At 69.8% G+C, this 55046-nt stretch carries 57 protein-coding genes and 1 tRNA gene (1 of these 58 running past the window's edge); 38 read left to right on the top strand and 20 right to left on the bottom strand.

Going from position 1 to position 55046, the window contains the following annotated elements; genetic code table 11:
• Nucleotides 1-195: the 3' portion of a MerR family transcriptional regulator gene (locus AB0H88_RS33005; protein ID WP_357651642.1), read on the top strand. The gene continues 66 nt to the left of window position 1, outside the view; only the last 195 of its 261 coding nucleotides appear in the window; its start codon lies beyond the left edge, outside the window; it ends in the stop codon at nt 193-195.
• Between the two features lie 125 nt (nt 196-320).
• Here AB0H88_RS33005 and AB0H88_RS33000 read toward each other — a convergent pair whose 3' ends face one another.
• Nucleotides 321-1070, bottom strand: a complete 750-nt coding sequence (locus AB0H88_RS33000) for an SRPBCC domain-containing protein (protein WP_357651373.1) — start codon at nt 1068-1070, stop codon at nt 321-323.
• Nucleotides 1071-1285: 215 nt separating this feature from the next.
• Here AB0H88_RS33000 and AB0H88_RS32995 point away from each other — a divergent pair, with 215 nt between their 5' ends.
• From AB0H88_RS32995 to AB0H88_RS32980, 4 genes are all read left to right on the top strand, one after another.
• Nucleotides 1286-1870: a hypothetical protein gene (locus AB0H88_RS32995; RefSeq protein WP_357651371.1), complete on the top strand. Its 585-nt coding sequence runs from the start codon at nt 1286-1288 to the stop codon at nt 1868-1870.
• 55 nt (nt 1871-1925) lie between these two features.
• Nucleotides 1926-3083, top strand: coding sequence for a histidine kinase (locus AB0H88_RS32990; RefSeq protein ID WP_357651369.1), 1158 nt, complete (start codon nt 1926-1928; stop codon nt 3081-3083).
• Nucleotides 3080-3751, top strand: a complete 672-nt coding sequence (locus AB0H88_RS32985; RefSeq protein ID WP_357651368.1) for a response regulator transcription factor — start codon at nt 3080-3082, stop codon at nt 3749-3751. The genes AB0H88_RS32990 and AB0H88_RS32985 overlap by 4 nt, the downstream gene beginning before the upstream one ends.
• 137 nt (nt 3752-3888) lie before the next feature.
• The gene (locus AB0H88_RS32980; RefSeq protein ID WP_225300837.1) at nt 3889-4101 is read left to right on the top strand and encodes a hypothetical protein; all 213 of its coding nucleotides are present in this window, start codon (nt 3889-3891) and stop codon (nt 4099-4101) included.
• A 112-nt stretch (nt 4102-4213) separates the two neighbouring features.
• On the opposite strand, the gene AB0H88_RS32975 is transcribed toward AB0H88_RS32980, so the two are convergent.
• Nucleotides 4214-4816 carry a TetR/AcrR family transcriptional regulator gene (locus AB0H88_RS32975; protein WP_357651366.1) on the bottom strand — a complete coding sequence of 201 codons (603 nt, stop codon included), beginning with the start codon at nt 4814-4816 and terminating at the stop codon, nt 4214-4216.
• A gap of 62 nt (nt 4817-4878) precedes the next feature.
• Here AB0H88_RS32975 and AB0H88_RS32970 point away from each other — a divergent pair, with 62 nt between their 5' ends.
• On the top strand, nt 4879-5817 hold the full coding sequence (locus AB0H88_RS32970; protein ID WP_357651364.1) for a beta-ketoacyl-ACP synthase III: 939 nt from the start codon (nt 4879-4881) through the stop codon (nt 5815-5817).
• 15 nt (nt 5818-5832) lie between these two features.
• Here AB0H88_RS32970 and AB0H88_RS32965 read toward each other — a convergent pair whose 3' ends face one another.
• Entirely contained in the window at nt 5833-6423 is a 591-nt protein-coding gene (locus AB0H88_RS32965) for a TetR family transcriptional regulator (RefSeq protein WP_357651362.1), read from the bottom strand.
• Between the two features lie 65 nt (nt 6424-6488).
• Between AB0H88_RS32965 and AB0H88_RS32960 the strand changes: the two genes are divergently transcribed.
• The gene (locus tag AB0H88_RS32960; protein ID WP_357651360.1) at nt 6489-7739 is read left to right on the top strand and encodes an NAD(P)/FAD-dependent oxidoreductase; all 1251 of its coding nucleotides are present in this window, start codon (nt 6489-6491) and stop codon (nt 7737-7739) included.
• A 215-nt stretch (nt 7740-7954) separates the two neighbouring features.
• Here AB0H88_RS32960 and AB0H88_RS32955 read toward each other — a convergent pair whose 3' ends face one another.
• Both AB0H88_RS32955 and AB0H88_RS32950 read right to left on the bottom strand, forming a co-directional pair.
• A complete protein-coding gene (locus AB0H88_RS32955) occupies nt 7955-8431 on the bottom strand; it encodes a ketosteroid isomerase family protein (protein ID WP_357651358.1) in 477 nt (158 codons plus the stop codon).
• A gap of 271 nt (nt 8432-8702) precedes the next feature.
• Nucleotides 8703-8855 carry a hypothetical protein gene (locus AB0H88_RS32950; RefSeq protein ID WP_357651357.1) on the bottom strand — a complete coding sequence of 51 codons (153 nt, stop codon included), beginning with the start codon at nt 8853-8855 and terminating at the stop codon, nt 8703-8705.
• A 165-nt stretch (nt 8856-9020) separates the two neighbouring features.
• Here AB0H88_RS32950 and AB0H88_RS32945 point away from each other — a divergent pair, with 165 nt between their 5' ends.
• From AB0H88_RS32945 to AB0H88_RS32930, 4 genes are all read left to right on the top strand, one after another.
• Nucleotides 9021-9356 (top strand): antibiotic biosynthesis monooxygenase, encoded by a 336-nt coding sequence (locus AB0H88_RS32945; RefSeq protein ID WP_357651355.1) that lies wholly within the window; start codon nt 9021-9023, stop codon nt 9354-9356.
• A 130-nt stretch (nt 9357-9486) separates the two neighbouring features.
• On the top strand, nt 9487-10077 hold the full coding sequence (locus AB0H88_RS32940; protein ID WP_357651353.1) for a DinB family protein: 591 nt from the start codon (nt 9487-9489) through the stop codon (nt 10075-10077).
• Nucleotides 10078-10117: 40 nt separating this feature from the next.
• The gene (locus tag AB0H88_RS32935) at nt 10118-10747 is read left to right on the top strand and encodes a BTAD domain-containing putative transcriptional regulator (protein WP_357651351.1); all 630 of its coding nucleotides are present in this window, start codon (nt 10118-10120) and stop codon (nt 10745-10747) included.
• Nucleotides 10748-12176: 1429 nt separating this feature from the next.
• Complete coding sequence (locus tag AB0H88_RS32930) at nt 12177-13190, top strand: acyl-CoA desaturase (protein WP_357651349.1); 1014 nt, start codon at nt 12177-12179, stop codon at nt 13188-13190.
• Here AB0H88_RS32930 and AB0H88_RS32925 read toward each other — a convergent pair.
• Nucleotides 13187-13405: a hypothetical protein gene (locus AB0H88_RS32925; RefSeq protein WP_357651347.1), complete on the bottom strand. Its 219-nt coding sequence runs from the start codon at nt 13403-13405 to the stop codon at nt 13187-13189. The two genes, AB0H88_RS32930 and AB0H88_RS32925, sit on opposite strands and share 4 nt — an antisense overlap.
• Nucleotides 13406-13470: 65 nt before the next feature.
• On the opposite strand from AB0H88_RS32925, the gene AB0H88_RS32920 reads away from it, so the two are divergent.
• The 4 genes from AB0H88_RS32920 to AB0H88_RS32905 all read left to right on the top strand — a co-directional run bounded on the left by AB0H88_RS32920 (nt 13471) and on the right by AB0H88_RS32905 (nt 17409).
• Nucleotides 13471-14589: a sensor histidine kinase gene (locus AB0H88_RS32920; RefSeq protein WP_357651345.1), complete on the top strand. Its 1119-nt coding sequence runs from the start codon at nt 13471-13473 to the stop codon at nt 14587-14589.
• A 24-nt stretch (nt 14590-14613) separates the two neighbouring features.
• On the top strand, nt 14614-15282 hold the full coding sequence (locus AB0H88_RS32915) for a response regulator transcription factor (protein WP_357651343.1): 669 nt from the start codon (nt 14614-14616) through the stop codon (nt 15280-15282).
• A 123-nt stretch (nt 15283-15405) separates the two neighbouring features.
• Nucleotides 15406-16659 (top strand): cytochrome ubiquinol oxidase subunit I, encoded by a 1254-nt coding sequence (locus tag AB0H88_RS32910; RefSeq protein ID WP_357651341.1) that lies wholly within the window; start codon nt 15406-15408, stop codon nt 16657-16659.
• Between the two features lie 9 nt (nt 16660-16668).
• The gene (locus tag AB0H88_RS32905) at nt 16669-17409 is read left to right on the top strand and encodes a cytochrome d ubiquinol oxidase subunit II (protein ID WP_357651339.1); all 741 of its coding nucleotides are present in this window, start codon (nt 16669-16671) and stop codon (nt 17407-17409) included.
• Between the two features lie 38 nt (nt 17410-17447).
• Here AB0H88_RS32905 and AB0H88_RS32900 read toward each other — a convergent pair whose 3' ends face one another.
• Entirely contained in the window at nt 17448-17864 is a 417-nt protein-coding gene (locus AB0H88_RS32900) for a PIN domain nuclease (RefSeq protein WP_357651337.1), read from the bottom strand.
• Nucleotides 17861-18106, bottom strand: a complete 246-nt coding sequence (locus AB0H88_RS32895) for a type II toxin-antitoxin system VapB family antitoxin (RefSeq protein WP_357651335.1) — start codon at nt 18104-18106, stop codon at nt 17861-17863. The genes AB0H88_RS32900 and AB0H88_RS32895 overlap by 4 nt, the downstream gene beginning before the upstream one ends.
• A gap of 708 nt (nt 18107-18814) precedes the next feature.
• Between AB0H88_RS32895 and AB0H88_RS32890 the strand changes: the two genes are divergently transcribed.
• The gene (locus AB0H88_RS32890) at nt 18815-19546 is read left to right on the top strand and encodes a hypothetical protein (protein ID WP_357651333.1); all 732 of its coding nucleotides are present in this window, start codon (nt 18815-18817) and stop codon (nt 19544-19546) included.
• Nucleotides 19547-19755: 209 nt separating this feature from the next.
• Here AB0H88_RS32890 and AB0H88_RS32885 read toward each other — a convergent pair whose 3' ends face one another.
• The 4 genes from AB0H88_RS32885 to AB0H88_RS32870 form a co-directional block, all read right to left on the bottom strand.
• Nucleotides 19756-20235 (bottom strand): hypothetical protein, encoded by a 480-nt coding sequence (locus tag AB0H88_RS32885; RefSeq protein WP_357651331.1) that lies wholly within the window; start codon nt 20233-20235, stop codon nt 19756-19758.
• Entirely contained in the window at nt 20232-20357 is a 126-nt protein-coding gene (locus AB0H88_RS32880; protein ID WP_357651329.1) for a hypothetical protein, read from the bottom strand. Before AB0H88_RS32880 ends, AB0H88_RS32885 begins: the two co-directional genes overlap by 4 nt.
• Before the next feature lie 397 nt (nt 20358-20754).
• Nucleotides 20755-20973 (bottom strand): DUF397 domain-containing protein, encoded by a 219-nt coding sequence (locus AB0H88_RS32875; protein ID WP_357651327.1) that lies wholly within the window; start codon nt 20971-20973, stop codon nt 20755-20757.
• Complete coding sequence (locus AB0H88_RS32870; RefSeq protein WP_357651325.1) at nt 20966-21787, bottom strand: helix-turn-helix transcriptional regulator; 822 nt, start codon at nt 21785-21787, stop codon at nt 20966-20968. The genes AB0H88_RS32875 and AB0H88_RS32870 overlap by 8 nt, the downstream gene beginning before the upstream one ends.
• 180 nt (nt 21788-21967) lie before the next feature.
• Here AB0H88_RS32870 and AB0H88_RS32865 point away from each other — a divergent pair, with 180 nt between their 5' ends.
• Entirely contained in the window at nt 21968-22414 is a 447-nt protein-coding gene (locus AB0H88_RS32865; protein ID WP_357651323.1) for an ATP-binding protein, read from the top strand.
• A 21-nt stretch (nt 22415-22435) separates the two neighbouring features.
• The gene (locus AB0H88_RS32860; protein WP_357651321.1) at nt 22436-22702 is read left to right on the top strand and encodes a hypothetical protein; all 267 of its coding nucleotides are present in this window, start codon (nt 22436-22438) and stop codon (nt 22700-22702) included.
• Between the two features lie 67 nt (nt 22703-22769).
• Here AB0H88_RS32860 and AB0H88_RS32855 read toward each other — a convergent pair whose 3' ends face one another.
• On the bottom strand, nt 22770-23843 hold the full coding sequence (locus AB0H88_RS32855; protein WP_357651319.1) for an LUD domain-containing protein: 1074 nt from the start codon (nt 23841-23843) through the stop codon (nt 22770-22772).
• A gap of 176 nt (nt 23844-24019) precedes the next feature.
• Between AB0H88_RS32855 and sigJ the strand changes: the two genes are divergently transcribed.
• Nucleotides 24020-24937, top strand: a complete 918-nt coding sequence (sigJ, locus tag AB0H88_RS32850; protein ID WP_357651317.1) for an RNA polymerase sigma factor SigJ — start codon at nt 24020-24022, stop codon at nt 24935-24937.
• Between the two features lie 106 nt (nt 24938-25043).
• Here sigJ and AB0H88_RS32845 read toward each other — a convergent pair whose 3' ends face one another.
• Complete coding sequence (locus AB0H88_RS32845; protein ID WP_357651315.1) at nt 25044-26786, bottom strand: 5'-nucleotidase C-terminal domain-containing protein; 1743 nt, start codon at nt 26784-26786, stop codon at nt 25044-25046.
• A 53-nt stretch (nt 26787-26839) separates the two neighbouring features.
• Nucleotides 26840-28501, bottom strand: coding sequence for an alpha-amylase family protein (locus AB0H88_RS32840; RefSeq protein ID WP_357651313.1), 1662 nt, complete (start codon nt 28499-28501; stop codon nt 26840-26842).
• A 151-nt stretch (nt 28502-28652) separates the two neighbouring features.
• Between AB0H88_RS32840 and AB0H88_RS32835 the strand changes: the two genes are divergently transcribed.
• The 7 genes from AB0H88_RS32835 (at nt 28653) to AB0H88_RS32805 (ending at nt 37403) form a co-directional block, all read left to right on the top strand.
• A tRNA-OTHER gene (locus AB0H88_RS32835) sits at nt 28653-28724 on the top strand.
• A 55-nt stretch (nt 28725-28779) separates the two neighbouring features.
• Nucleotides 28780-30324: an SDR family NAD(P)-dependent oxidoreductase gene (locus AB0H88_RS32830; protein ID WP_357651311.1), complete on the top strand. Its 1545-nt coding sequence runs from the start codon at nt 28780-28782 to the stop codon at nt 30322-30324.
• Complete coding sequence (locus AB0H88_RS32825; RefSeq protein WP_357651309.1) at nt 30324-31457, top strand: gala protein; 1134 nt, start codon at nt 30324-30326, stop codon at nt 31455-31457. Before AB0H88_RS32830 ends, AB0H88_RS32825 begins: the two co-directional genes overlap by 1 nt.
• 110 nt (nt 31458-31567) lie before the next feature.
• Nucleotides 31568-33301, top strand: coding sequence for a hypothetical protein (locus AB0H88_RS32820; RefSeq protein ID WP_357651307.1), 1734 nt, complete (start codon nt 31568-31570; stop codon nt 33299-33301).
• Nucleotides 33298-35001, top strand: coding sequence for an ankyrin repeat domain-containing protein (locus tag AB0H88_RS32815; RefSeq protein WP_357651306.1), 1704 nt, complete (start codon nt 33298-33300; stop codon nt 34999-35001). The genes AB0H88_RS32820 and AB0H88_RS32815 overlap by 4 nt, the downstream gene beginning before the upstream one ends.
• A gap of 11 nt (nt 35002-35012) precedes the next feature.
• Nucleotides 35013-36215: an AAA family ATPase gene (locus tag AB0H88_RS32810; RefSeq protein WP_357651304.1), complete on the top strand. Its 1203-nt coding sequence runs from the start codon at nt 35013-35015 to the stop codon at nt 36213-36215.
• Nucleotides 36216-36218: 3 nt separating this feature from the next.
• Entirely contained in the window at nt 36219-37403 is a 1185-nt protein-coding gene (locus AB0H88_RS32805; protein ID WP_357651302.1) for a VWA-like domain-containing protein, read from the top strand.
• Between the two features lie 46 nt (nt 37404-37449).
• Here the strand turns inward: AB0H88_RS32805 and AB0H88_RS32800 are convergent, their stop codons facing one another.
• Complete coding sequence (locus AB0H88_RS32800) at nt 37450-38433, bottom strand: aldo/keto reductase (protein WP_357651300.1); 984 nt, start codon at nt 38431-38433, stop codon at nt 37450-37452.
• Nucleotides 38434-38489: 56 nt separating this feature from the next.
• On the opposite strand from AB0H88_RS32800, the gene AB0H88_RS32795 reads away from it, so the two are divergent.
• The 7 genes from AB0H88_RS32795 (at nt 38490) to AB0H88_RS32765 (ending at nt 43531) form a co-directional block, all read left to right on the top strand.
• Nucleotides 38490-39374, top strand: coding sequence for a LysR family transcriptional regulator (locus AB0H88_RS32795; RefSeq protein WP_357651298.1), 885 nt, complete (start codon nt 38490-38492; stop codon nt 39372-39374).
• A 29-nt stretch (nt 39375-39403) separates the two neighbouring features.
• Complete coding sequence (locus tag AB0H88_RS32790) at nt 39404-39607, top strand: EF-hand domain-containing protein (RefSeq protein ID WP_357651296.1); 204 nt, start codon at nt 39404-39406, stop codon at nt 39605-39607.
• A 61-nt stretch (nt 39608-39668) separates the two neighbouring features.
• Nucleotides 39669-40859 carry a helix-turn-helix domain-containing protein gene (locus tag AB0H88_RS32785; RefSeq protein WP_357651294.1) on the top strand — a complete coding sequence of 397 codons (1191 nt, stop codon included), beginning with the start codon at nt 39669-39671 and terminating at the stop codon, nt 40857-40859.
• A gap of 105 nt (nt 40860-40964) precedes the next feature.
• On the top strand, nt 40965-41318 hold the full coding sequence (locus AB0H88_RS32780; RefSeq protein WP_357651292.1) for a hypothetical protein: 354 nt from the start codon (nt 40965-40967) through the stop codon (nt 41316-41318).
• 155 nt (nt 41319-41473) lie between these two features.
• Entirely contained in the window at nt 41474-41698 is a 225-nt protein-coding gene (locus AB0H88_RS32775; protein ID WP_225300811.1) for a hypothetical protein, read from the top strand.
• A 370-nt stretch (nt 41699-42068) separates the two neighbouring features.
• Nucleotides 42069-43139 carry an NADP-dependent oxidoreductase gene (locus AB0H88_RS32770; RefSeq protein ID WP_357651290.1) on the top strand — a complete coding sequence of 357 codons (1071 nt, stop codon included), beginning with the start codon at nt 42069-42071 and terminating at the stop codon, nt 43137-43139.
• Between the two features lie 17 nt (nt 43140-43156).
• Complete coding sequence (locus AB0H88_RS32765) at nt 43157-43531, top strand: MerR family transcriptional regulator (protein ID WP_357651288.1); 375 nt, start codon at nt 43157-43159, stop codon at nt 43529-43531.
• A gap of 62 nt (nt 43532-43593) precedes the next feature.
• On the opposite strand, the gene AB0H88_RS32760 is transcribed toward AB0H88_RS32765, so the two are convergent.
• The 3 genes from AB0H88_RS32760 to AB0H88_RS32750 form a co-directional block, all read right to left on the bottom strand.
• Complete coding sequence (locus tag AB0H88_RS32760; protein WP_357651286.1) at nt 43594-44877, bottom strand: hypothetical protein; 1284 nt, start codon at nt 44875-44877, stop codon at nt 43594-43596.
• 62 nt (nt 44878-44939) lie between these two features.
• A complete protein-coding gene (locus AB0H88_RS32755) occupies nt 44940-45887 on the bottom strand; it encodes a glycosyltransferase (protein ID WP_357651284.1) in 948 nt (315 codons plus the stop codon).
• Between the two features lie 182 nt (nt 45888-46069).
• Nucleotides 46070-48970: an MMPL family transporter gene (locus tag AB0H88_RS32750; protein WP_357651282.1), complete on the bottom strand. Its 2901-nt coding sequence runs from the start codon at nt 48968-48970 to the stop codon at nt 46070-46072.
• Between the two features lie 222 nt (nt 48971-49192).
• Here AB0H88_RS32750 and AB0H88_RS32745 point away from each other — a divergent pair, with 222 nt between their 5' ends.
• On the top strand, nt 49193-50443 hold the full coding sequence (locus AB0H88_RS32745; RefSeq protein WP_357651280.1) for an MFS transporter: 1251 nt from the start codon (nt 49193-49195) through the stop codon (nt 50441-50443).
• Nucleotides 50444-50452: 9 nt separating this feature from the next.
• On the opposite strand, the gene AB0H88_RS32740 is transcribed toward AB0H88_RS32745, so the two are convergent.
• The gene (locus AB0H88_RS32740) at nt 50453-51040 is read right to left on the bottom strand and encodes a hypothetical protein (protein WP_357651278.1); all 588 of its coding nucleotides are present in this window, start codon (nt 51038-51040) and stop codon (nt 50453-50455) included.
• Between the two features lie 128 nt (nt 51041-51168).
• Here AB0H88_RS32740 and AB0H88_RS32735 point away from each other — a divergent pair, with 128 nt between their 5' ends.
• The 4 genes from AB0H88_RS32735 to fahA all read left to right on the top strand — a co-directional run bounded on the left by AB0H88_RS32735 (nt 51169) and on the right by fahA (nt 54979).
• Nucleotides 51169-51798 (top strand): helix-turn-helix domain-containing protein, encoded by a 630-nt coding sequence (locus AB0H88_RS32735; RefSeq protein WP_225300801.1) that lies wholly within the window; start codon nt 51169-51171, stop codon nt 51796-51798.
• Nucleotides 51799-51876: 78 nt separating this feature from the next.
• Nucleotides 51877-53046 (top strand): homogentisate 1,2-dioxygenase domain-containing protein, encoded by a 1170-nt coding sequence (locus AB0H88_RS32730; protein ID WP_357651640.1) that lies wholly within the window; start codon nt 51877-51879, stop codon nt 53044-53046.
• Nucleotides 53043-53798 carry a hypothetical protein gene (locus tag AB0H88_RS32725; RefSeq protein WP_357651276.1) on the top strand — a complete coding sequence of 252 codons (756 nt, stop codon included), beginning with the start codon at nt 53043-53045 and terminating at the stop codon, nt 53796-53798. Before AB0H88_RS32730 ends, AB0H88_RS32725 begins: the two co-directional genes overlap by 4 nt.
• Before the next feature lie 77 nt (nt 53799-53875).
• Nucleotides 53876-54979 (top strand): fumarylacetoacetase, encoded by a 1104-nt coding sequence (gene fahA, locus AB0H88_RS32720; protein WP_357651274.1) that lies wholly within the window; start codon nt 53876-53878, stop codon nt 54977-54979.
• The last annotated feature ends 67 nt before the right edge of the window (nt 54980-55046 follow it).

The raw sequence follows: 55046 nt of genomic DNA, 5'->3' as shown, positions 1-55046 counted from the left end.
CTGATCGAGCCGCAACGCTCCAACGGCGGCCACCGCCGCTACTCCCGCTACCAGCTGCGCTTGGCGGCCAGGGCCCGCGAGCTGGTCGACCAGGGCACCGCCCTGGAAGCCGCTTGCCGGATCATCATCTTGGAAGACCAGCTCGCCGAGGCGCTACGCATCAACAACTCCCGCGACCGCCCGGCCGACCGTTAGCGCCGGCGCCTCATCGACCCGGCGGCCTGGTCTCGCGAAGCGCCGGCCAGGCCCAACGATGCCCCGGACACTGATGTCGGCCTACCAGCCGCCGACATCGGTCACCACGCCTGAGCGGAGGCCTTCTATGCGAAGGCCTTCTCCAGCCAGCCCTGCCAGGACCGCTCCAGCGCCTGCCCGTCGATGTCGGCGTAGGCGTGGTGCTCGACCACGACCGTGCCCTGCCCGTGGATGAGCATGTAGAGCCCGTCGTCGGTACGTACGCCGACGAACGTGCCCGGATCCGTGACCCACTCCACGACACCCTCCTGCGGCGCGACCCCGTCGGGCGCGATCGTGACCCGGTCGCCCGCAGCGATGCCGCCGGTCAGGCCGAGCACGCTCTGGAAGGCGGCCCACGCCTGGTCGTGCGACGCCTGCGGGCCCCAGAGCATCAGGTTGTGCGTCGAGATCCGGCCGCGGAAGTGCTTGAGGTAGGCGGCCAGCTTGCGCAGGTATTGGAGGTCGCCGATCTTCAGCGCGTCGTACTCGGACTCCCAGTCGTCGCCGAGGAAGCCGTTGTGCACGAAGCGGAGCACGGTGCTGCCGCTCTCGCGGCCTTCGATGAGGTATTCGAACGCCATGAACGTGCCGTCTTCGGGGTTCTCGTCGCCGCGGTAGGCCAGCCGTTTGCCGGGCTCCCACGCGGTGACCGTCGAGCCCATGCTGAAGTCGCCGCCGAAGGTCTGCGTGCCCCTGCCGCCCTCGCGGGGCTCCAGCTCGGTGTGGCCCATGAACCAGGAGTCGATGCCCGGTCCTTCGGCGATCGCCTGCCAGACCTCCTCGGGTGAGGCTTCCAGCTCGATGTCGTGACGTACCTCGAACTCGTGCGGCATGACCGTCTCCTCGGTGGATGTCCCTTGCGGTGAGACCGACCCTTCCACCGACAATTAGAATTGTCAAGCACTCCGTGCTTGTCGGCTGATCGCCCTCGCGGGCGACCGGACTCGCTCTTGAGAGGGAGACCGAGGATCGCCCGTCGAGGCGATCCCTTTTGAGCGGCGAACTCCGAGGATGGGCTGCATATCCGCAGCTTGAAGGAGAACCAGTCGTGCAGAATCGCACCGCGCTCATCGCCGCTCCCTTGCTCGTCCTGACCTACGGTCTGCTCAGAATCGTCGACGGTCTCGACGGCGTCCGAGGCCCCGGCTTGGCCTGGACAGCCGGACACCTGGCCTTTCTCGGTGCTTTGACACTGTTTATCCCGATATTTTGGGAAATGAGGCGGATGCTGGGGCGGTCCGCCCTCGCCACCACGGCCCTGGTCGCGGGCGTCGTCGGGATCGGGTGCGCGGCGGCCCAGTTCGCGATCGACATCATCGTCGGCTTCCTGGCGGCCGACCATGACGCGATGGGCCCGATGTTCGAGCAGGTGAAGGCGGTGCCGGGCGTGTCCCTGGCCGTCTACGGCGCGGGCCCGATCCTGTTCTACGTGGCCCAGCTCGCCTTCGCCGCCCTGCTCGCCGGGAACCGGCTGGTCAAGGTCTGGGTGCCGGTCGCTGTGCTGGCCGAGATCGTGCTGTCGGCGGTCAACCTGGACCTCATCCCGGTGGGCGCGATCCTGCTGCTGGTCTCCTTCCTGCCCCTGATGGGCCGCCCCACGACGACGGCGAGGCACGCTCCCGTGCATGCGTGAGAGCCGGTATACGGAAAGATGAGGCGCTGTGTCCGACTTGTCGCTTATCGACATCGTGCGTCGAAGGATCGCGGCGCTCCCTCCCCTCTGGGTGGACGCCGCGCTCACCGCGGTGATCCTGATCGCCCAGCTCTGGCCCCTGCTATCCAGCAATGAGCGGACCGGCGAGCCCTGGGACTGGTGGGGGTACGTGGTGGTGGTCGTCGCATCGTTGCCCCTGGTCTGGCGGCGGCGGGCGCCGATCACCGTACTGATCGTCTGCCTGTTCACGGGTGCCCTCTACGACCTCGCCGACAACGTCGCGCGCCAGCCCATCTGGTACGGCGGGCTGGTCGCGCTCTACACGGTCGCCGCCTACTCCGGCACCTGGCAGCGGATCATCGTGTTCGCCATGACCCTCACCGGTGGCCTGCTCCTGGTCGGCTCGTCGGAGACAGCGCTGCGCGGGACGGTGCTGTTCGTCGCCGCGTACGCCATCGGCAGGGCCACCGCCACCGCCCGCGCCCACGCCGTCGCGCTGGAGGAACGGGCCGAACGGCTGGAAAGGGAGCGACAGGTGGAAGCGGAACGCGCGGCCGAGCACGAGCGCGCCAGGATCGCCCGCGACATGCACGACATCCTCGCCCACGCGGTCAGTCTCATGGTCGTCCAGGCCGAGGCGGGGCCCGTGGTGGTCAGGAGCGACCCGGCGCGGGCGGAGGCCGCCTTCGACGCGATCGCCGCGGCGGGACGGGACGCGATGATGCAGTTGCGCCGGATGCTGGGCGTGCTGAAGGACGAGGAGGCGCCGCGCGCGCCGCAGCCCACCATCGACGACCTGCCCGCCCTGGCGGACCAGGTCTGCCATACGGGGCTGCGGGTGGCGTTCGCCTCGACCGGTACGCCGCGGCCCGTCTCGCCCGACTGCGCCGTCGCCGCGTACCGGGTCACGCAGGAAGCACTCACCAACATCGTCAAGCACGCCGGCGCGAACCACGCGGACATCCGGCTCACCTGGGAGGACGACACCCTGATGCTCGACATCACCGACGACGGCCGGGGCCACGCGATCGACGGGCACTCTTCAGGCGGGCGTGGGCTGCCTTCGGGTGGGCACGGGCTGATCGGCATCCGCGAGCGCGCCGCCGCCTGCGGTGGCACCGCCGCGGCCCGTCCCCGCACCGACGGGCCGGGCTTCCATGTGTCGGTACGGCTCCCGCTGGCCCAGGCATGACCGGGCAGGACGCGGTCCCGAGCATCCGGGTCGTGGTCGCCGACGATCAGGAGCTGGTCCGCGGCGGGTTCGCGATGATCCTGGACGCGCAGCCGGACATCGACGTGGTGGCCGAGGCGGGCGACGGGCTCCAGGCCGTCGCCGCGGTCCGCGAACACGGCGCGGACGTGCTCCTGCTCGACATCCGCATGCCCAGGATGGACGGCATCGAGGCGGCCAAGATCGTGTGCGCGGAGACCGGCTGCCGGGTGCTCATGCTCACCACGTTCGACCACGACGACTATGTCTACGACGCGCTGCGGGCGGGTGCCAGCGGGTTCCTGCTGAAGGATGTGCGGCGGGACGACCTGGTCAACGCCGTACGGGTGGTCGCGGAGGGTGAGTCGCTGCTGGCGCCGACGGTGACCAGGAGGCTGATCTCCGAATTCACCTCCCGGCCGGCCGCCAGGCCCGGCGCCGCGCTGGCCGTACTGACCGCGAGAGAGCGCGAGACGCTGCAGCTCATCGCGCGCGGACTGTCGAACGCGGAGATCGCCCAGGCCATGGTGGTCAGCGAGCACACCGTGAAAACGCACGTCAGCAATCTGCTCGCCAAGCTCGGTTTGCGCGACAGGGTGCAGGCGGTGATCACCGCCTACGAATCGGGCCTGGCAGTACCGGGTGCGTAACGTGTGGTCAGACGGGGTAAGCGGGGACGTATGCACGACCTCTCGACCGACGAAACGGGAACGGCCCCAAGAAGAGTGGATGAATCACCCTGCCAAGTGATGCAATGGGCCAACCCGCAATCACCCGAGGAGGCCCGTTGAGAGACAACCTCGACCTTGCCGCGAGCGCCCAGCAGCTGGCCGACGCCGCGCCGGCGGGCTCGCTGGACCGCGCAGCGGCCGCGTCCGTGGCCATCACGCTGGCCACCACCCGCGACGTCGTCCAGGCCAGGGAGACGCTTGATGGCCTCGCACCGCAGGACGTACGCCAGGCGGCGCTGATGCTCTTCGAGGAGCTCTCCGCGAGCTGACCGGACGCCGACGCCGCCGTCAACGCCGACTTCGACGCGGCGTCCCAAGGCATGCCCTGACCCTGACGAGGACACGGCGTCCTAAGACGTGCCCTGACGAGGATGCGGCGTCCTAAGGGGTGCCCAGACGAGTCCGTACGGCCCGGCGCGCCCAGACGATGGCCTGCCGGTCGCCGTGCAGCTGCAACGTGTGGTTCAGCGACATGACCAGGCCGTGCAGCTCGAACACCAGCTGATCGGCCTCGGTGCCGCCCGGCAGGTCCCCGGCGGCCACGGCCCGCCGCGTCTCCTTGAGCAGCCGCGCCCGCCAGGCGTCGAACCGGGCCGCCACCGCGTCACGCACCGCCCCCACGCGCCCGTCGAACTCGTGGGCCGCGGCGACGAAGAAGCAGCCCCCGGGGAAGACGCCGCGCTCCAGGTAGGAGATCCACTCCTCGCAGAGTGCCCGCAGCCGGCGTAGTCCCGGCTCGATCCGGATGACCGGCTCCCAGACCTCGGCGCGGAAGACCTCGCCGGCCCGTTCCAGCACTGCCAGCTGCAGTGCCTCTTTCGAGCCGAAATGACCGAGCACGCCGGACTTGCTCATGCCGAGCTCGGTCGCGAGGCGGCCGATGGTCAGCCCTTCCAGCCCTTCGAGGGAGGCGATGGCGACCGAGCGGTCGAGGATGGCGGAGCGCGTGCCGAGGGCCTCCGCCACGGATCTCCGTGGACTCATCCAGGCAGTTTAGCGTCCGGAGCGGTTTAGCATCCGAACGGTCGGTTGCTATAGTCCCGCCCATGAATGGATCACGCCTCGTCGCCACCGGCCATTACCAGCCCGCCAAGGTACTGACCAACGACGACCTCGCCACCATGGTCGACACCTCCGACGAGTGGATCACCAAGCGGGTCGGGATCCGTACCAGGCACGTGGCCGGGGCGGAGGAGGGCGTGACGGAGCTGGCCGGGCACGCGGCGGCCAAGGCGCTGGCGGGCAGCGGGCTGGACGCCGCCGACATCGACCTGGTCCTCGTGGCCACCTGCACCCAGACCGAGCGGGCGCCGAACATCGCCTCCCGCGTCGCGGCCAAACTCGGCGTGCCGGACGCGGCCGTCATGGACCTGGGCGTCTCGTGCTCCGGCTTCACCCACGCGCTGGCCATGGCCGACCACACGATCAAGGCGGGGGCCGCCACGCACGCGCTGGTCGTGGGGGTGGACAAGATGACGGCCGTGACCGACTGGACCGACCGTACGACATGCGTGCTGACCGGCGACGGCGCGGGGGCGGCGGTGCTCAGCGCGGCGGCGGAGCCGGAGATCGGGCCCGTCGTCTGGGGCTCGGCCCCCGAGCTGGGCAGCGCGGTACGGATCGGCGGCACGCCCACCCGCTTCGCCCAGGACGGCCAGACCGTCTACCGCTGGGCCACCACGCGGCTGCCGGAGATCGCTCGGCGGGCGTGCGAGCGTGGCGGCGTCAAGCCGGAGGAGCTGGCGGCCGTGGTGCTGCACCAGGCGAACCTGCGGATCATCGAGCCGATCGCGCAGAAGCTCGGCGCGGTCAACGCGATCGTGGCCCGTGACGTGGTCGAATCGGGCAACACCTCGGCCGCGAGCGTCCCGCTGGCGCTGTCGAAGCTGCTGGAGCGGGGTGAGGTGCGGCAGGGGGCGCCGATGCTGCTGTTCGGGTTCGGCGGGAATCTCTCGTACGCGGGGATGATCGTCCGCTGCCCTTGACCTCGTAGTCGAGCTTTAGTCGCGCAGGTGGTCGGCGAGCCGCTCCAGCTGCTCGGCGTAGTAGTCGCCGAACGCGGGTGAGCCCGGGTCGAGCCCACAGGCGGCCCGGATGAGGTGCGGGAAGACGATGCCCGCCGCCGCCATCCCGAACAGCGCCACCAGCACCGCGGCCGGGTCCAGGTCTGCGGGGAACTCCCCCGCCTCCTGGCGGGCGCGCAGGTGCTCCAGGTCGCGGCGCACCTCGTCGGCGAAGGCGGGATCGGGCGGGGCGTCGTCGGTGAGCCCCTGCCAGACCATCAACTTGCCGAAGTCGCGGCGGCTGGAGTTGGCGCGCGCGTAGCCCGCGACGAGCCGGCCCAGCGACAACCCGCGATCGGCGAACACGCTCTCCTCGCTCTGCCAGCGGGTGTTCAGCGCGCGGAAGAGCCCCTCCTTGCCGCCGAAATAGTAAGAGATCAGCTGCTTGTTGACCCCGGCCCTGGCCGCGATCTCGCCGACCCGCGCTCCGGCGAACCCCTTGGCCGCGAACTCCTCCAGCGCCGCCTGCAGGATGCGGGCCTTGGTGCGCTCCGGGTCGCGCTGCTTCTCCTCCGGCGCTCGTCTCATGCCCGTAACACTATCATCCATCCGGATGGTTGACAGAATCATCCATACGGTTGATAGTCATGGACATGACAGAGCACATCGCGATCATCGGCGGCGGGGTCGGCGGCCTCTGCCTCGCCCAGGGACTCCGCAAGGCCGGCAAGCACGTCACCGTCTACGAGCGGGACCGCGCCCCGGCCGACCGGGTGCAGGGCTACCGGGTGCACATCGACCCCAACGGCGCCCGCGCCCTCCACGACTGCCTGCCGTCGCCGCTCTGGCAGGCGTTCCTCGCCACGACCGGGCAGGGCGGCCAGGACTTCGGCTTCCTCACCGAGCGGCTCAGTACGCTCGCGCTGATCGAGACCCCGCCCGCGGCCGACCCAGCCGACGACCACCACTCCGTGAGCCGCATCACGCTCAGGCAGGTGCTGCTGACCGGGCTGGAGGAGGTGGTGCGGTTCGGCAAGACGTACGAGCGCTACGAGCGGCTGCCCGACGGGCGGATCGAGCTGTTCTTCGCCGACGGCTCCAGCGACACGGCCGACGTCGTGGTCGCCGCCGACGGCGGGAACTCGCGGGTACGCAAGCAGTATCTGCCGCACGCCGAGCGCGTCGAGACCGGGATCACCACGGTGGCGGGCAAGTTCCCGCTCACCGGCGAGACCAGGGCGCTCATCTCGCGGCGGCTCGTCGAGGGCCCGAACACCATCGTTCCGCCCAAGGGCCTCGGCCTGTTCTGCGCCCCGCACGACCTGAGCGACACCGCGCCGGTCGGCGCCATCGGGGCGACCGAGCAGCAGGGGGCGCTGATGGACAACGCCGGCAGCTACATCCTCTGGGCCGTGGGCGCCACCAAGAACCGCTTCCCCACCGATGTCGCCGACATGACGGGCGCGCGGCTCAAGCAGACGGTGGCGGGGATGATCGAGTCCTGGCACCCCGATCTCCACAAGCTGATCGACCTGTCGGACCCCGACACGGTCTCGCTGCTGCCGATCCGTACCTCGATCCCGATCGAGCCGTGGCCGACCACCAACATCACGCTGCTCGGCGACGCCATCCACAGCATGACGCCGATGCGCGGCATCGGCGCCAACACCGCGCTGCGCGACGCCCGCCTGCTCTGCCTGGCGCTGACCGGCGGGCGCGACACGGTCGAGGCCATCGCGGACTACGAGGAGCGGATGCGCGAGTACGGCTTCGCGGCCGTGCGGGACTCGCTCCGCGCGGCCGAGCAGTTCATCGGCGAGAGCCGGGCCGCCAGGATGGGCTTCAAGACGTTCCTGCGTACGGTCCAGCGCTTCCCGTCGCTCAAGGCGAAGGTGTTCTCATAGTCCAACGCCGTACCTTGCCCATCCCGGTCGCCGCGTGGGCCTCCGGCCAAGGTCATCATGGGCGGCTCTAGTGAGCCTGAGCTGCTGCAGCGCGTGGCCGCGCTGTGCGGGAAGGTCTACGTGACCGTCCGCCAGCACCGCGAGCGCGACGGGACGAAGACGCCCATGCAGGACTGGGTAGACGTTCTCAGCCCGAACGACGAGCGGATCTGGCCTCAGCCCCTGTTTTTCCTTATAGCGTCGAACACAGACTCGTCGTAAGGAACGTCGCTGCAGACCTGATGGGCGATGTAGTAAGAGCCGCTATCCTGCTTGAGCACGAATAACTCAGCGAAGATGGCAGGGGCAATGAAAAGGTAGCACGTCGTTTGCCCGGTCACCATGACGATTATGGTGCCGTCTGCCTGGGGCACCGCATGGTTGACGCAGAGCTCCTGCTCCATCTCGTCGTACGGGTAAACGTTATCGCCCAGCATCTTTACGATGGCTGCCGGGCCTACTGCGGGGGGAATGCCATCGATCTCATCACCGCTATCGCCACGCAGCTTGACCAGAACCGAGTTCTCTCGGTACAGGGGCCCAACAATTGATGACGCCTGGGAGCGATCGCTTCTTGAGCAAAAGGCCGCTTTGGCCGCTGCGTGATAGGACTCGACGAACTGTTCGGCAACGGATGCATAGTCTTCGCCCACGGTCTTCCTTTCCATTACGTGCGAGTACGGATCCTCATGCTTTGAGGGCTGGAGAGTCTGACAGCACCGCCTCGGCTGGACGTTACTCTGCCCCTACCGATGGTAACGATCATCCTTCGACGCGCCACCCCCCTTTGCGACGGAACGGAAGGCGCTTCGGCAACGGGGGCGGGCGCAGCCAGCCACAGGTTGAGTGGCGGCTCGTTGCAGCTCTGGGAGTTTTGGCCGACCAGGGGACTGCCCCTTTCACCGGTACTTGGTCTGCACCCCACTACTTCAGGCGGTACAGCCTCCACTCGCCGTCGTCCGGCATGGCCTCGTCCACGCGCGACCCGATCACCATTTCGCGGATCTCCTCCTCGGTCGCGCCGCCGGTCCGCATCGCGTCGACCAGCTCGCCGTGTTCCCAGGTCCACTCGGTCACCCCACCGCCGCCCGGGTCGACCACCGAGGAGCTGGCGCTGTCGAAGCTGCTGAAGCGGGGTGAGGTGCGGCGCGCCCTCCGCGCGGTGCGCGACCAGCGTCGCGCACCCAGATCGCGAGGCGTGGCACGCTGACGCTAGCGTTGGTGGGGAGGAGAGGGGTTCCGTTGTCAGTCGTGAAGATCAACGTCCTGACCGTGCCGGCGGAGATGCGGGAGGAGCTGGAGCGACGCTTCTCCAACCGGGCGGGCATGGTGGAGTCGGCCGACGGGTTCGAGTGGTTCGAGCTGCTCAGGCCGGTCGAGGGCACCGACCAGTACCTGGTCTACACCCGCTGGCGCAGCGAGGACGACTTCCAGACGTGGCAGCAGGGTCAGGCCTTCCAGCGCGGGCACGCGCAAGCCGGGGCCGCCCAGGGGCATGGCCACGGCCAGGGGCCCGCCGCGTCCGGATCGCAGCTCTGGTCGTTCGAGGTCGTCCAGAGCGCCAGCCCCAAGAGCTGAGCCGCGCCTGCACCTGTGGCGTTGAGCACGACCTTCTACCAGGGTCCGGTGACTGCCGGGCCCACGGTGCCCAATCGGCTTCCGGCGCGAGCTTGGCGGATCATCAGCGCCGGATGGCAGGATGTCCGGCATGGTTGGATCAGAACCGAAGTCGGAACTTCACCGTTACCTGCAAGCGGGCCGCGAAGCCCTCCTGTGGAAGCTCGACGGGCTCTCGGAGTACGACATCCGCCGCCCCCTGACACCTACCGGGACGAACCTGCTCGGACTGATCAAGCACTTGGCCGGCGTCGAGGCCGGGTACTTCGGCGAGACCTTCGGACGGCCCTTCCCCGAGCCACTAGCCTGGATCGAGGACGGCGCCGAGCCCAACGCGGACATGTGGGCGACCGCGGACGAGCCGCGCGAAGACATCGTCGCCCTGTACCACCGGGTGTGGGCGCACGCGGACGCCACGATCGCAGACCTGGCGCTGGACGCGATCGGCCAGGTGCCGTGGTGGCCGGACGACCGCAGGCAGGTGACACTGCATCGCGTTCTGGTACACGTGCTCGCCGAGATCAATCGACACGCCGGGCACGCCGACATCGTCCGGGAGCTCATCGACGGGGCAGCCGGGCTGCGGAAGGGCACCGACAACATGGCGCCACCCGGCCAGGCGTCGTGGGAGGGCCATCGCGACCGGCTGGAGCGTGTGGCGCGGGAAGCCGGCGAGAGCTGACCCTTCCGAGGACGGGCCAGTGGCCGCTGTTGGAGGGTGGATGCGGATCGGGATCCTGGGGCCGCTCCAGATCGCGGGGGCCGCGGTCGGCGGTGCGCGGGTGCGGGCGCTGCTGATTCGCCTGGCGCTCGATCCCGGCCGGGTGGTGACGAACGGCCGGCTGATCGACGACCTGTGGCCGGGTGAGCCGCCCGAGCATCCGATGGCCGCGCTGCAGTCGCTGGTGTCCAGGGCGCGCAGGCAGGCTCCCGGGCTGATCTCCTCCCATCCGAGCGGCTACCTGCTCGACGTACCGGCCGATGAGGTGGACGCGTGGGCGTTCGAGCGGCTGGCTCGCGCGGGCGACGCGCACGCGGCGCTGGCGCTCTGGCGCGGCCCGGCGCTGGGCGGCATCGACCTGCCCTTCGCGCTGGCCCCGGCCGCCCGGCTGGAGGAGCTGCGGCTGGAGCTGGAACCTGCTGTCGCGGGAGGAGCGGGAGCTGCTGCGCGGGCTGTCGGTGTTCTCCGGCGGGGCGACGGCCGAGGCGATCGGCCGCGTCTGCGGTGGCGACCTCGACCTGCTGTCCTCGCTGGTCGACAAGTCGCTGATCGCGCTCGCCGGCGACCGCTACACCATGCTGGAGACGATCAGGCAGTACGTCATGGAGGCCGTCTCGGGCGACCTCTCTGAGCTCAGACAGGCGCACGCCCGCTACTACGCCGAGCTGGCCGAGGCCGCCGAGCCGCATCTGCGGACGGGTGAGCAGGTCAGGTGGCTGGCCGTGCTCGACGCCGAGCAGGGCAATCTGGACGCGGCACTCCGGCACTCCGACGACCCGCTCCGGGTCATCCTGCCCAGGCTGTGGCCGTGGATCATGCGCGGGCGGCGGCACGAGGTCACCACGAACGCCGCCGCCGTACTGCGCAGGGTCGGTGAGGTCCCGCCCGAGGGGCGGGAGCTGGCCCACGGGCTGTGCATGATGGCCGCCACGGGCGCCGAGCCGACCCGGGCGGTCCTGGAGTCCGACCATCCGGCGGCGCTGCACTCGTGGGCGATGGGCAACACCATGAGTCCGCCGCGCGACGTGGTGGCACTCACGGAGGCGGCCGCCCGGCGGCTTCGTGATCATCCCGACGCGTGGACCAGGTCGACGGCGCTGCTGGTGGCGGGCATCGTCCGGTTCGAGTACGGGACGGTCGACGGCGCCGAGTCCCTGCTGGAGCCGGCGCTCGACGGACTGCGCCGGACCGGCGACCGCTGGGGGCAGTGGACCGCCTACTTCTGGCTGTCGCTGGCCGCCGAGAATCGTGGCGACTTCGCCCGCGCGCTGGCCCTGGCCAAGGAGCCGGAGTCGATCGCGACGGAGCTGGCCGGGCTGGGGGCGCCGCTCGGGCCGATGATGTTCCTGCTGCGGCTCAGCCAGCTCATGATGCGTACCGGCGACCACGCGGGCGCCGCCCCCACCCTGGAGCGGGCCTGGCAGGCGGCGCTGCGCTCCGAGGACGGGCTGGCCATCGCGCGAGTGACGCACGCCAGAGCCGAGCTGGCCCGGCGCTCCGGCGATCCGGGCGAGGCCGCCCGGCTGCTGCGCGGCGCCCTGGCCATGGAGATCGACGCTCCTCCCCAGTTCATGGCGTTCATGAACATCGAGCTGGCCCGCGTGGCCGAGCCGGCCGAGCCGTCGCGCAGGGCGCTGGAGCTCATGGCCACCTGCGAGGACAGGACGGCCCGCGCGACCGTGCTCGAAGGCGTGGCCGAGCACCGCGACCCCCTGACGGCCGCCGAGCTGCTGGGGGCGGCCCGGGTGCTGCGCGGGATCACCGAGTCGGCCGACCCGTTCGTGGTCGCCCTGGCCGGGCGGTGCCGGGCGGCGCTGGGCGCGGAGCGCTACGCGGAGGCCCTGGTCAGGGGGGCGGCGATCCCGAACCCGGAGAGATACGCGCTCTCGTCCCCGTGACAGTCTCTGTCAGCCGCCGTCACCGCGCCGAGCATGGCTTGACATGGACCATACTGGGCAGCCTACTGAGCAGGCGCGATGGCGGAACACTAGCCGTGATCTCTCCTTATCGCGGAGAATGCGCCGGGTGGGGGTAATTTCCACCTCTAAGTGAGGAGACCGGTGGCCGATACAGGCACGCTCGAAACCCGTGGTAGTGACTTCGCCAAACTGGCCCGACAAATCCAGGACGCCGGGCTGCTGGACCGGCGTCCGGTCTACTATGCCGTGCGGCTGACCCTGGTATTGGCCGCTTATGTCGGTCTATGGGCGCTGTTCGTGTGGGTCGGCGACTCATGGTGGCAGTTGCTGGTGGCCGTCGCGCTCGCTGTGGCCTCCGCGCAGATCGGGTTCGTCGCCCACGATCTGGGCCACCGGCAGGTCTTCAGGACCCGCCGGGCGAGCGACATCCTGGGCTTGATCATCGGCGACTTCGGCATCGGCCTGGGCTGGGGCTGGTGGAACACCAAGCACAACCGCCACCACGCCAACCCCAACCACGAGGACGAGGACCCCGACGTCTCGCCCGCCGTGATCGTCTGGTCGACCGGCCAGGTGGAGCGGAGCCGGGGGCTGCCGAGGTTCATCGCCAAGTGGCAGGCGTACTGGTTCTTCCCGCTGCTCACGCTGGAGGCGTGGCACCTGCACATCGCCAGCGTCAAGGCGGTGTTCCAGCCGACGACCAAGCACCGCAGGATGGAGGGTGTGCTGCTGCTGGCGCACTTCGCCTGCTACTTCGGCCTGATCTTCGCCGTGCTGCCGTTCGGGATGGCGCTGCTCTTCCTGGTGGTGCACCAGGGGCTGTTCGGCGTCTATCTGGGCAGCACGTTCGCGCCGAACCACAAGGGCATGCCGATCCTCACCAAGGAGGACAAGCTCGACTACCTCCGCAAGCAGGTGCTGACCTCGCGCAACGTCAAGGGCGGCGCGTTCGTGGACGTGGCGCTCGGCCAGCTCAACTACCAGATCGAACACCATCTGTTCCCCAACATGCCCTCGCCGAACCTGCGCAAGGCCCAGCCGATCGTCCAGCAGTACTGCGCCGACCTGGGGGTCAGCTACCTGGAGACGGGACTGATCACCTCGTACGGGCAGGCGCTGCGGCATCTGCACGAAGTGGGCGCGCCCCTGCGCTAGCCACTGGCGCCCTTGAGACGCCGGAGGAGCTCGTCTCGGCGGCCTTCCAGCTCCGCGATCAGCTCTTCCTGCTCGTCCGCCATGCCGATCATCGCGCTGATCTCCACCTGGTCGGTGGCGCCCATGTCGCGGATCTGGTCGCGCAGGTCCTTGGTCTCGGCTCGCAGCCTGGCCAGGTCCTCTTCGACGTGTCGCAACTCGTCTTCTACGCTCATGCTCCGGCTCTACCCATTGCGGGGCGGTTGGCCACCCGCGCGGGCCTCCGTACAGAATGGGCGGCATGCGCACGTTGTCGACCAGCACCCTCGTGTCGGTCGCGGTGGTCATCGTCACACTGGCGAGTACGGTCGCCACCTCCTTCTTCCAGCCCGCCCTGACACCGAACGCGCTGGACATCGTGCTGCCGCTCGTGGCCAGTGCCGGGGTGCTGGCGCGGCGCCGCTACCCGGTGGTGGCGCTGATCGTCGTGCTGGCGGCCGTCGCGCTCTACTACCCCCTCGCCCGGCTCGACGGGCCGATCCTGGTCCTGGCGTTCGTCGTCCTGTACACCGCCGCCGACCTGGGCCATCTGATCGCCGCCATCGCCGCGGGCGCGGCCACGATGCTGGCCATGGGTGTGGGCGAGACCCACGGGATCAGGCATGTGGACGACAGTATGTTCGTCATGATCACCGGATGGGTGGTCGCCGCCGTCGCCGGTGGGGGCGTCACCCGCAACCGGCGCGCCTACCTCCGGGAGGCCGAGCAGCGCGTGCTCGACGCCCTGCGCGGCAAGGAGGAGGAGGCCAGGCGGCGGGCGAGTGAGGAGCGGCTGCGCATCGCCAGGGAGCTGCACGACGTACTGGGGCACAACATCTCGATGATCAACGTGCAGGCCGCGGCGGCGCTGCACGGGCTGAAGAAGCGGCCGGAGGACGCGGAGACCGCGCTTCGGGCGATCAAGGATGCCAGCAAGGAGACGCTGCGCGAGCTGCGTACCACGCTCGGGGTGTTACGGCAGGTGGACGAGGACGCGCCGACCGCGCCCGCCGACAGCCTGGCCCGGATGGAGGCGCTGGTCGCGGCGTCGGGGCTGGAGGTGCGGACCGAGCTGTCGGGGCGGCTGGAGGAGGTGCCGACCGAGGTGGACCTGGCCGCGGCGCGCATCATCAGGGAGGCCCTGACGAACGTCTCCCGGCATTCGGGAGCCGGCGCGGCTCGGCTGACCGTCACCCACGGGTCCGGAAAAATCGTGATCCGTGTGGAGGATGATGGACCGGGAGCGACGTTCACCGGCGGGACCGGGTTCGGGCTGCAGGGCATGCGCGAGCGCGCCACCGCGCTGGGCGGCACCCTGGAGGCGGGCCCCCGGCCTGGCGGCGGCTTCCAGGTCGTCGCCCACCTACCGCTGAACGCATGACCCCTGCTTCTTGAACGGAGTGCGATGATCCGCACCGTGCTCGCCGACGACCAGAACCTCGTACGGGCCGGGTTCCGGTCCATCCTGAGCGACGAGGAGGGCATCGAGGTGGTCGGCGAGGCGGCCAACGGCGCCGAGGCCGTGGCCAAGACCCGCGAGCTGCGGCCCGACGTGGTGCTGATGGACATCCGGATGCCCGAGCTGGACGGCCTGGAGGCGACCCGCGTGATCGTCACCGATCCGCGGCTCGACGGCGTCAAGGTGATCATCCTGACCACGTTCGACCTCGACGACTACGTCTACGGAGCGCTCCGGGCGGGCGCCAGCGGGTTCCTGGTCAAGGACACCGAGCCGGCCGAGCTGATCCACGCGGTGCGGGTGGTGGCCAGAGGTGACGCGCTGATCGCGCCCTCGGTGACCCGGCGGCTGATCGCCGAGTTCGCGGGGCGGGTCAAGCGCCCGGAGCCGGGGCCCCGGCTCAACGCGCTGACCGAGCGCGAGCGGGAGGTCATGGCGCTGGTCGCGGCCGGGCTGTCCAACGACGAGATCGCGGCCCGGCTGGTGCTCAGCCCGGCCACGGCCAAGACGCACGTCAGCCGCATCATGACCAAGCTCGGCGCGCGCGACCGGGCGCAGCTCGTGGTGCTCGCCTACGAGGCCGGCATGATCACCCCAGGCTGGCTTACACCCTGACGTGCCGGGCTGGCTTGTACATCCTGAGATGTATGGCGGGCGGCCGGTTGACACCACAGGTGTACGGCAGGTGCACGCCCAGGCATGACGCGGCGGAGATGACCCTGGCCGGAACCTACGACCATGGAGACCGTAGACCTCGCCCGCCTGCAGTTCGCCCTCACCGCGGGGGCGCACTTCCTGTTCGTCGCGCTGACCCTGGGGCTGGCGACGCTGGTGGCCGTCATCCAGACCTGGGCCACCTTGACCCGCAGCCCGGTGCACATGCGGATGACGCGGTTCTGGGGGCAGCTCTACATCATCAACTACGCGATGGGCATCGTCACCGGGCTTGTCATGGAGTTCCAGCTCGGGCTGTCGTGGAGCGGGCTCACCGAGTTCGCCGGGAACGTGTTCGGCTCGTCCCTGGCGATCGAGACCATCGTGGCGTTCTTCATCGAGTCCACCTTCCTGGGCCTGTGGATCTTCGGCTGGAACAAGCTGAACCGCTGGGCCCACCTGGCACTGATCTGGGTCGTCACGCTGACGGCCTACGCCTCGGCGTTCTGGATCCTGATCTCCAACGGCTTCCTGCAGAACCCGGTGGGCTACCAGCTCAAGGACGGCGTCCTGCGCCTCACCGACTTCGGCGCGCTGGTGGCCAATCCGGCGGCGCTGGTCGCCTTCTTCCACATCGGCGGCGGCGCGCTGATCGTCGGCGGCTTCCTCATGGCCGGAGTGAGCGCGTACCACCTGGCCAAGCGCACCGCCGAGCAGGACTTCTTCCGTAAGTCGCTGCGTATCGGGATCGGCGTGGCGCTGCCCGCGACGCTGTTCACCGCGACGTTCGGCGGGCTCGGCTTCGACACGATGCAGCCGACCAAGCTGGCCGCCTGGTCGGGCAGCACGCGGCGGATGGCCGAGGCGCAGGCGGAGATGGTGGCCATGTACGGCCCGGGTGACTACCTGCCGTCGCTGGAGTGGGTGCGCGCCTCCGGGATCATCATGATGTCGCTCTTCGCGGTGCTCTTCTTCGTCTCCGGGGCGAGTTTCCTGCTGATGCTGTTCCGGCCGGTCGTACGGGGCTTCCGGCCGTGGCACTGGCTGCTGACCGCGCTGATCCCCGTCCCGTTCGTGACCATGATCGCCGGCTGGATGTTCCGCGAGATGGGCCGTCAGCCCTGGGCCGTGTACGGCCTGCTGAAGACCGCCGACGCCATGTCACCGGTGTCGTACGGCCAGATCAGGTTCTCGCTGACGGCGTTCGTCACCGTGTTCACCGTACTCATCCTGATCAACTACTGGCTGCTGGCCAGGACCGCCCGCAAGGGGCCGGGCGAGGTCGCGCTGGGCGACGACCGCCCGGCCGAGACCCCCGCCCCCGCCCTGACCTTCTGAGGAGCCGTCATGGAGATCCTGATCCTGGCCTTCTTCGCCATCGGCTACCTCGTGCTGGCCGGAGCCGACATCGGCGTCGGCATGGTGCTGCCGTACCTGGGCCGCACCCCCGTCGAACGGCGCGAGGCGATCGCCGCGATCGCGCCGTTCTTCCTCGGCAACGAGGTATGGCTGGTGGCCACCGCCGGGGTGCTCGCCGGGCTCTTCCCCTCGCTGGAGGGCTCGCTGCTCAGCGGCAACTACTCGCTCGTCGTGGCGCTGCTGCTCGCCTGGGTCATCCGGGACATGGGCCTGTGGCTGCGTGGGCGGCTGCCGGGCGTCCGGTGGCAGGGGTTCTGGGACGGTGCCGTCGTCGCGGGCAGCTGGGGGCTGGCGCTGAGCTGGGGCTCGCTGCTCAGCGACGTACTGCTCGGCATCCACGGACTCCTCGCGCTGCTGCCCGCCCTGCTGGTGGCCGCGCTGTTCGCCACGCACGGGCTGTCGTTCGCGGCGCTGCGGCTGCGGGGCGTGCTGCGTGAGCGGGCGGCCGTGCTGTCCGGCGGCACCGGCGAGGGCCGCACCTACGCCCTGACGGCGACGGCCCTCGTGGCGATCGGCGTCCTGGCGGGCTTCCGGCTGCCGCTGACACCGGGCACCTCGGGCGCGCTCCTGGTGCCGGTCATCCTCACGATGATCCCGTTCCTGGTGGCCTCACAGGCGTGGGTCTGGTGGACGTTCCGGCACCGGGTAACGGGCCCGTCGTACCTGTAATCCCCCCAGTCGGATGGGAAGTTCAGAGGCCCCCCAGATCAGCGGTCCGCTGTCCCTGTGGGCACGACCCACTGGGTGGGCTGTCCGGTGATCGATGCGACCATATCGAAGTCGCCGTCGTAGTGGAGCACGGTCGCCCGGTGACGTTCGGCAGTGGCGGCAATAAGGAGATCCGCCATGGACAGGGCACGGTGAAAACCACGCTCCAACGCGACGCTCTGAACCTCGAGCACGCGCTCGAACACCTCGTCGCCGCAGTAGAGAAAATTGAAGCCGCGCAGCAGGAAGCGGATACGGGCCATGTCCGGCTTGTTGCGAGCGCTGTAGACCATCTCCCATTCCACCGCCGCGCAGGTGGCCAGGACGCCCCGGTCACTGAAATCGTCCAGAACCCGGCCGACGGAGGGATGGCCCCAGCGCGCGAGCGCCGATTTGTCAGCGAGGTAATCGGTCACGCAGCACCTTGTTGCGTGGAGCGCTGAAGGGTGCCGTCGGCATTGCGGGGACCGGTGTTCTCCACGATCTCGCTGAGGTCGAGCTCCCCGCTCTTGATCGCGTTCGCGAGCTCCTGACGGAGATGGCGCTTGACGGCATCCTCCATGGCCATGCGCACAGCCTTCGCTTTGGTCTTTGAGCCATAGATGCGCATGGCCTCGGCCACCATCTCGTCATCGAGGTCGATGACAGTTCGGGACATGACAGGACCCTTCCGTTAGCCAGCCTCCCCCCAAACGATACCGCATACGCAGGAAGATAGATATCATTTCCCGCTGGGCGTGGGACTACCCTCGCGACGCCGCACCGCAGAGTCCCAGATCGACTCGCCTTCGCCACGGCCATGGCACGACAGTCACCGTAGACCTGCCGGATGCGCCGACGTCATCCCAGCGGTCGGCCGACTGCCCGGGCGGATGATCTCCGCTCACTCCTAGCGCAATGGTGTGAACCTGGTGCGTCCAGTCGCAAGGCAGGGTGCCGATCACCGAACAGGCTCGGTATCCGCGCGAACTACGCGACGGCTACGGCTACGGCTACGGCTACGGCTCCATCGAACCAGAGCATCTCCTGGACGCGATGAGGCGCAGACAGACCTGCATCACCAACACCGAGGCGGCGAACCCCAATAACCCCACGCTGACACTCCCGACGACCCTCGCCCGTGGTTCGACTCGCTTGAGCGACGCGCTCACCCGCACGAGCCCACCCCGCGACCAATTCGACCCCGGCTGGTCCAGTCGACGCGTAGTCCCCCGAAACAACGCCCAAGCGGTACGATGCGAACACCGAACCGGGCAGCTGGCCGTACCAGCAGCACCAGCGGGCAGGACTTCTCCGTCAGGGGGCGTGGCCGCACCACGCCCACCAGCGGTTTTCCACGTATCTCACGTTGATGGAGAACCCGATCATGACCTCTGCCGTCCCTCGCGCCTTCCACTGCGAGCACACCCGCGCCAAGAGCAGGGTGTACGCCCTCGTCGAGCGCTCCCGCCAGCCCGCGACCCTGCATGCCGTCCTGACCTGCACCGATCCCGCCGTCGCTCAGCACGCCGCCTACCTTCTCTCCTCGGTGCTGCAGAACGGCCTGGGCCCCGCCGCCCGCGCTGAGTCGGAGCGGATCGCGGCGGCTCTGCCCGACGCGCCCGCCGCCTCCTTCCGTCGTACGCTGGCCGATGTCGTGAACGGGACCTGGGCCGACGCCCCCGAGCTGGCCGCCACGTGGGAGTCCCTGCGGCGGGGCCGCGGCGACTCGGCCGGCCTCTTTGACGACCTTGAGAGCCGCACGCCGCGTGATGCCCGCCTCGACGCCTTCCCCGGGCCGGTCGTACGCACGATCAGCCTGCTGGAGGTGCACGTCCACGACCCGGCTCGCCTTCTCGCGGCGGCCACCGCGACGGGCTGGAGGCCGTTCGCCGCCGAGGACCTCGACGAGGACGACCGCCACGACGTCGTCGGGGCCGTCATGCACTTCGTCAACGGCCCGGAGTTTCTGCCCGGCGCCGACCAGTTGACGGACGTCATGCAGGCGCAGCTGCTGCGCGTCGACAGGGGCGATGAGGTGAGCGACTGGAGCGCGGCGCCCGTGACGGCGAGGTTCGACACGGGAACGAGGTCCGACCCCGACAACTGCGCCGACTGATCGCTACGTCACAAGCACGTCGGCGCGGCCGAGCAGCCGTCCCAAGCCGCAGGAGAACTCTCAGGTAGCAACATTGGGAGACCTCCGAACGTGGCGACGTTGACGCCGAACATTCGAGCTACGGCGAGGACTGCAGGTCGGTGATCACCTGTCGGAGGCCGGTTCGGCTGACCTCCGAGGGAGCTTGCTGCAGCGTTCGGTACCCGCACCTACGTCGTCAGGCACTGTTGCATGGTCTTCAATCGTGAGCCCGTGATCGGGCAGACCCGGAGCTCGCGGCCTGTCTCGTCGACAACCTTCCTGCGTCCCAAGGGCCGCTCGAGTAGGACGGGCACTTCGACGCCACGGAGGATGTCGAGCACGGCAGGCGGCCACAACTTGTCCCGCCACATCTCCAGCAGCGTGCGTCCGGGGGGCGGGCAGGCATCGCGAAGCACTATCCGAAGCCGAACACTCGCCTCGGACTCGACGGCTTCGACTTTGTCGGCCTGGAGACATGCCGAGTCGCTCGCCCCGCCGAAGACCTGCAGGATGAGGACCCGTCCTTCCACCATGACCGTGTCGATCCGCCCGGGAAAGGGCGGTTCGACCGGCCGGGACTCCCGCATGCCAGCCACCATGGAGACGGCAACGGCCAGCGCCAGGAGGCAGAACATGCGCCACAGGAAGGGCGGGCCCAGGGGGTTCATTTCTTGTAGACGTCCTTGCCGACGGCCTTCATCACATCATGGAAGTCGGTGAAGAAGGTCACGCAGGTGGACTGGATATTCTTGCCATCGCCCTGTCCGCCACTGAAGATGCCCTTGGCCATCACGTATCCATCGCTCTGGCGGAAAGTGTAGACCGGACGGGCCCGTCGTTCCTGTAGCCCTGGTTCAAACGCTTACGCCGGAGCGACGCGCGAGAGCCCGCAGACCGGAAAGCTTGCTGTGGCGGTCTCGATGGAGCAGGTCGGTGATCACCTGCCGAGGGCCGGGTCGGCTGACCTCCGAGGGAGCGATCTTTTCGGCGATCAGAAGCGCACGCACCGCGCGATCGGTCTTCCCCACAGCATGTACGCCTCGAGCCTTCCGCCCGGCGGTGAGGCTAGTCGACCCCTTACACATCTCTACAGCCTTGTACGGAGACCTCCCATACTTTCGGCGTAGGGGATCTCGGGCAGGCAAAAGGGATCCAGCTCAAGCCGGACCCCTTCTACGGAAAGTGAGCTAGGAGAGGTCGAACTCTCCCTTGCCGGCTCCGTCCAGGAAGGCTGACCACTCTGCGTGAGTGAACGTCAGAACGGGCCCCGATCCGTGATCCTTGGTGTCCCTCACCAGTACCGAGTCATCGGCGCGCCGCATCACCTCGACGCAGCTCCCGCCGTTGTCGCCCGACGCTTTCGCCTTGGTCCAGACTCCTACTGGCAGACCTGGTGTGCTACTCATAGCGGCTCATCACCTCGCGTATGATCTCCCTGCTGGCGTCAACGGGATGCGCCATGTTGGACAGGGCATCCCATCGCACAATAAGCGCTTGCACGGTCTGAGTGCGATTGGTTACTCGACCTTCCTCGACGCTCTCTATGTAGGCGTGGTCAGGTCCGCCGTCCCGCATCGTAGCCACCTCGAACGCGCCCATCAGGCCCGTGGTCAGCCCTGCCGCAAGGGGCAGCACCCTGACTGTGACGTAAGGAGGGTTGAGGATCTCCAGGATTTTCGCGAGCTGTTCGCGCATCACCTCTTTTCCACCCACTGGCCGGTGAAGAACATTCTCATCGACCAGAGTCGAATACATTGGAGGTGGCTTACGGAGAAATACAGACTGCCGTCGAATTCGAAGCTGCACCGCTTTTTCGGCTTCATCCTCCGTCGCACCTGGCTTACCGAGGAAGACTCGCTTCGCATAGCTTTCCGTCTGGAGCAGACCGGGGATGATCATCGGCTCCGAGGTACGTATGGTGTGCGCGGCGGCCTCTACCCGTGGCCACTCCTGGAACCACTTCGGCCCGAGAGAGTTGTGGATCTGTGGGAGGAGCTCGAGGAGCTGCCCCTGGAGGCCAAGAGCTTTCTCGATCTCTCGTGTCAGCGCTTCGCTCGGCTTGCGCATCATGCGCTCGACGTGCCCCACAGCGCTCTCGCTATAGGGAAGTCGCTGCGCTAGACGCTCTTGGCTCAACCCTTGTTCCGTCCGGTACGAACGTAGGCGGGAGGCGAATTCCTTCCATGCCTTCCTACCAGAATCCTGCCCATTTTCGGTCATAACAACCCTTTCGGCCCTCTACCCGTACTCCCTCACTTACGGCCACGCAGTGAATCCGGAAGGAACTGTACGCCTACTTTTGAGGACTGGACAGGGATAGAACGCCATTGTGAGAGGGCCTACCGAAATCGTTGGGCTGTAAGTCCCGATAGCCCCAGATATGCACCCCAGGGTGGATCCATGTATGCACATAGCTCCCAAGTACACCGGACGTTGCTTCGCGCCAATCCCGACACCCCACGCCAAGCCCGCCAAATCGTGCGCATATGGTCAGCCCTTGGCTTGGGGCTGGAAAGTGATCTGCTGGAGGATGTCGAGTTGGTGGTCTCCGAATTGGTGACCAACTCCGTGAAGCATGCACAATTCCTCCCGGGTCGGGAGTGGGTTCAGCTCAGCATCGATATGGATCCAGCGTCCGTCCGCGTGACAGTGACGGATCCTGGCCATCCCACCGAATATCCGCAACGGCGCTGGGCGGACTCGCGGGACTCGAGCGGTCTCACAGTGGGAGGCAGGGGGCTACAGATCGTTGATCATATTTGCCACGGCGCCTGGAGTACGAGCCTGACGGAGAGGCATGAACGCATAGTTCAAGCCCGAATTCCCATAGATCCCCACACCTGGTAGGCGACCGTGCTGAATGAGTGTTTGAGTCCGCATGTGGCCGTCGCCCAGCGTGATCATGTGCGGCTGGAGTGGCGCACGCCGTACCCGGTGCTGGCGCGGGCGCGCGTGGTGGCCTGGACCTGTTTCTGCCGGGCGACGGTCTACGAGCTGTGCGAGAGCGCGGGACAGGCGTACATCCGCCGGACCATCCAAAGCGACAGCGGGCACGAAGTACATGAGAGCTCTATCCGGCCGATCAATGAGACTCGGGCGATCTGGACGGGATTGTTGTCCGGAAGAGCCCGGTAGAACAGGCGTGGCGGCGGGGAATCTGGAGGGACGACGCCGCCACGCCTGCTGGACGACTCCTGGTGATTCAGAATCCGATGGCTTCGCGGAGCAGCAGGACGGTGCCGCGCCCGGGGTGGGGTTCCGCGTTGAGGATGAGAAGGCGGTTCAGAGCACTGGGCACCCCGTAGGCCTTCATGGCGCGCTCGTTCTCCAGCGGAAGGCAGTGTTCTTCGACGCGCCGCAGCGCGGTGTCCAGGTCGGGTACCACCTTCTGCGCCCCGACGATCCAGATCGCGCGGGGCGCGGCGCCCGAGTAGCCGGCCAGCTGGCTTCCGCTGGCCGAGGCGGCCACCAGGGATCCGGTCTCGGTGACCGCGGCGACGCTGCCCACGATGACGTCGGGGCAGGCGATCATCCGCCAGATCTCGGCCGTCTGGGTGGCGCGGTCCATGGTCGTGCTGCGTGCCTTGACGGACTCGTACCGCCCGCTGGTGTTGATGTCCTCATCGATGCCGGACAGGCGGAGGGTCTCGCTGGCCCCGGTGAACACGCTGGCGCCCTCCGGGATCAGATCCTTGACGCGGGTACGCGCGGCGGCGGCGTCGTCGAGGATCTCCACGGTGAAACCGTGTGCGGTCAGCGCGGCGGCCGTCCGCTCCAGGCGCTGCTCGGACGCCTGGTCGGCGAACGGTGTCGCCGGCGGGTCAACGGGCGCCTCGGCCGTGCGGGGCGCCGAGCCTGCCAGTGGAGTGGTGTCGAGGTATCTGACCTCGTAGACCCGCTCGGTGAACTTCCAGCCCTCGCCAGTGCGCTGGTAGCGGTCGTGGTAGATGGCGTAGTTCAGCACCTCGCGGCCGTCGAGGGTACGTGCGAGCTCCTGGATGTAGGTGCGGCCGGTCGCCGTGTCGCCGTCCAGCTGGATCATGCCCGGGTGCGTGTTCTGCACGAAGAAATCCCACTGGCTCTGCAGTTGCTCGCCCCCGGAGCGGATCTGCTCCCGGCCGACCAGCTCAGCGGGGACATCGGGGATCCGCAGCGCGCCATCGTGGGTGAACAGAGTCGCGAGGCGGGCGCGGTCGTGCATCATCGCCGCGTCGGTGAACTCGCCGCGCAACGCCTCGATCTCGACGCGGTCAGCGATGGCCTGAAAGTCACTCATCGACTTCCTCCTGGTCAACCCGAAGCCGGTGTACGACGGCATCGGGTGGTGTGTTTGTCTCAGCAGCTCGACAACACAACCCCGCGGAATGTGATGGGACACGCCAGCCTCACATTCCGGTGCGCTGTCTTGTCGAACTGGCGAGGGCAGATGCGACCGAGGGAGCCGGCTACACCATGACCACCCCATCCGATCCGGAACTGAGCGCGATCATGAGCGAGCGGCGCCAGCTGATCAATGTCGCGTACCGGCTCCTGGGCTCCCTGGCCGAGGCGGAGGATGTCGTACAGGAGACCTACGCCCGCTGGTGCGCCATGACCCGGCAGCAGCAGGACGCCATCGACTCCCCCGGCGCCTGGCTGACGACGGTCGCCAGCCGCATCTGCCTCAACCTGCTCGGCTCGGCCCGGGCCCGGCGAGAAACCTACGTGGGCGAATGGATCCCCGAGCCGCTGCCCGAACGTACGGAGTGGATCACCGGGCGGCCGGGCGGCACCACGGTCGACCCGGCCGACCGGGTCACCCTGGATGAGTCGGTCAACCTGGCCTTCCTGGTGGTGCTCGACTCGATGACCCCGGCCCAGCGCGTCGTGTTCATCCTGCACGACGTCTTCTGCCACTCCTTCGCCGAAGTGGCCGAGATCGTCGGCCGTACCCCGGCGGCCTGCCGCCAGCTGGCCACCTCGGCCCGCCGCCGCATCCGGGCCGCGCAGCCTTCCGCGACTCCGGCGGCCCAGCGCGCCGGCATCGTCAGGGACTTCAAGCAGGCATGGGAAGCCAAGGACATCGACGCCCTCATCGGCCTGCTCGACCCTGACGCCACGGCGATCGCCGACGGCGGCGGCTTCGCCATCACCTTCCTGCACCCCATCGAAGGCGGCGAGCAGATCGCGCACGCCTGGATCGAGCTCGCCGACCGGCTGCCGGGCAACATGACGTTCCTGGAACGTACGGTCAACGGTCAGCCCGGTCTGGTGGCTCAGGAAGACGGCGTGACCGTGACGGTGTTCGCGTTCGAGGTCGCGGGCGACCGGATCAAGCGCATCTGGGTGGTACGCAACCCCGAGAAGCTCCGTCGCTGGACGATGGGCTGAGGCGCGTCCGCGCATCCGCGCCTCAGCCCATCGGTTCGCTGCCTGCCGTACGGTCAGAAGACCGCTGCCTGCCGTCAGGTCAGAAGACCGCTGCCTGCCCGTACGGTCAGAAGACCGACACGCCGTCACGCGTCAGGCGCCAGTTGGTGGCGGCGAAGTCGGACGGGTTGATCGTCCCCTTCGCGGTCGCGTAGTCGATCAGCGCCTGGCGGATCTCCACCTGGGCGTTGTACAGGACCGGCGCGCCCGCGACGTGCGGGAACCCGCCGCCGCCCGACTGCCGGTAGTTGTTGATCGCGACCACGAACTCCTTGTCCGCCGGCACCGGCGCCCCGTCGTAGCTGAGGTTCGCGATCCGCTGCCCCACCGGCTTGGCGATGTCGATGTCGTACGACACGCCCGACAGCTGGTCGTAGTTGTAGTCCGGCGTGTTGCCGGCGTTCGTGAGCTCGGCGACGTCCACGGGGTCGCCGGGAGCCAGCTGGTTGAAGTACTTGGCGGAGTACTCCAGGTAGTCCTTGATCTGGGCGCCCGTCAGCTTCACGGCCAGCAGCGTGTTGTCGTACACGTACAGCCCGGCCACGTCGCGGACCCGGATGTCGCCGGCGGGGAAGACGGCGGTGCGGCTGAACGGCGCGGCGATCGACAGGACCGGGAGCTGGTTGTCCGGCAGCGCCTGCTTGACGGTCTCGACCTGGACCTGCTGGATGTAGTCGAGGATCGGGGTGTCCTTGTAGGGGGACTCGGCGGCCGAGAGCTGCTCCGACGACTTGGCCACGACCTTGTTGACGTAGCCGACCGTGGCGTCGTGCTGCGGCTTGAGCAGGGCGGTGATCTTCGGGTCCTCGGCGGCCGTGTTCGTGTTGAGCGTGGTCGAGGACTTGCCGGTGACCGTCCACCTGCCGCGCTGCTTGGCGAGCTGGAAGTCGATCACGCTCAGGCGCTGGCCCCACTTGCTCGGCTCAGTGAGCAGGACCTGCTTGCCGGTGGCCTGGTTCGTGACGAACCGCTGGGCCACGTCGTTGTGCGCGTGCCCGAACAGCACCGCGTCGATGCCCGGCACCTGCTCCGCGACCATCGCGGAGGCGTTCTCCACGGGCAGGTCGCCGCCGTACGACGACATGCCGTTGTCGCCCGCGTGCGCGGTCACCACGACCACGTCGGCGCCCAGGCCACGGATGATCGGCACCCACTTCTTGGCCGACGCCACCAGGTCGGTGAAGCGAAGTTTGCCCTCTACATTCGCCTTGTCCCAGATCGCGACACCCGGATTGGTCAGGCCGAGCACGCCCACCTTGACCGGCTTGTCGCCCTTGACGTTCATGGTCTTGATCACGAACGGCAGGTAGGCGGGCCGGCCGGTCTTCGCGCTGACGGCGTTCGCGCCGAGCACCGGGGCCTTCATCTGGTGGATCCAGGTGGCCAGCAGGGGCAGGCCGTAGTTGAACTCGTGGTTTCCCAGGGTGACGGCGTCGTAGCCGATGGCGTTCATGGCCTTGGCCATCGGGTGGACCGGGCCGTTCCTGGTGATCGGCTCGACCTTGGCGTAGTAGTACGCCAGCGGGGTCCCCTGGATGGTGTCACCCGAGTCGAACAGCAGCGTCCGGCCGGCGCCGCGCTCCGCCCGCACCTTGTTGACCAGCGTCGACACCTTGGCCAGGCCGACGTTGTTGCCGGCGCTGTCGGCGTAGGCCGCGTCCTTGTAGTAGTCCCAGTTGAGGACGTTGCCGTGGATGTCGGAGGTGCCCATCACGGTCACGGTGACGGTCTTGTCACCGGTCGCGTTCGCGGGTACGCCCACCAGGGCCAGCGCGGTCAGCGCGACGGCCCCCAGCTTCATGATGTGCATGAGGTGGACAGTAATTGCGGCAAGTAACCCATGGATTACGGACCTTCGTCAGGTCAGAGGGACTTGACCGAGGCGTCCTCGGCGGGGATCTCCTTCGGCGCGGCGCGCAGCCAGCGGCAGCCGTGCGGTTCCATGGTCAGCCGGGCCACGCCCCCCTCCGAGACCTCCAGTGTCCCGTCCACCAGAAGGTCCGTGAGCGTGTGCGTCTCCAGGCCCACCAGCTTCAGCTCCACGTCCTGGGCGGTCTCGCCCAGGTTGTGGATCACTACCACCGTGGCGCCGTCGGCGTCGCAGCGGTGCGCCAGGATCGCCGGATCGGCCGTCTCCAGCACCGTGCAGTCGCCCCAGGCCAGCTCGGGGCACTCGCGGTAGCGCTCGATGAGCAGCTGGAACCAGCGCAGCAACGAATCCTGTTGCCGCTTCTGGTCGGCCACGTTGATCCGGGCGGGGGCGAAGGCGGCCTCCGGCATCTCGCGTTCGGGGGTGCCCCGGGTGAAGCCGCCGTCCGGTGACCACTGCATCGGCGTCCGTACGGCCATGCGGCCCTCCGCCTTGAGGTTCTCCCCCATGCCGATCTCTTCGCCGTAGAACATGACGGGAGTGCCGGGGAGGGAGAAGAGCAGGCTGTAGGCCATCTTGATGCGGCGTATGTCCCCGCCCATCATCGTCGGCAGGCGTCGGCGCAGGCCACGGCCGTAGAGCTGCATGTCCTCCTCGGGGCCGAACGCCTGGAAGACCTCCTGGCGTTCCTCGTCCGTGAGCTTGTCCAGCGTCAGCTCGTCGTGGTTGCGCAGGAACATCGCCCACTGGCAGTCCTTGGGCGGTCTGGGACGAGAGCTGAGCGCGTCGGCGAGCGGTGCGGCCTCACAGCGCGCCAGCGACAGCCACGCGCGCTGCATGCCGATGAAGTCGAAGCACATGGTGAGCTGGTCGCCGAGCCCGTCGCCGAAGTAGGCGGGCAGGTCCTTGTAGGCCAGGTTGACCTCGCCGAGCAGCACCGAAGCGCCCTCGCGCCGGGTCATGAAGGCGCGCAGGTCCGCCAGGAACTCGTGCGGGTCGGCGAGCTGGGGCTGGACGTTCTCGATGAGGAACGGCACGGCGTCGACCCTGAACCCCGACAGCCCGAGCTCCATCCAGAAGCCCAGGATCCGGGCGATCTCATCGCGGACCTCGGGGTTGCTGACGTTCAGGTCTGGCTGGTGGCGGTAGAAGCTGTGCAGGTAGTACTGGCCGGTGGAGGTGTCGAGCTGCCAGATGCTGTCCTCCTTGTCGGGGAAGACCACCTGCTTGGGATCGTCGGGTTCCGGCTTGTCCGACCAGACGTACCAGTCGCGCTTCGGCGACTTCTTGCTCGACCGCGACTCGATGAACCAGGGATGCTGGTCGGAGGTGTGGTTCACGACCAGGTCCGCGATCACCCGCAGGCCCCGGTCCTTGGCGGTGCGCATGAACTCCACGAAGTCGCCCAGCGTCCCGAGCCTCGGGTCGATGCTGTAGAAGTCGGTGATGTCGTAGCCGTCGTCCCTGTTGGGGGTGGGGAAGAAGGGCATCAGCCACAGGCAGGTGACCCCGAGCCCCGCCAGGTAGTCGATCTCCTGGGTGAGCCCCCGGAAGTCGCCGACACCGTCGTCGTTGCCGTCCTTGAAGGTCTCGACGTCCAGACAGTAGACAACGGCGTTCTTCCACCACAGATCAGAGGTGTACGTCAGTCGCATGGCGCCACCGCTACCCAGCAGCGGCCCACACATTCAGCGCAGCGCCCCGCCCGTCACCCCAATGTCATGGAAAGCGGCTCTCATCCACATGCGCCGGAAGAGTCCCGTGTGCCATTGAATGTCCGTGCTGTTCGCTAAGCTCTGCAGCGGCAAGGCTGTAGCGCAGAGGTCGTCGCGCCTTACAGCAGGTTGGAGGACGTCGGTTCGAATCCGACCAGCCTTGCCCCAAATCGTGGCGGTCATCGGTGGGGGTGTGGGTGTCGGTCGTCGATCCTGACTTGACCGGGACACCGCAGCCCGGATCAGGAACCCTCCCCAACCCGGCTGACGTCGAGACCTGCCTGCGGGTGATGGCCCAGGCACGCGCGGCGGATCCGGCTGATCCTCGATGGGCGGCCGTGCACGAGGCCGCAGCGCACTTGTACCGGGCGGGGAAGAAGACACGAAAGGCGTCGCGGCACGCCGAGCGCAGGCGACGCGACCACGAGGTCACGGCGGACACGGCGCGCTATCGAGAGCAGGATCCATCCCCCGCGCTCGTCCCGCCGGCAGCCTCGGCGGGCCCCCAGGATCAGGCCGCTTCCGCGGAGTCGGATCCGCCGGGCGACCGGTCCGCGCCGACATGGCGCCCGCTGGTGGGCACGCGACGCTGTTATGTCTGCAAGTCCGCCTACCAGCAGGTGCATCCGGAATACCACCTGCTGTGCCTGGATTGCGCCGAGGAGAACATGGCCCGTCGGCACGCCCGCTGCGACCTGCGTGGCCGCCGGGCGATCGTGACCGGTGGCCGGGTGAAGATCGGTTTCCAGCTGGCGCTGAAGCTGCTGCGCGACGGCGCGGACGTCCTGGTCACCACCCGCTACCCGCGAGATGCCGCCCGTCGGCTCGCGGCCGTGCCCGACGCCGAAGCCTGGCTGGACCGGGTACACGTCCACGGTGTCGACCTGCTCGACCTGGCGGCCGTCGCGGGTCTGCTGGAGTCCGTTCAGCGGCGCTTCAGTCATCTCGACATCCTCGTCAACAATGCGGCCCAGACGATCCGCCGGCCCGCCGCGTACCACCGCGAGGTGCGCGCGGCGGAGCGCGCGCCGCTGAGAGGCCTGGCCGCGCGGATCGACGTGGCGGACCTATCAGGGACGACCGCGCCCGCCGTCGCCGCGCGGATCGACGTGGCGGACTTATCGGGGACGGTCGCGCCCGCCGTCGCCGCGCCGCCGGAACCCGCGCCGGCGCTCGCGACTCCTTCGGGCTCCGGGCAGGCCGTCACGCGGCGGGACGCCCTGGAGGCGCTGTTCCCCGCCGGGCAGACGGACGAGACCGGTCAGCCGCTGGACCTGCGCGACCGCAACAGCTGGAGTCTCCGGCTGCACGAGGTGGACCCGGCCGAGTGGCTGGAGGTCCAGTTGGTGAACTCCTTCGCGCCGTTCTTGCTGACGTCCCGGCTGCGCGGTCTGCTCGAGGTCTCACCGTGGCCGGACCGGTACGTCGTACAGGTCTCGGCGATGGAGGGCAGCTTCTCCCGGGAGCAGAAGACCGTCCGCCATCCGCACACCAACATGGCCAAAGCCGCCCTGAACATGCTGACCCGCACCGCCGCCGCGGACTATGCGGCCTCGGGTATCTACATGAACAGCGTCGACACTGGCTGGGTCACCGACGAACGCCCCCATCCGGACAAGATCGCGCAGCGGGAGGCAGGATTCCGCCCGCCGCTGGACGTCATCGACGGCGCCGCCCGGGTCTACGACCCGATCGTGCGCGGTGTGGGCGGGAACCGGGTGTCCGGCCTGTTCTTGAAGGACTACCGACCGGTGGATTGGTGATGATGGAGCCGACGCCCGTACGCTGCCCCGCGATCGAGCACCTTGACGTGCCGCCGGCCGATCCGGCGGACCTGGATCCGCTGGTCGCCCGGCTGGCCGCACCGACCCTCGTGGCGGCCGACGAGACCTTCCCGCTCGGCACCGTACGGCCCGACGGCCGGGTCGACCTGTGCAAGCAGGGACTCGGCCCGGCTGGTGCGGCGCGGCTGCTCCCGGCCGCGGCGGCTTCGCCACACGCCGTCCATCTGCTGCTGGGCACCAACGCCATCGGGAACGATGGAGCCCGGACCATCGCCGACGCGCTCGCTCCCGGCCACGGCCTGGAGACTCTCTACCTCGGCTGCAACCGCATCGACGCGGCGGGCGCCGAGGCGCTCGCCGGTCGACTGGCCACGGACACCACCGTGCGCGCCGTGTGGCTCAAGCGGAACCCGGTGGGCGACGACGGAGTCCTCGCCCTCGCCGCGATGCTGCGCCGGAACACGACGATCCGCACTCTCGACCTGGTCAACACCGGGCTCACGCAGGAGGGGCTGCGGGCGCTGCTGGTCGTGCTCACCGAGCGGCCGAATCCGGTCGAGCGGCTGTTTCTGGGCGGGAACGGGCTGAGCGCGGAGTCCGGCGACCTGCTGGCCGCGCTGATCCGGGACGCCGGGGTACGCGAGCTCTACCTTCCGGCGAACCATCTCGGCGACGCCGGTGCGGCCACGCTCGCCGCGGCGGCCGACCCCGCCCGGCCGGTGCGCCTGGGCCTCGGTGGCAACGGCATCGGGCCGGACGGTGCACGCGCGCTGGCCGACGCGCTCAGCGGCATCGAGGCACTCGACCTGGGACGCCCGCCATCGGAGCGGAGCCTCGGCGCACCCGCGAACGTCACCGGGGACACGGGCGCGGCCGTGCTGGCCGCGGCTCTGTCCGGCAGCCCGCTGCGCCGGCTGGAGCTGCGCCGGACCGGGATCACCGGCCGTGGCGCCAAGGCTTTGCTGGCCGCCGTTCCCGACGACACCCGGCTGGAATACGTCGGGTTCGGCCCCGGGGTGCCCCGCCAGGTGAAGCGTGCGCTGGCGCCACGGCTCCGTCCCGCCGCCCGGACCCATCCGGACCTGCACGCGATCGGAAGCCTCTACCGGTGAGCGCGGCGCCCCCACCGGCCGGTCTGCCACCTCGTACGCCGTCCCGTTCGTATCCGCCGCACGAGGCGTCCCGGTTGCGGCGGATACGGCGGTACGCGGTCCCCCCGTGGATGATCGATCAGGCGACCGAACGACGGCTCGCCGGCGACTGGCGTGGCGCCTGCGCCGCCGCCAACGTCGATGTCGCCTTCGACCTGGCCGACATCGCGAACGCGCACGGCGACGCCGTCGCCACGGCGCTCGAGGACGACCTGTGCAACTTCGCCCCGGACCTGCTGCGCTGGCACCTGCCCCGCCTGGACCGCGGGCGTACGACGATCGTGCCCGACCAGGTGATGGTCCTGGGGCGGCCGGGTGGAGCCTCAGACGCCCCGTGTCTCTACCTCCAGACACCCCGCTGGATGGCCCACGGCCCGCAGCGGCTGACCCTGCACGTCGGGCCGGTTTACCAGCAGGACACGTATCTGGCGACCGACTGGGCGTACTGCGCGTTCTGGCGCGACGTGGTCCAGGACTGGAGCTCCTCGCGTCACCTGTGGGATGTGCGCCATGTCGATGACCTGCGTGAACGCTGCGGCGGCGACAAGGCTCGGGCGCCGTTCTTCCACAGCGACGGCACACCACGCGGGGCGGACGAGCTTCCCACGGCCGACCCTGGCCGCGCCGACCCAGCCTCGCTCACCGAGTGGGTCACGCTGCTGCACGAACGCGGCGAGGTCGCAGCGGCGTTCGCGGCCGCCGGCATCGAGCTGGACGCCACGCCGCTCGAGGTCGAGCCCTATTACGCGGTGAATCGCGTTGATCCGCTGGACGTTCTCGCGCGGATGCCCCTTGCCTTGACCCGGCTGGAGGCGGAGATCCGTAGCCTTGCGGCCTCAACGGGAACCGACCGTTTCTGGCTTCCGTACCGGCAGTACGCGGCGGTCCTCTTCGAGACCAACGGATCGGATGCGGGGCTGCGCGTCCGATTCGTCGAGTTCGAGATGGGCACGGAGCCTGCGGACATGGTGCTTCCGGAAGCGTGCTGGCGCCGCCTGCCCGACCTTGACCTGCTGCGGGACGGCTGTCCGCCGGAGCGGCTCCATCCGCTCGTACGCGAGGCCCTGTTCCCCAGCCGCGCCGTGCACGACGTTCCTATGGGGCCGTCCGAGCCGGAACTCCAGAAGCCGGTGCGGATCCGCTGCCGCGGCGAGTGGCACCAGGTGTCCTTCCGTGACGGCGTCCTGCACATCCCGCACAGCGCGGAGGAGCAGCAGCGGGAGAGCGCCATGCGGGCGTTCGGGGGCGCGATCGCCGGCTGCTTCGCCGCACGGCACACGTGGACGTCCGGAACCGGACGGCTGCCCAAGGCCCTGCGCGATCAGCGAGGGGAGCTTTTCTCGCGGGCCCAGCACGGCGACCTCCCGGGAGTCCTGCGACTGCTGGACGCCGGCGTGGATCCACGCGTCCGTGATGGCCGGCAGCGCACCCTGCTCCACATGCTGCACCTGCTCGACCCCGGCGCCGATCCGAGGGTGCCCGGCCATGGAAGGCGCGAGTCGGCCCACCGGCTGCGACACCTCGACCATGATGGCCTGCTCGGGCGGCTCCTGGCGGCGGGCCTGGACATCGACGCCAGGGATGAGGGCAAGCGCACGCCGCTGTTCTCCGCGATCTGCGGGGAAGGTTCGGTGGCGCTCATCCACGCGCTGCTCACCGCAGGGGCGCGGATCGACCTGACCGGCGAGATCGACGGCGAGCCCGTCTCGCTCTACCGCCTGATCGCCTGGCTCGATCGCCAGGACCTGGACTTCATCACGGACCGGATCGAACGCGAGCATCCGGAACTCACCGAGGAACAGTGAACGCCGTCAGCACACCAGTCCCCGCCCCCACGGCCGAGGCAGCGCCGCGCCACACGCCGTCGTACCCACCGGACGAGGCGTCGAGCCGACGGCGGATCCTGCGGTACGCCGTTCCCCGGTGGATGATCGAGCGGGCCACCGAGCGACGTCTCGACGGAGACTGGCGCGGCGCCTGCGCCGCCGCGAACGTCCACGTCGCGTTCGACCTGGGCGACATCGCCCGGGAGCATGGCGGCGCCGTCGCGACCGCCGTCGAGGACGACCTCCGCCATTTCGCACCGGACCTGCTGCGCTGGCATCTGCCGCGCGTCCTGGAGGGGCGGACGACGATCCGCACCGGCCAGACGGTGACATTGGGCGGTTATCCGGGTGCGGCCGCCACGCAGTATCTGTACGTCACCACGCCGACGATGGTGGACGGGCCGCAGCGGCTACTCCTGTGCTTCGGCCGGATCGATCATGTCTTCAGCTCGGGCGGTCATCGGCGCGTCCTCAACTGGACCACGCTGCGGCATCTGTGGGATGTACGGCACACCGGCGCGCTGCTGGAACGCCATGGTGGCGGAGACCGGCCGCCGTTCTTCAACGCGGACGGGACGCGGCGCGCCGCCGGGGAACTGCCCACGGCCGACCCCGGTCCCGCCGACCCGCCGGCCCGCGCCGAATGGGCGACCCTGCTGCATGAGCGAGGAGAGGTCGAGGCGGCGTTCGCCGCGGCGGGGATCGCACTGGATCCGTCACCGCTCAAGCACCGCTGGGGCCCGATCGATCCGTTGCCCGTCCTGGAGGCACTCCCGCTGGCGCTGACCAGGCTCGAGCCGGAGATCCGGCTGCTCATCCGCGAGGGCTCTGGGCGTCGCTTCCAGATTCCGCATTCCTACCGCAGCTCCCTGCTGCTCGAAAGAAGCAGATGGGTCGACAAACTGCGGATCCGGATCATCGACTCCAAGGAGATCTCCGACACCCCGGTGCTGCCCGAGGCGTGCTGGCAGCGGCTGCCGGACCTCGACGCCCTCCGGCATGACGACGCGGATCCGGACCGGCTGCACCCACTGGTCCGGGACGCGCTCTTCCCGCTGCGTGCGGACCCCGCCGATCCGGTCGGACCACCGGATCCGCGGCTCCCGTCCCCGGTTCGGGTGCGCTGCCGCGGTGAGTGGCACGAGGTGTCCTTCCAGGACGGGGCGCTGCGGGTGCCGCACAGCGCGGACGAGCAGCGGCGAGAGCAGGCGATGCGGGCGTTCGGCGGCGCGGTCGCCGGCTGCTTCGCCGTGGCGCAGACAGTGACCTCCGGCGCGGGCCGGCTGCCGAAAGCCCTGCGGGAGCAGCGGCGGGAGCTGTACAGCCGCGCCCAGCACGGTGACACGCCGGGAGTGCTCAGGCTGCTCGACGCCGGGGTCGACCCGCGCTTCCGTGACGGTCGGCGCCGCACGCTCCTGCACGCGCTGATCCACCTGGACCACGAGGTCCTGCTGCCGCGCCTGCTGGCGGCCGGGGTCGACCTCGAAGCTGTGGACCACAACCAGCGCACGGCGCTGCACGTGGCGGTCGGGGACAACGGCTCCGCCGCGCTGGTACGGGCGCTGCTGGCCGCCGGAGCGAACCCCGACGTCGCCGACGACATGGGCCAGTCACTCTCCCGGCTCATCCGCTTCTTCAAGCGCACCGACCTGGACTTCCTGCTGGACCGGGACCGTTAGGACGAGGAACATTGACCGTCACCGATGAGAAGCTCACACCGGATCCGCTGGCCGCGGCCGACGAACTGGTCCGCCGGCTCGGCTCCCAGCGGACGGAGCCGGCCGCGAACCCGCAGCTGGAGGCGCTGTCGCTCGCGGTGTCGGCGAACCTCCCCGTGCTGTTGTGGGGCGAGCCGGGGATCGGCAAGTCCGCCGGCCTGCAGCAGCTGGCCGCCGGGCTCCGCGTCCCGCTGGAGACGGTGATCGCGAGCGTGCACGAGCCTTCCGACTTCGCCGGCCTTCCGATCATCGGTGATGATCCGGCCACCACCGGGGTGCCGATGGCCCCGCCCGACTGGGCGGTGCGGCTGGCCGCGGCCGGGCGCGGCGTCGTGTTCTTCGACGAGCTGTCCTCCGCTCCCCCTGCCGTCCAGGCGGCGCTGCTGCGGGTCGTCCTCGAACGCCGGGTCGGCAGCCTGCCGCTCCCGGAGTCGGTCCGTGTGGTCGCCGCCGCCAACCCGCCGTCCAGCGCCGCGGACGGCTGGCACCTCAGCCCGCCACTGGCGAACCGGTTCGTCCACCTGCAGTGGACGCACGACCCGCGGACGGTCGCACGAGGCATGGCCGGAACCTGGCCGGCCGTGCCCCTGCCGCTCATCGATCCGGCCCGGGTGCCCAGCGCGGTCGCCCGCGCCCGCGGGGTGGTCTCCGGGTTCCTCACCGCACGGCCCGGCCTGGCTCACCACCTGCCCGGCGACGCGGAGAGCCGAGGCCATGCCTGGCCGTCGCCGCGTACCTGGGAGATGGCGCTGCGTCTGCTGGCGGTCGGGTACGCCGCCGGCGCCGACCAGAAGGCGGTCGCGGCCGCGGTGATCGGCGCGGTGGGCGACGGCGCGGGCCTGGAGCTGCTGTCCTACCTCGACCAGCTCGACCTGCCCGACCCGGACCGCGTTCTGGCCAATCCGGACGCCTTCGCACTACCGGAGAGGGGCGACCGGCAGCTCGCCTTCCTGACGGCCGTCGTCTCAGCGGTGCAGAGCGACCTCACGCGGCGGCGCTGGGAGGCCGGCTGGGCGGTGCTGGCCAAGGCCGTCGACGCCGGCGTACCCGACGTCGCGGCCCGGGCCGCCGCGGATCTCGCCGCGCTGCGCGACACCGACTGGCCGGTGCCGAGCGGCATTGACGCCTTCCTCGATCTGCTCCAGCTGTCCGGTGCGCTGCCGAGCGCCCTCTGACCCATGGCCGAACTCGACCGGGTCAAGTTGCTCGCCGCGCGGTATCTTGCCGCGAGCGACCGGCCGTACCTCGCCTCCGCGCTCTACTCGCTGACGGTCGTGCCGAGCGGCGGCGTGCCGACGATGGCCGTCGACCGGCACTGGCGGTGCTACGTGTCACCGGCGTTCGTCACGGCGACGCCCGTTCCCGAACTCGCGGGCGTATGGATCCATGAGCTGGCTCACGTGCTGCGCGACCACCACGGCCGTGCGGACCGGCTACCGGCCACCGACCAGCGCGACCGATTGCGGGTGAACGTCGCCCAGGACTGCGAGATCAACGATGACCTGCTCGCCGACGGGCTGGCACTGCCGGAAGGCCGGGTGGAACCCCGCACCTTCGGGCTGACGACCGGACGGCTGTTCGAAGAGTATCTCCCGCATCTGCCGCCGTCCGCCGTCTGCTCCGACTGCGGCTCCGGCGCCCACGGGTCACCGGGTGATTGGGAGATCACCGGTGACGGCGGGCCGGGCGGCGTCAGTACGGTCGAGGCCGAGGCGCTGCGCCGGCATACCGCCGAGGCGATGCGCGCCCACCGGCGCAACCGCGGCAGCCTGCCGGCCGGCTGGCAACGCTGGGCGGAGCAGATCCTGGAACCGACGGTCGACTGGCGCCGCGTCCTCGCGGGCGCCGTACGGGAGGCGGTCGCCTGGGCCGCCGGGGCGGTCGACTACACCTACCACCGCCCGTCCCGCCGCACCGCCGCACTGCGCGGCGTCGTCCTGCCGAGTCTGCGCCGCCCACTGCCGGCCGTCGCGATCGTCATCGACACCTCGGGGTCCATGGGCGAGGACGACCTCGCGGCGGCCCTCGCGGAGGTCACCGGCGTGCTACGGGAGGTCGGCGTCGGCGGTAATCGGGTCACGGTGCTCGCTTGCGATGCCGACGTGCACACCGCTGCTCGAGTGACGTCCGCGCAGCAGGTGAATCTCGCCGGTGGCGGCGGCACGGACATGCGAGTCGGCATCAGGGCGGCCCTCGCCCTGCCCGAACGGGTCGGCGTCGTGATCGTGCTGACCGATGGCTTCACTCCGTGGCCCGACGCACCGTCGTCGGCCCGCCTCATCGCCGCGCTCATCGGTGCCGACCCGCCGCCTCCGCCCGCCTGGGTCGAGGCCATCCGCATTTCTCGAACCGCTGACGCGTGAGATCGGTCTCGGCTGCTGATCGGCGATCGACGCCTGGCGCACACATTCAGAGCAGCGTCCCGCCGGTCACCTCGAAACCGGCGAGCGCCTCGTCGACGCGGGCCAGCGTGTCGGGGTGCAGGACTAGGTCGGCGGCGGCCAGGTTCTCCTCGATGTGCGCCGGCGTGCGGCTGCCCGGGATGGCCACCACGTGCTCGTACTGGTGCAGCAGCCAGGCCAGCGCCAACTGGGCCGGGGTGATGCCCAGGCGGGTGGCCAGGTCCCTGATCGGGGCATAGCGGTCGTTGTTGCTCGCGAGATTGTCGGCCGAGAAGCGGGGCGCGTTGTGCCGGAAGTCGCCCTCGCCGAGCCGCTGGACGGTGCCGGTGAGGAAGCCGTTGCCCAGGGGGCTCCAGGCCACGATCCCCACGCCGAGCTCGCGGGCCGCCTTGAGGAGGTCGGGATCGACCGGCCGCCACATCGACCATTCGTTCTGTACGGCCGCCACCGGGTGCACGGCGTGCGCCCTGCGCAGCTCGTCGGCGGTCACGTTCGACAGGCCGAGGTGTCTGACCAGCCCGGCCTCGACCAGCTCGGCCATCGCCCCGGCCGTCTCCTCGATGGGCACGCCCGGGTCCACGTAGTGCGCGTAGTAGAGGTCGATCACGTCGGTGTCCAGGTTGCGCAGGCTCCGCTCGGCGTAGCGGCGGACCAGCTTCGGCTCGGCGTTCACCCGCAGCTCGCCGAACGCGTAGCCCACCGGCTGCGACCTGCTCGCCTCGCCCTCCGGGACGGCCACGCCGAACTTGGTGGCGACCACCACCTCAGCACGCCGTCCCTTGATCGCCCGGCCGACCAGGCGCTCGTTGTGGCCGTTCACGCCGTAGGCGTCACTGGTGTCGATGTGGACCGCCCCGGCGTCGAGTGCCGCCTTGAGCGCTGTTTCCGCGCGGGTGTCGTCGATGTCGCCGTACACGCCGGGTGACAGCACCATGGCGCCGAAGCCGATCGCGGGGACCGTCAGGTTGTTTCCAAGTTCACGGGTCTTCATGCGGTTCATCCTGCTGGCGGTACGGGCGGCGCGTCCAAGACCTTCTGCTATAACCAATGGCTATGGACGTGCACCTGCGCGACTTGCGCTATTTCGTGGCGGTCGCCGAGGAGCTGAACGTGACCCGGGCCGCCGAGCGGCTGTTCGTCTCCCAGCCCGCGCTGTCCAAGCAGCTCAAGGCGCTGGAACGGCAGCTCGGCTTCGGCCTGTTCGAGCGCGTGCCCACCGGGGTGGTGCTGACCAGGCAGGGTGAGGCGCTGTTGCCGGTGGCGCGCGACCTGCTTGACCGGTGGACCGCCGGGCTGGAGACCGCCAGGGCCGCCGCGCCCACGGGCACCCTGGTCATCGGCATGCAGACGGCCGTCGGGCGCGGGCTGCAGCACGAGGCGCTGCGCCTGTTCCGCGCGGCGATGCCCGGCTGGGAGGTGTCGCTGCGGCTGGTCGGCTGGGACGACCCCAGCGGTGGCCTGGCCGACGGCGGCTCCGACGTGGCCTTCATCTGGCTGCCCGTGCCCGAGGGGCTGAGCACGCATGTTCTGGCCACCGAGGGCAGAGGCGTGGCCATGCCGGACGATCATCCCCTCGCCGGGCTGGTGGAGATCCCGTTCGAGGCCCTGCGCGACGAGCCGTTCATCGCGCTGCCCGCCTCGGCCGGGCCGCTGCGCGACTACTGGCTCGCCCGCGAGTTCCGTACCGACGAACCGGTCATCGGGGTCACGGCCAACACGCCTGAAGAGGTGTTCGAGGCCGTGACCAGCGGACTGGGCGTCGTCCTGGTGGCCGAGGGCAACGCCGCGCTCTACACGCGGCCGGGCCTGGTCTACCGCCCGGTGACCGGCCTCCCGCCGGGCGAGCTGGCCATCGCCTGGCGCTCCGGCGATAAAAGACGAGAAGTCAGGGTATTCATCGACGCGCTTCGAGAGAGCGCCACTAAGGTCTGACCGATACGGATCCCGCGAAAGGGCGACCCATGAGCGACGACTACGCGATCACCTTCAATCTGATCGACGTTGACAAAGACGGGCGGATCTCCGCCACAGAGCTGGTCGGGCTGATGGAGGTGCTCGGTCAGCCGATCACGCTGGAGGCCGCGCAGGCCGGGGTGGAGAGGCTCGACAAGGACGGCGATGGCCTGATCGACGTGGAGGAGTTCGGCGCCTTCGTGCAGAAGTAAAAAGCAAGCACTTGCTACACAAACCTCTGCCGCACGGGTAACAATGGCGACAGGAGGGACGATGGCCATCAAGAGTGACACCAGCGAGACCCGGATCTCCGCGGACATCGTGAAGACGCTCAGGGCCGGAATCGGCCGGATCTCCGCCGAGGTGATCGCGGAGATCCAGGTTCGCATCCCCGAGTACGCCAGACCGTCCGACGAGGTCTACATCAAGGTCGTCAGGATGGCCGTCGAGCAGGCCATCGACGGCTTCCTCGACCACATCCAGGACCCCGGCGCCCCCTGGGACCCCGAGCCGTTCCGCATGATCGGCAAGGGCGAGGCGGCGGAGGGACGCAACCTGGAGCCGCTGCAGACCGCGATGCGGCTGGGCGCCAGGGTCGGCTGGCGGCGGCTGACCGAGATCGCCGACACCCTCGGGCTCTCCCCGCAGTCCCTGTACGACCTGGGCGAGGCCATCTTCATCTACCTCGACCAGCTCGCCGACGCCGCGGCCGAGGGCTTCGACGAGGCCAGGGCCCACGCGGCAGGCGAGATCGAGCGCCGCCGCAACCGCCTGCTCGACCTGCTGCTGAGCCGGCCGCCCGCCGGCGCGGAGGCCATCTCCGACCTGGCCAAGGCCGCTGGGTGGCGGCTGCCCAAGACCGTGGCCTGCGTCGCCCTCGACGACCAGCACGGCACCTGCCGCTCACCCGCGATGCCGCCCGACGTGCTGATGGGCCTGGACCGAGCCACGCCGTGCCTGCTCATACCCGACCCGAACGGCCCCGGCCAGGCACGCATGCTGGAGACCGCGCTCCGCGGCTACCTGGGCGCCATCGGCCCGCCCGTGCCCCTGACCGCCGCCGCGGCGTCACTGCGGTGGGCGGCCGAGGCGCTGGAGCTGTCCGGGCGCGGCGTGCTGCCGCGCGGCCTGCTGCACTGCGCGGACCACATGGCGACGCTGATCGTGTTCAAGGACGAGGAGCTGGTCGACGCGCTGGCGGAGGTACGCCTGGCGCCACTGGCCCACCTGCGGCCCACGCAGCAGGACCGGCTGGCGGAGACGCTGCTGGCCTGGCTGCGATACGGCCGGGGGGCGGGTGAGGTGGCGGCTCGGCTGCACGTGCATCCGCAGACGGTCCGTTACCGGTTGCGGCAGCTGGAGGAGCTCTACGGCGAGCAGCTCGCCGATCCGGACATCCGCTTCGAGCTGGAGATCGTGCTCCGGGCCCGGCGGGCCGCCCTCGACTCTCGATCCACGTCATGAACGGAAGAGTCTGAGGCGGTCCTCGCCGACGCGCTCGCGGAGGGCGCCGTCCTCGATGCCGAGGTCCTGCTCGGGGGCCAGTGCGAGCACGCCGACCTTGCCGACGTGCTGGTTCAGGCCCCGAGGCTGAGGGGCGTCTCCATCTACATGTCCAGCGGCACGAACAGCTTCATGGGCCCTCTGGACCCGCCCGGCTCCCCCTGGCACCCGGCCCACCTGGGCGAACCCATCTCCGCCTACACGGTCAAGGCCCTGAGCAAGCGCCTGAACAGCCTGGGCATCCAGCACACCCTGAACCTGTACGGCAACGGCACCCACACCTGGCCGTACTGGATCAGGGAGTTCAAGAACTCGTACCCCATGATCTTGACCGCCCTGGGCCTGCCGGGCGGCGGCGCGCCCAAGCTGGACACGACGGATCGCCAGGGCGACTGGCAGCTGGCCAACCCCCGGCCCTGACGGTGAGATCCCCCTGTCCGCAAGGGGTACAGCGATTTTCCGGACACCAATAAAACGGACATAAGGCCGATGTTCCTGGGTATTCACGCCCGAAAACCGAACCACTGCGGCGAATGTGGCGTTCTAAGATCTCACGGTGGCGCATACTGGAGTAGATGAAGCCACCCAGCGCCGCGACCCGGCGCCACCTGCCCACCAGCCCCTTCAAGCCCCCGCCTCCGGCCCCGCCGGTCGAGCAGTTCAGCATGCACGACCAGGTGTCCCACGACCGCTACGGTCTCGGTCGGGTCATCGGCGTCGAGGACGAGGCCGTCCTCATCGACTTCGGATCACGACAGGAACGCATCACGACTCCATACGCCAAGCTGATCAAACTCTGAAACCGCCTGGCACTACCTGAAGCGGACAGCGTTCGCCAGAGGGCGCTGTCGGCGTGTGTTGACGTGTGTTATCGGGCCCGGCCCTGTAAGTATGGTCACCGCCTTAAGGCGCTCCGCGCCGATGGAGCTCGGGCGGTGATAGTGGGGACACGTCCCCACACCTCCGGCGAGGCGACCTTCCGGCCCCTCGTGCTCCCCGGGCCCAAGCCGTCTGGCCAGTTGGTGCTGTCGGAAATCTGCCTGCGGCGTGTGCCCCAGGGCGGCGAGCCACGACCATTCTCCTCATCGTGCGACTTGCCCTTGACGTATGGGTCAAGGGTTAGGGTCGCGACGCCATAAGGGCCCCCTGCCCACCGCTGAGGAGCGTCGCATGCCCGCCCTACCCCGCACGTCCCGCGAAGCCTTGCCCCGAACGTCCGGCGAGGCTCTGCCCCGCATGTCCCGGGAAGTCCGGCTCGCCGGCCTGCCCGACGGCCTGCCGAGGCCGGAGCACTTCGAGGTCGTCGAGACCCCACTGCCCGTGCCGGAAGAAGGCCAGGTACTGGTCCGCAATCGCTTCTTCCACGTCTTCGCGTCGCTCCGTACCCTGATCGGCGGAGGGGTGAAGGGCGCGCCGTTCCCTCCGCTCCTCCCCGGTGACACCCTGTTCGGGGCGGCGATCGGTGAGGTCGTGTCAGCGCCTGCGGACAGCGGGCTGCGCCCCGGCGAGCTGGTCTCGCACTGGCTCGGGTGGCGCGAGTACGCGGCCGTGGCCGCGGCCCAGTGCACCCCGCTGGGTGACACGCTGCCCGACCCTGCCGCGCACCTGGCCCAGGGCTGGACGGCGTACGCCGCGTTGACCCAGGGCGCCGAGGTACGGCCGGGCGACACCGTGTTCGTCTCCGGCGGCGCCGGCGCGGTCGGCTCGCTGGCCGGGCAGATCGCCCGGCTGCTCGGCGCGGGCCAGGTGATCGGCAGCACCGGCTCGCGGGAGAAGGCGGAGCGGCTGGTGTCCGAGCTGGGGTACGACGCCGCCGTGATCCGTGGCGCGGCGCCCATCGACGAGCAGCTGGCCAAGATCGCGCCAGGCGGCATCGACGTCCTCCTGGACAACGTCGGCGGCGAACAGCTCCAGGCGGCGGTGGCCGCGGCCCGGCCCGGGGCACGCTTCGTCCTGGTCGGCGCACTGTCCGGCCAGCTGTCGGCACACGGCACCGGTACGACGGCGCCGGTCGAACTGGACACCTACCAGCTCATCCTCAAGGGCATCGCCATGCGTGGCTTCAGCGCCCCGGACGACGCGCGGGCGCGATCACAATGGACCGAGCGCTTCGGCGGCTGGCTGCGCTCCGGCGAGATCACCTTCCCGCACGTACGCGTGCCGGGCATCGAACAGGCTCCCCAGGCGTTGCACGAGATGATCGGCGGACGGCATCTCGGAGCCGTCGTCGTAGAGCTGTAGTCATCTCTGGAGGACTGATGCGGATCGGCGACGCGGCGGCAGCGGCGGGCACGACGCCCCGGGCACTGCGCTTCTACGAGCAGCGCGGGCTGCTGCCCCCGGCGCCGCGCACGATGACCGGGCAGCGGGAGTACGGGCCCCGTGACGTGGCGCTGGTGCGGATCATCCGTGAGCTGCTGTCACTGGGGCTGACCGTCGAGGACGTACGCAGCTGCGCCGAACGCCTCCACCTTCTGGAGGGCGAAGCGTTGCCGCCGTACGGCAGTACTGGCTGCACCCAGGGCACCGGAGTCGTCCAGCGCCGGCTCACCGCCCTGGACGAGGAGATCTCCCGCCTGACGGCACTGCGGGAGCGCCTCGCCGCCAGTGTCAGCACCAGCACGACGACCTGAGCGGGATCGGCACGACCGCCTGACCACCGCCCAGGTCGGCACGGTTACCTGATCTGACCTGATCAGGCGGTGTGCAGATAAACCTGCCCGAACACCTCGGACAGCTTCTTGAGGTCCGTGGCCGAGTCGACTTCCGGCGCCGACGGGTCGTAGATCGTGGCCAGCCGGGGACGGATCGAGGTCAGCTTCTTCAGCTGGTCCCAGGTGGCGTTCGCCGCCCACTTCTCGCCGTACAGCCTGCTGACCTGGCCCTGGTCGTTCTGCCAGCGGGACCAGAGGTTGATCGTCTCGGCGGCGTCGGCCTGGAGCGGCGTGGCGATGCGGTCGGTGATCGACTTGGCGGCCTGCTCGGCGGTCAGCTGCGGCGAGCCCACGGCGGCGAAGCCCGCGTCTTCCGCGGCGACCTGACCGTAGGCGTCCCAGGCGCGGGCCCTGACCTGGATCCACTGGTTGCGCTGGGCCTCGGTGGCGTCGATCTTCCAGGTGGTGTACTCGGTCGCCAGGTGCCCGCCGTCCAGGGCGAGCTGGTCGACGAGGCCCTTGGTGAGCCAGGCGCCGATCCGCTCGGGGTCGAGCAGCGGGTACTTCTTGGTCATCTCGCTCTTGCACGTGTCGTTGGCGCCGCAGCCGAGCACCGGCACCACCGTGTGCACGGCCAGCTTCTTGCCCGGCGCGAGGTTGCGGAGCGTGGTGGTGGCCTCCGTGACGAACTTGTCCATCTCGTCGGCCGTCTCGAACGTCTTGTTGAAGCCGAGCTGCGAGCTGAACCTGATCCCCACGGCCCCCTGCTGCGCCGCGACCGCGGCGACCTTCTTGGCCGCCTCGGCGAGCTTGCCCGCCTTCCAGTCGTCGGCCAGCTCCGCGTCGATCCAGACGCGCATCCCGGCCGCGGCGGCGGCCTTGACGGCCTGGCCACCGGCGGACTTCTCGGCCGCCTGGATCTCGGACTTGGACAGGCCCTCGGGGTTGACGAAGCACTCCTCGCCGGACTGGCACTCGGGCGAGCCGCCGTCCTCGGCGCCGTCGACATCGGGCGAGTCGACGTCGTGCAGCTCGCCGTCGCCCTCGGAGCCGTTGGGGCACTCGTTGCCGGGTTCGGTGCAGTCGACGGTGATCGGGTTCAGCGGGCCGGCTTCCTGCAGGTGCTCGCCGTCGTTGGAGAGCCAGAAGTTGGCGATGTCCCGCGCCTCGTCGGGGGTGGCCATCCAGCGGCACACGACGTACGCCGGGGTGTCGCCGGACATCAGGTCGTTGCAGCTGCGCGGATCGTCCTCCGACCAGGCTGGAACGCCTATGCCCAGCAGCGAGAGTGCCAATCCGATGACGAAAATCTTCCTCAGTCGCATGGCGCCTTACTCCAGGGGGTGATCGCGGACATATCGCACAATATCTGGATGATCAGCTACGTTCAATGAGATCCACTGCGTTCTTCACCCCGTGTTCCACCCGCAGTAGCCCTCCAAGTTGCGCCGCGTTTCCGCGATATTCCGGTACGGCCAGCAACCGCGCGGCCAACGACCGCCCGCTCAGCGCCCGAATCGGCAACAGCGGCGGCCCCACCCCCAACGCCGCCACCCGGCGACCCCAGAACGGTGGCGGCGACGTCTGGGGGCAGCGGGACGGCGGTCAGGTCGGGGCGCGGCGGGAGAGTGGCTCCGCCGGGGTCAGGCGGGAATGTGGTCGGGTCGGGGTGCGGCGGGAGGGCGACTCTGTCCGAGTCGGGCGGCAGGCGCCAGTAGCCGGTCAGGTGGACGTAGTCAGGCCAGTCGTGCGGCCTGGGCACCACCAGCGGGCTCACCCCGCACAGCACCGGCACCCGATCCCGCCGGTCGGCCGCGAACGGGCTCCCCCGCAACGGTCGCAGCCCCAGCACCTGCCCGCGCAGGCGGTTCATCATGCGGCCCAGCATCAGCCAGCCGAGCCGCTCGACCACGGCGAAGCTGGCCCGGTTGCCGACCCTGCCCAGGGTCCGGCGCGGGATCAGCGGGTTCGGGAACTCGCCGGTCGGCTCGCTGGGCTGGAACTGCAGGATCCCGTACGGCATGCCGTACCTCTCGTGGAGATGCCTGCCCATGGCGCCGAGCGCGGGCGCGAGGACCAGGTCGGCGTCCGCGCAGGCGTCGTCCACCTGGGCGACGAGTTCCGCGGCGAGGGGCTCGAGAACGGCCCTGAAGCCCCGCACGAACCCCAGCGGCACGAACCGCAGGGCAGCGAAACGCTCACCTACGGCCAGAGGTGCGAAGCGCTCGGGCGCCACGAGCGTGGCCTCGTGCCCACGCGCGGCCAACCCCTGGGCCAGCGCCACGCACGGCTGAGTGTCCCCCCGCGACCCCAACGCCAGCACCGCAACTCTCACGTCCAGCCCGCCCTCACGCGCTGCTCACCGTCTGGGCCGACCATCTCACGGCCGATCTGCTCATGGCAGTGTCAGCAAGGCGATCAACGCGCCCAGCAGTACGAGGGCCGCTGTATGAGCCGTCCTTGTGGAATGCAACCGGGACCGGGTGGCGGGCTGGACGGGGGCGACGGGGGCGACGGTCACATGTCCACCTCCGCCCAGGTCCAGCCGGGGCCGTCGGGGTTCGCCCTGACGACCCTGGTACGTCCGGTGGTGACCTTCTCCCACGTCGGCCGCCGCGTACCAGCGGCACGCCCGGAACCAGGGGCGCCCGGGTCGTCTGGATCGGCCCCCGTACCGGCGTCGGCCGGGCTTTGGGGGGTCGGGCGGGCAGTGACCGGTGGCCGTTTGGAGGCTGCGGGCTCGGCGGCGCTGTAGGGACGCTTTCTGATGGGGGGTGCGGCAGGGCGCGGCGTAGGGAGCGCGGCGGGGCGCGGGGTGGGGAGGGCGGCGGGGCGCGGGGTGGGGAGGGCGGCAGGGGGGTCGTGTTCGGCGGATACCGGTATGGGGTCGGTGTCCACTCCGAAGATGGCTGGGCGGCCGTTGACGGTCACCGCCGCCGTTGTGCCGGGGCCGTCCTCCGCCCAGCACCAGCCGGGGCCGTCCGGATTGGGCTTGATCGCCCTCCCAGGACGCGGGCCGCTCGCCGTCTCGGGGCGCCGAGCCCCGCCGCCGTCCGTACTCGCCGACGCGGCGCCCTGGGATGGCGCCGGTGGGGAGACCGCGGCCGGGGAAAGCGGCCGTCCAGCAGGCGGCCGTCCGGCAAGCCCCCGTTCAGCAGGCGGCCGTCCAGCAGGCGGCTGTCCGGCAAGCCCCAGTTCAGCAGGCGGCTGAGCCGAAGGAGGCCCTTCCGGGGGCGGAGGCCCCTCGCGGAACTCGATCCGTCGATGGACCCCCCGCAGCACCCCCGGCAGCCACCAGTTGGCCCCGCCCAGCAGCCGCATCGTCGCCGGCACCAGCAGTGCCCGCACCAGCGTCGCGTCGACCACGATCGCCACGAACATGCCCACCCCGAGCAGCTTCACGATCGTGATCCCGGCCGTCGAGAACGCCCCGATCACCACCAGCAGCAACAGTGCCGCACTGGTGATGACCCCGCCGGTCCGCTGCAGCCCCGTCGCCACCGCGGCCGTGTTGTCGCCCGTTCGCAGCCACTCCGCCCGTACCCGCGACAGCAGGAACAGCTCGTAGTCCATCGACAGCCCGAACACCACCGCCAGGATCAGTACCGTCACCGTGGCCTCGATGGTCCCCGTGGACGTGAAGTGCAGCCACGGCGCCAGGTGACCGTCCTGGAAGGCCCAGACGATCACGCCGAACGAGGCCCCGATCGACAGGACGTTCATGAGCAGGGCCTTGATCGGCAGTACGACGGAGCCGAAGGCGGCGAACAGGAGCAGGAACGTGACCCCGCCCACCACCAGCGCCATCCACGGCAGCCTGGACAGGAGGCTCGACAGGAGGTCCATCTGGGCCGCCGTCGGGCCGCCCACGACGATCCGCCGGATGTTCGGCTCCGGGGCCATGGATCTGATCAGGGTCACCAGGTGCTGGGCCTGGGCCGACATGGGGTCGTAGGAGTAGCGGACCGCCAGCCGTACCGCGCCGTTGGGCTGGGAGAGGCCGGCCAGGTCGACGCCCGTGACGCCGGGCAGCTCGCGCAGGCGCTCGGCGAGGGGCTTGGCGTCGGTGGGGTCGATCGCGGTGACGGCGCTGATCGGGGTGTAGCCCTGGCCGAGGGGGCCGACGGCGGCGGGGCGGGTGGTGAAGGAGCGTTCGATGAGGGCGTGGACGTCGATCGTGGCCATCGAGTTCTTGGCGAAGTCGCGGTCCACGGTCTCGGCGACGCGGCGGCTCTCGGCGGCGGCGGGCAGGACGCGGTGGTCGACGTTGCCGAACCGTACGTGGGCGAACGGCCCGGCCAGCGCGAGCAGTACGGAGGTGACCGCGACCAGGTAGAGCACCGGCCGTCTCATGACGCTGGAGGCGATCGCGTGCCACAGGCCGGAACCCACGCGGGCCGAGCCGAAGTCGGGGGTGATGCGGATGGCGTCCACGCGGGGACCGAGGATGGACAGCGCGGCGGGCAGGACGACCAGCGCCGCGACCATGGCCACCAGCACCACGGCCGCCGCGCCCAGCCCGATCGAGCGCAGGAACATCTGCGGGAACAGCAGCAGCCCCAGCAGCGAGGTCGCCACCGTCAAACCGGAGAAGGCGACGGTACGTCCGGCGGTCGCCATGGTACGCACCACGGCCTCCTGGGTCGGGGCGCCGGCCCTGATCTGCTCACGGAAGGCGTTCAGCACGAAGAGCGAGTAGTCGACGGCCAGCCCGAGGCCGAGCATGGTGACGACGTTCAGCGAGAAGACCGAGACCTCTGTCACCTCGGTCAGCAGCCTGAGCAGCACGAGCGCGCCGAGCACCGCGAAGAGCCCGACGAGGAGCGGGAGCCCGGCGGCCACCACGCTGCCGAACACCACCACGAGCAGCACCAGCAGCACCGGCATCGAGATCGCCTCGGCGCGCGCCAGATCGGCGGCCGTCTGGTCGTTCAGCTCCTTCAGGAGCGGCACCGAGCCGCCCACCTGGACCTGGAGGTTCGCGACGGGCAGCCGGTCCTTGATCGCGGCGTACGCCGCCTGCTTGGCGCCTTTCAGGGTGATCAGGGCGTAGGTGGCGTGTTCGTCGGTGGACATCAGCTCCTTGGCGCCGGTGGTCCAGTAGGTGGCCAGCTTGCGAACGTACTGGGCGGGCAGGGCGCGCAGGGAGTCGTGTACGGCCTTCTTGAAGCGCGCGTCGCGCACCTTGACCCGCGGGTGCCGGTAGAGGACGACCACGTCGGGCGTGTTGCCGCTGTACCAGGCGTCGTTCCAGTGGGCGGCGGTGGTCGAGTCGGCGGCCGGGTCGGCGAAGCCGCCGTCGGCCATCCGGCCGAACAGCTGCAGCCCGAAGGGCGCGACCAGGACGGCCGCCACCAGGCTCAGCACCAGCAGCGTCCACCGGCCGCGGTGGATCAGGCGCCCCGCTGTCTCAAACAACGGCCACGCGCTCGATCAGTGCCTCGGGCATGCCCGGGTCCCCTCGCCGACTACAGGGACCTAGAAAATTACGGCAGAAGGGAGCTTCGATTCTTGCCAAACGCCTGCACATTCCGTTTCCGGTCTTGTCAGCGGCGTGACAAGCACGGAGATATTCAGACGACAGCAGATGCGGTGAACCATCACAATGGTCAGCGTTTGGGGAATTAGGGGGCTCACCACATGCACGGCTATCTTCACGATCTCGGGCTGCTCCGAGATCGGCGGTTCACGCTGCTGCTGATCGCGCGCACCATCTCGGTGCTGGGCACCTCCTTCGCCCCCGTGGCACTCGCCTTCGGCATCCTCGCCCTGCCCGGCGCGGACGCCACCACGCTGTCCGTGGTGCTCACCGCCGAAGCGCTGCCGATGATCGTGTTCATGCTGTTCGCCGGGGTGATCGCGGACCGGTTCCCCCGGCACCGGGTGATGATGGTCAGCGAGTTCATGAGCGCGCTGGCCTTCTTCGCCCTGGCCGCGATGATGCTGTCGGGTTGGACTCCGCTCCCCGCGATGGCGAGCGCCGCGGCGGCCAGCGGGGTGGCGATAGCGATGCTGTTCCCCTCGCTGACCGGCATCATCCCCGAGGTCGTGCCCGCCGACCGGCTGCAGACCGGCAACGCGCTGCTCGGCCTGGGCGCCAACAGTTCGCGGGTGGCGGGCGCGGTGCTGGGCGGCGGCGCGGTCGTGCTGTTCGGCAGCGGGTGGGCGCTGGCCGTGAGCGGCCTGATGTTCACGGTGGCCGGGGTGCTGATCGCGGCGCTGCGCCTCACGCCCGCCGAGCGCGACGCGGCGGCCGAGCATTCGATGCTGGCCGACCTGCGTGACGGGTGGCGCGAGTTCAGCACCCGGCAGTGGATCTGGGTGGTGGTCGCGCAGTTCTCCGTGCTCGTGATGGGGCTCCAGGCGGGTCACGGGGTGCTCGGGCCACTGATCGCCAAGGAGAGCCTGGGCGGGCCCGCGGCCTGGTCGGCCTTCCTGGCCGGCGAGGCGGCCGGCACGATCGTGGGGGTGATCGTCTCGCTGCGCGTCCGGCCCAGGCGGCCGATCCTGGTCGGGACGCTGCTCTGCCTGCCGACCGCTCTGCCGTACGTGCTGCTGGGCACCGGCGCGCCGCTGTGGGCGATCGTGGCGGGCGCGTTCGTGCTGGGCGTCTGCTTCGACGTGTTCGGTGTGCTGTGGCAGACGACCATGCAGCGCGAGGTGCCGCCGGAGTCGCTGTCGCGGGTCAGCTCGTACGACGCGCTGGGCTCGCTGATGTTCGGCCCGATCGGGCTCATGCTGGCCGGGCCGGTGGCGAGCCTGGTCGGCACCCGGACGGCGCTGCTGGGCTGCGCCGCGCTCGTCGTGCTGTCCACGCTGGCCGCGCTGCTGTCTCCCGGCGTGCGTCAACTACGCGCTCCCGATCCGGTCGCCGAGAGCGTACCCGGCTGAGAAGCGCGTTCAGACGACGATCAGCGTCACCACGACGCCCGCGCAGTTGCCCGCCACGCAGATGCGGATGGGCACCTCGGACACTCCCGCGGCCTCCGGGATGCCGCCGATGTGCCCGTCGGGGCCGATCGTGACACCCGCCGGCAGCTTGCCGTGGTCGGTCACGGAGAACGTGGGCGGCACGCCGGTGGGCCCGCCCGAGATCCCGATCTGGTCGTCGTAGCGGTTGCCCGTCCTGCCGGGGAAGGCCAGCTGACTCGGCTGCCAGGGCACGTTCCGCAGCACGACGACCGTGACCTGCTGATCGACGCAGTCCTGGCCACGGCACAGGCGGACGGGCGTGGCGAAGGTGCCGGGACGCTGGGGCACGCCGTGCAGCCGGCCCGCGTCGTCCAAGGTCACGCCCGGTGCCAGGGCGGCGGCGCGGATGGTGAGGCCGTCCTGGAACGGCAGCAGGCGATGGTCCACCTCGATGCCCTGCGTGACGTAGAAGACGTCCTCGACGAGCCGCTTGGTCGGGGGATCCATGTGCTGGGCGGGCAGGTCCCTCGACATGGCCACGGTGTGCATGTCGGCCGAGGGCAGCGTGGGGAGCAACGCACACAGACTCAACCCGGCAACGACGAATGCCCATGTTTGCCGCATTCCACCCCCTGTTCGTCTCCTCGATACGTACCCCACCAGCGCGTAGCGTTACTCCTGGCTCACGCATAGATAATCGGTTCATGGCCGCTGAATCCGCCCAGACCCTGGAACGCGGGCTCCGCCTGCTGAGGCTGCTCGCCGACGGCAAGGGCGGGCGGACGCCCACCGAGCTGAGCACCGAGCTGTCGCTGTCCCGCCCGGTGGTCTACCGGCTGGTGACCACACTGCTGAGCGAGGGGTTCGTCCGCCGGGACGCCGAGGGGCGGGTGCACCTCGGGTTCGGCGTGCTCGTGCTGGCCCAGGCCGTACAACCGCTGCTGCGCGCGGCGGCACTGCCCACGCTGCGGCGGCTGGCCGAGGACGTGGGCGCGACCGCGCACCTGACCGTGGCCGAGGGCGACGACGGCCTGGCCGTGGCGGTGGTGGAGCCGTCGTGGACGGACATGCACGTGGCCTACCGGGAGGGGTCGCGTCACTCCCTGCTGCTGGGCGCCGCCGGGCGGGCGATCCTGGCGCTGCGCGAGGGACGGGCCGACTATCTGGTGACGGAGGGGCAGTTGCAGGAGGGCGCGCGGGGGATCGCCGCGCCAGTGTCCGGGCTGCCGTGGCTGGAGGCGTCGGTCGGCGTGGTGACGTTCGGGCCGCTCAGCGAGTCGGCCGGACCGCGCGTGGTCGAGGCCGCCGCCGAGCTGTCCGGCGCGCTGGGTTGACATCCCCTAGCCGATGGCGGACGGTAGTTGCATATAGAGGACACACACGTCCGATAATCGGACGCCTTGGAGGCGATGATGCCTTACTACCGCGTCGTTGGCGAGGTGCCCCGCAAGCGGCACACGCAGTTCAGGCGGCCCGACGGCGGCCTCTACGCCGAGGAGCTGATGGGCGAGGAAGGCTTCTCGTCGGATTCCTCGCTGCTCTACCACCGCTATCTGCCGACCGCGATCGTCAAGGCCGAGGCCGTCACGCCGCCGGCCGACACGCGCCTGGAGCCGAACCTGCCGCTGTCGCCGCGCCACTTCCGCACCCAGGACCTACGCGGCGCGGGCGACCTGGTGACGGGCCGGATGCAGCTGGCGGGCAACGCCGACGTCCGATTGTCGTACGCCACCAGCGACCGCCCCAGCGAGCTCTACCGCAACTCCATGGGCGACGAGTGCGTGTACGTCCAGGACGGCCGCGCCCGCTTCGAGTCGACGTACGGCGTCATCGAAGCCGGCGCGGGCGACTACATCGTCATCCCGACCGGCACGATCCACCGCTGGGTGCCCGACGGGCCGGTCAACGTGCTGGCCATCGAGGCGTCCGGGCACATCAGGCCGCCCAAGCGCTACCTGTCGCAGTACGGGCAGTTCCTGGAGCACGCGCCCTACTGCGAGCGCGACCTGCGCAGCCCGGCCGAGCCCTTCGTCGTCGAGGGCGAGGAGGTCCCGGTGCTGGTCCGTACCCGGGGCGGGCTGACCCGGCTGGTCTACCGCAACCACCCGTTCGACGTGGTCGGCTGGGACGGCTACCTGTACCCGTTCGCGTTCAACATCAATGACTTCGAGCCGATCGTGAAGAAGACGCACGCGCCGCCGCCGGTCCACCAGACGTTCGAGGGGCCGGGGTTCGTGATCTGCTCGTTCTGCCCTCGGCCGCTGGACTTCCACCCCGAGTCCGTACCGATCCCCTACAACCACCACAACGTCGACTCCGACGAGTTCATGTTCTACGTGGGCGGCGACTACTCGGCCCGTAAGGGCTCCGGCATCGACGTCGGCTCGATCTCGCTGCACCCGGCCGGCTTCACGCACGGGCCGCAGCCCGGGGCGGTGGAGGCGGTCATCGACGCGGTCAGCCGCGGCATCACGACCACCAGCGAGATGGCCGTGATGATCGACACCTTCCGCCCGCTCGACCTCGGCCAGGCCGCACTGACCTGCGAGGACCCCGGCTACGCCTGGACCTGGGCCCGATGAACCTCTACCTCGCGCTGGTCGACGACGCGGGCCTGTTCCCGCCGACCTCCCTGCACATGTCGGAGGCGCTGGCCCGCCACCAGCGCGACCAGGAGCGGGGCTCCCAGGTGCTCACCCATCGCTTCCTCTGTCCCACCAGCCGCCTGGACGGGCTGCGGCGCGAGGAGGCCGTGCCGCGCCGCATCGGTCTGATCGTCGACACGCCGGACATCCCGCCGTTCGACGACCTGCCCGTGGACTCGGTCGAGCTGCGCGCGGACGCCCTCGCCCAGCTGCCCGACGGCGGCCTGCCACCGGGCGTGCGGCTGTTCGTCGAGGTACCCCTCGGGAAGTACGTCGCCGACGTGCCCAAGGGTGCCGCGCTCAAAGTGCGCTGCGGTGGCCTGACCGCCGACGCCTTCCCGTCGGTTGAGCATCTCGCGGCGTTCATCCGGTTCTGCGCGGAGCACGACCTCCGGTTCAAGGCCACCGCCGGACTGCACCACGCCGTACGCCATTTCGACCCCACGCTCGGCGTCGACCGGCACGGCTTCCTCAACCTGCTGCTGGCCGTCTGCGAGGCGGTGGACCAGCGCGACCCCGCGCCCGTGCTGCGCACCACCGACGTGGGCCACCTCGTACGGCTGGCCCGCGCCGTGTCCGAGGAGACGGCGAAGCGGGCCAGGGCGCTGCTGGTGAGCTACGGCTCGTGCAGCACCAGCGCCCCGCTGGACGACCTGCGCGCGCTGGGACTGATCGAGGAGGACGCGTGAGCACGGAGGAGGACGCGTGAGCACGGAGGAGGACGCGTTGAGCACGGAGGAGGACGCGTGAGCATCGAGGAGGACGCGTGAGCTGGGGAGTGGACAATCTGCCCTACGGGGTGTTCTCGCGGCGCGGCGAGCGGCCACGCGTCGGCGTGCGCTACGGCGACCGGGTGCTCGACCTGGCCGCCGCGCTGCACGACGAGGTGTTCGCGGCGCCCAGCCTGAACCCCTTCATGGCCAGGGGCCGCACCGCCTGGCACGACACCAGGACGCTGATCGCCAACAAGCTCACCTCCGACCTCGCGATCACCGAGCCGCACCTGATCCCGCTCGACCAGGTGCGGCTGCACATGCCCTTCGAGGTGGCCGACTACGTCGACTTCTACTGCTCGCTGGAGCACGCCACCAATCTCGGCAGGATGTTCCGGCCCGGCACCGAAGGACTGCTGCCCAACTGGCGGCACCTGCCGGTCGGCTACCACGGCAGGTCGGGCACGGTCGTGGTCTCGGGCACCCCGATCGACCGGCCGCACGGCCAGCTCGGGGCCGGGCGGTTCGGGCCGTCCGCCAAGCTCGACCTAGAGGCCGAGCTGGGTTTCGTGATCGGCGTACCGTCCGAGCTCGGCTCGCCGGCCGGGGCCTTCGAGGATCACGTGTTCGGGGTGACACTGGTCAACGACTGGAGCGCGCGCGACATCCAGGCGTGGGAGTACGTGCCGCTCGGGCCGTTCCTGGGCAAGTCGTTCGCCACCTCGATCTCGCCGTGGATCACGCCGCTGGAGGCGCTGCCCCGGTTGGCCGGCCGCGTACAGGATCCCGAGCCGCTCGACTATCTGCGCAGGAGGGACGACTGGGGGCTGGACATCTCGGTCGAGGTGTCGCTCAACGGCGAGGTCGTGTCCCGCCCGCCGTACTCGGGCATGTACTGGACGCCGGACCAGATGCTCGCCCACATGACGGCGAACGGCGCGTCCCTGCGGACCGGCGACCTGTTCGCGAGCGGCACGATCTCCGGCGAGCAGCGCGACGAACGCGGCTCGCTCATCGAGCTGACCTGGAACGGCAGCGATCCGATCAAACTCGCCGACGGCGAGACCAGGACATTCCTGGAGGACGGCGACACGGTGACGATCCGAGCCACGGCCGGCGGCCGGTCATTGGGGGAGGTTTCCGGAACAATCCGATAGATGACTTGGCGTGCTCATTCAGTGACTCTCCGCTAACCTGGGTATCCCCTTCCCCGGAAAGCAGGAT

This window comes from Nonomuraea sp. NPDC050680, from assembly GCF_040654555.1.
GTDB lineage: Bacteria > Actinomycetota > Actinomycetes > Streptosporangiales > Streptosporangiaceae > Nonomuraea.
This window is presented reverse-complemented; position numbering and strand designations above follow the sequence as displayed.

What these genes read in the sequence shown, in the direction of transcription:
- AB0H88_RS32785 (WP_357651294.1), top strand. Translation starts at nt 39,669, where the DNA reads ATGGCCATCAAGAGTGACACCAGCGAGACCCGGATCTCCGCGGACATC.
- AB0H88_RS32910 (WP_357651341.1), top strand. Translation starts at nt 15,406, where the DNA reads ATGGAGACCGTAGACCTCGCCCGCCTGCAGTTCGCCCTCACCGCGGGG.
- AB0H88_RS32735 (WP_225300801.1), top strand. Translation starts at nt 51,169, where the DNA reads ATGGCCGCTGAATCCGCCCAGACCCTGGAACGCGGGCTCCGCCTGCTG.
- AB0H88_RS32845 (WP_357651315.1), bottom strand. Translation starts at nt 26,786, where the DNA reads ATGCACATCATGAAGCTGGGGGCCGTCGCGCTGACCGCGCTGGCCCTG.
- AB0H88_RS32745 (WP_357651280.1), top strand. Translation starts at nt 49,193, where the DNA reads ATGCACGGCTATCTTCACGATCTCGGGCTGCTCCGAGATCGGCGGTTC.
- AB0H88_RS32855 (WP_357651319.1), bottom strand. Translation starts at nt 23,843, where the DNA reads ATGAGTGACTTTCAGGCCATCGCTGACCGCGTCGAGATCGAGGCGTTG.
- sigJ (WP_357651317.1), top strand. Translation starts at nt 24,020, where the DNA reads ATGACCACCCCATCCGATCCGGAACTGAGCGCGATCATGAGCGAGCGG.
- AB0H88_RS32870 (WP_357651325.1), bottom strand. Translation starts at nt 21,787, where the DNA reads ATGACCGAAAATGGGCAGGATTCTGGTAGGAAGGCATGGAAGGAATTC.
- AB0H88_RS32965 (WP_357651362.1), bottom strand. Translation starts at nt 6,423, where the DNA reads ATGAGACGAGCGCCGGAGGAGAAGCAGCGCGACCCGGAGCGCACCAAG.
- AB0H88_RS32940 (WP_357651353.1), top strand. Translation starts at nt 9,487, where the DNA reads ATGGTTGGATCAGAACCGAAGTCGGAACTTCACCGTTACCTGCAAGCG.
- AB0H88_RS33000 (WP_357651373.1), bottom strand. Translation starts at nt 1,070, where the DNA reads ATGCCGCACGAGTTCGAGGTACGTCACGACATCGAGCTGGAAGCCTCA.
- AB0H88_RS32865 (WP_357651323.1), top strand. Translation starts at nt 21,968, where the DNA reads ATGTATGCACATAGCTCCCAAGTACACCGGACGTTGCTTCGCGCCAAT.
- AB0H88_RS32805 (WP_357651302.1), top strand. Translation starts at nt 36,219, where the DNA reads ATGGCCGAACTCGACCGGGTCAAGTTGCTCGCCGCGCGGTATCTTGCC.
- AB0H88_RS32760 (WP_357651286.1), bottom strand. Translation starts at nt 44,877, where the DNA reads ATGCGACTGAGGAAGATTTTCGTCATCGGATTGGCACTCTCGCTGCTG.
- AB0H88_RS32820 (WP_357651307.1), top strand. Translation starts at nt 31,568, where the DNA reads ATGATCGATCAGGCGACCGAACGACGGCTCGCCGGCGACTGGCGTGGC.
- AB0H88_RS32725 (WP_357651276.1), top strand. Translation starts at nt 53,043, where the DNA reads ATGAACCTCTACCTCGCGCTGGTCGACGACGCGGGCCTGTTCCCGCCG.
- AB0H88_RS32915 (WP_357651343.1), top strand. Translation starts at nt 14,614, where the DNA reads ATGATCCGCACCGTGCTCGCCGACGACCAGAACCTCGTACGGGCCGGG.
- AB0H88_RS32895 (WP_357651335.1), bottom strand. Translation starts at nt 18,106, where the DNA reads ATGTCCCGAACTGTCATCGACCTCGATGACGAGATGGTGGCCGAGGCC.
- AB0H88_RS32825 (WP_357651309.1), top strand. Translation starts at nt 30,324, where the DNA reads ATGATGGAGCCGACGCCCGTACGCTGCCCCGCGATCGAGCACCTTGAC.
- AB0H88_RS32890 (WP_357651333.1), top strand. Translation starts at nt 18,815, where the DNA reads ATGACCTCTGCCGTCCCTCGCGCCTTCCACTGCGAGCACACCCGCGCC.
- AB0H88_RS32795 (WP_357651298.1), top strand. Translation starts at nt 38,490, where the DNA reads ATGGCTATGGACGTGCACCTGCGCGACTTGCGCTATTTCGTGGCGGTC.
- AB0H88_RS32985 (WP_357651368.1), top strand. Translation starts at nt 3,080, where the DNA reads ATGACCGGGCAGGACGCGGTCCCGAGCATCCGGGTCGTGGTCGCCGAC.
- AB0H88_RS32730 (WP_357651640.1), top strand. Translation starts at nt 51,877, where the DNA reads ATGCCTTACTACCGCGTCGTTGGCGAGGTGCCCCGCAAGCGGCACACG.
- AB0H88_RS32905 (WP_357651339.1), top strand. Translation starts at nt 16,669, where the DNA reads ATGGAGATCCTGATCCTGGCCTTCTTCGCCATCGGCTACCTCGTGCTG.
- AB0H88_RS32935 (WP_357651351.1), top strand. Translation starts at nt 10,118, where the DNA reads ATGCGGATCGGGATCCTGGGGCCGCTCCAGATCGCGGGGGCCGCGGTC.
- AB0H88_RS32960 (WP_357651360.1), top strand. Translation starts at nt 6,489, where the DNA reads ATGACAGAGCACATCGCGATCATCGGCGGCGGGGTCGGCGGCCTCTGC.
- AB0H88_RS32920 (WP_357651345.1), top strand. Translation starts at nt 13,471, where the DNA reads ATGCGCACGTTGTCGACCAGCACCCTCGTGTCGGTCGCGGTGGTCATC.
- AB0H88_RS32875 (WP_357651327.1), bottom strand. Translation starts at nt 20,973, where the DNA reads ATGAGTAGCACACCAGGTCTGCCAGTAGGAGTCTGGACCAAGGCGAAA.
- AB0H88_RS32840 (WP_357651313.1), bottom strand. Translation starts at nt 28,501, where the DNA reads ATGCGACTGACGTACACCTCTGATCTGTGGTGGAAGAACGCCGTTGTC.
- AB0H88_RS32975 (WP_357651366.1), bottom strand. Translation starts at nt 4,816, where the DNA reads ATGAGTCCACGGAGATCCGTGGCGGAGGCCCTCGGCACGCGCTCCGCC.
- AB0H88_RS32925 (WP_357651347.1), bottom strand. Translation starts at nt 13,405, where the DNA reads ATGAGCGTAGAAGACGAGTTGCGACACGTCGAAGAGGACCTGGCCAGG.
- AB0H88_RS32765 (WP_357651288.1), top strand. Translation starts at nt 43,157, where the DNA reads ATGCGGATCGGCGACGCGGCGGCAGCGGCGGGCACGACGCCCCGGGCA.
- AB0H88_RS32880 (WP_357651329.1), bottom strand. Translation starts at nt 20,357, where the DNA reads ATGGCCAAGGGCATCTTCAGTGGCGGACAGGGCGATGGCAAGAATATC.
- AB0H88_RS32775 (WP_225300811.1), top strand. Translation starts at nt 41,474, where the DNA reads ATGAAGCCACCCAGCGCCGCGACCCGGCGCCACCTGCCCACCAGCCCC.
- AB0H88_RS32770 (WP_357651290.1), top strand. Translation starts at nt 42,069, where the DNA reads ATGCCCGCCCTACCCCGCACGTCCCGCGAAGCCTTGCCCCGAACGTCC.
- AB0H88_RS32790 (WP_357651296.1), top strand. Translation starts at nt 39,404, where the DNA reads ATGAGCGACGACTACGCGATCACCTTCAATCTGATCGACGTTGACAAA.
- AB0H88_RS32885 (WP_357651331.1), bottom strand. Translation starts at nt 20,235, where the DNA reads ATGAACCCCCTGGGCCCGCCCTTCCTGTGGCGCATGTTCTGCCTCCTG.
- AB0H88_RS32800 (WP_357651300.1), bottom strand. Translation starts at nt 38,433, where the DNA reads ATGAAGACCCGTGAACTTGGAAACAACCTGACGGTCCCCGCGATCGGC.
- AB0H88_RS32970 (WP_357651364.1), top strand. Translation starts at nt 4,879, where the DNA reads ATGAATGGATCACGCCTCGTCGCCACCGGCCATTACCAGCCCGCCAAG.